This window comes from Paenibacillus yanchengensis, assembly GCF_042684845.1.
In the GTDB taxonomy this organism is placed as follows: Bacteria; Bacillota; Bacilli; order Paenibacillales; family Paenibacillaceae; genus Pristimantibacillus; species Pristimantibacillus yanchengensis.
The window spans coordinates 115,343-173,013 of record NZ_JBHUMH010000010.1; the positions used below are offsets into that span (position 1 = coordinate 115,343).

Consider the following 57,671-nt stretch of genomic DNA (forward strand, 5'->3'; position numbering starts at 1 on the left):
CCCTACAACAGCTACTCCTACACGGTTAACAGCGTCAACAAACTGCTGCTGCTCCATCTCGATATGAAATCCCGGTATAGCCTCTAGCTTATCCAGTGTACCGCCCGTGTGCCCAAGTCCGCGACCTGACATTTTTGCCATTGGCGCACCAACGGATGCTACTAAAGGAGCTAATACTAGAGTCGTTGTATCACCTACGCCACCCGTACTATGCTTATCTACTTTAATGCCGTGAATAGCGCTCAAATCAAATTGATCACCTGATTGCACCATCGCCATCGTCAATGCAGAAGTTTCTTCATCATCCAGCCCTTGGAAAAATACAGCCATATTAAACGCAGCCGCTTGATAATCTGGTATGGAACCGTCCATATAGCCTACAATAAAGAATTCTATTTCTGCTGTCGTTAACTTTTTGCCATCACGTTTTTTCGCAATAATATCATAAGCTCGCATGAACACGCCCCCTACTCCAACTTATATTGCCTATCTATCATTTTATTTCAACTCCGTTAAAAAAGATTGCCCATTTCCCGTACTCTCCACAGAAAAGTTATCTGCCAATGTAGTAGCTATATCAGCAAATGTTAATCTAATGCCTAACGATTGCTGCTCCACTAGCTGCGGCTGATATACTAATAAAGGAACATACTCTCTCGTGTGATCTGTACCAGCAAAAGTAGGATCATTCCCATGATCGGCTGTAATAATAAGAAGATCATCTTCTTTGATCTGCGCCATAATAGCAGGTAACCATTCGTCAAATTGCTGCAATGCTTCCGCATACCCTTGCGGATTGCGTCGATGTCCATACAATGAATCAAAGTCAACCAAATTAGTAAATAACAACCCCGAAAAAGATTGCTTCAATGCCGAGATCGTTTGTTGTATCCCATCTAAATTATGACGAGTTGGACTAGCGTGAGTAATTCCTTCCCCATCAAATATATCGTTAATTTTACCTATCGCTCGGACATCGTAGCCCGCTGCTTTTAAATGATCCAGCACTGTTGGCGCTGGTGGTTTCAAGGCATAGTCATGTCGATTGCTCGTACGTTCGAACCGCCCTGGTTGACCGACATAAGGTCTAGCAATGACGCGACCGACACGATACGGTTCAACAATCGTCAGATCACGGGCAATTTGGCACGCTTGATATAGCTCTTCCAGCGGAATGACATCTTCGTGAGCAGCGATTTGAAATACGCTATCTGCCGATGTATATACAATCCAATCGCCTGTTTCCATCTGTTGTTTACCATATTCCACTAATACTTCTGTTCCGGAAGCAGGTTTGTTACATAACACTTTTCTACCTGTCTTTTGTTCAAACTGTGTAATTAATTCCTCTGGAAAACCGTTAGGAAATACTTGAAATGGCTCCATTAAGTGAAGCCCCATCATTTCCCAATGACCGGTCATCGTATCTTTCCCCACCGAAACTTCCTGCATCTTGCCAAAATGCGCTTGTGGCTGATCGACTGGCGAGATGTGATCCAACGGCGCAATATTACCTAAACCTAAACGCTCCAAGTTGGGCAGCCGCATGTCTGGCACTGTTTTTGCAATATTACCTAGCGTATGTGCGCCTTCATCACCAAACTGTGCCGCATCCGGTTGAGCGCCGATACCTACACTATCTAATACAATGAGACATACTCGATTATACTTCATAACGCCATTCTCCTTCTTTTGCCCAATTGGTGTAACCGCAAAAATATTACGTTTATTATATCATAACCACGTAACAAAAAAACTGCCTACGCTTGTCGTCGAGTTCCCACTAGCACAACAAAAGTAGACAGTACTATTCGATTAAATCTTCACTGGTTCCCGCTGCTCTGCAGCTTGATTGAAAGCTAAAGTAGCGGCTAACGTATCTGCGGCATCACCGTAACTTCCCAATACTAAGCGTTGATTATTCGCACGAACGGCTGCAACAAACGCTTTACTTTGCTCCGCATAATAATCGGTCTGATATGTTTCCTCCAGCTGTTGATGAGCATCACGGATAATTAACGTGCCACCATCTATTTTCAAATAGTAATCTGGACCATATACTTCAATATCACTACGTCCATGATAGTTCGATACACAAGAATTAATAAACGAGCCTATTGCTCCAGATTGCATCGTAAACGATACTACACCAACATCCGGTATCGTCGCTTCCGAATCTATTTGACGAATGCTCCGCTGAGCATAAACCGCCTTCGCTTCCGCAAAGTCCCCTATAATATAACGAATAATGTCCACTTGATGAGTAGACTGCTCGACTAATTGTCCACCCGACATATGCATTTGAGCAAACCACTTTGCCGGTGGCAAACTACCGATGCGGTAACCTACTACCATATTGACTTGTTTATCCGCCAAATATTGCTTTGCTTTCTGTACATTTTGCTGATAGCGCAAACAATAGCCTGAACTATTAATAATACCCGCTTGGTCAATAGCTGCCCGCACTTGATTAACCGTTTCCATTTGTAGACCAACTGGTTTTTCAGATAATAAATGTAATCCTCTTGCTGCTGCTTGAATTTCAATCGTCCCTCTAGTAGACGGCGGTGTACATATGTATAATGCATCGATAAGTCCAGAATCAAGCAATTGCAATTCATCATTAAACGATTGTGCCCCATACTGGCTAGCAACTTCTTCTGCCGATGATTTATTTAAATCATAGACAGCTGTTATTTTTACAGCATCTATTTTCGTTAATATATCCATATGGTGTCTTGCCATCCCACCAGTACCGATAAAACCAACTCTTACCTGCTCCACCATTACTTCCCCCTTTTTTATTGCTACTTCTACATTTTCTAAACATACTACTTCGTAAGCGCTTTTTCAAGCCGAAATAAAATATGACCCACAAGAGATAACTTTTTCAAGCTTCACTCTATGGGTCTTACTATTTTATCCAACATGAATGTTATTGGTTAGCATCTTGCTTAAATCTTCTTCATAAAATAATTTATGAAATGCTTCAACAACTTGCGGATCAAAATGCTTGCCTTTTTGTTGTAGCACTTCTTCAATCGTTTCTTCTGGTGTCCAAGCCCGTTTATATGGTCGTTCGTGTGTTAACGCGTCATAGAAGTCTGCCAAAGCAACAATACGTGCAGGCAATGGTATCTCCTCGCCTTTTAAGCCATATGGATATCCCGTGCCATCCCATTTTTCGTGATGATACTTTGCAATAATACCTGCCATATGCAGAATGCTGAAGGAAGTTCCTTCTAAAATCCGATAACCGATCGTAGTATGGGTTTTCATAATTTCAAATTCTTCTTTGTTAAAGCTACCTGGTTTAAGTAAAATAGCATCCGGTATACCAATTTTTCCGATGTCATGCAGTGGTGCTGCAACTGCAATCATTTCTACGATTGACTCCTTCAGCCCAAGCCGCTCAGCAATTTTTCCAGAAAGCCAGCCGACGCGCTGTGTGTGCTCACCTGTACGGTCATCTCGAAACTCTGCCGCTCTACCAAGTAAACTTAAAATTTCTATTTTTGCTAATTGTAGTTCTTCTGTACGCTGCTGCACTCTCTCTTCCACATGATTACTATTTTGTTGCAGCATAACTTGTAAACGTCTTACTTGCAATAAACTACTCATACGCAATTTTACTTCAATAGAATCATAAGGTCGATAAATAAAATCGTGCATCCCTGTTTCTAGCAAAGTTTGTTTGGTAGAAGGTGTAATAGAATCGACTAAACATAGCACAGGCAAATAAGGCTCTTTCTCTGTATACTCGTTAACTTCATTCAACAGATCAATACCATCTTTATGGAGCATATGAAAGCCGATCAATATAATATCCGGCTGAGTAGCTGTAATTAAATGTTTAGTTTTGATCGGATCTATTGTAAAGTAAATATGTTTAAAGCCTAATTGTTGCAGTATTTTTTCCAGTAACTTATTTTGACACTCCTGGTCATCTATGATCAAAACTTTTGATTTATTCCACTGTTCCATACAAAATCGTCACCTTCTTCACTAGTCTATTCAGCTTAGCTCGTCTCAGCTATACTACTTATCTGTTTGCTTCACACCTACACTTTTTACAAACATCTCGTCTATGTTACGATTTTTTCCTGCTTTTCCAAATACTTATGATGTTTAACAAACAGAAATGCCAACCTCTTACTATCATTTCATCCAAACTACCCTCACTTGACGCATATACCCCTTCTAACTTACATAATTATCATATGAAACAAGCTCTTCATTCGTTCTAAACGATTGCTGAATAATACATTCGTACCACTCGCGTACATATGTAACCGTCTAACAAAATTTAACTGCCGCCCTTTTTTTCAAATTACTGCAAATTAGACTTCCTAATCGGTATTTCGGATTATTCGTTCTTATTTTTTGTAGTCTTTTAGACCTATATTACCATTGTATTCATTTTTTATTATAGTTTCATAATTTCGTAAGCATCATTTCTACACTTTTTGTTGCCATTACAGCTTAATTTTGTTTTTAACAAATCAAAAAAGTAGAGTATGATATACTACAGATATTTAGAAAGGAGCGATCCTATGAATATAAATGATAAGGTCAGTGTAGAAACTATTATTGCGCAACTGGTAGAACGCCAATATCATGTGCCACTAACTCCTTCCACCATTTGGAGTAATACATTACAACAGCAGATCGAACAGCTTCACTCCTATCGTCATGACACTGCTGGCTTAACACTTATCGCCGCTTTGCATCTCTTGAACGATGATTTGGATCTATCTCATTCTTACGCACAACAAATTGAACATGACCGAACAGGCGCCTATTGGCACGGAATTATGCATCGGATGGAGGGCGACTATCCTAATGCAAAATATTGGTTTAGACAAGCAATGCCACATCCAATTTCAGATAAAGTGGCACGATTAGTGGCACAATCATTACTACATACAGATTTTGCGGAATGGACATTTATAGAGGATAATTCGCAGGTCAAACAAATTCTTTTGCAATTCAAAGCGGGGCATTTTTCTAGTGCATTGCTAACGGATCTCGTACAACAAAGCAGCAATGCTATTGCTAGCGTACCGAAGTGGACATTACTGCTACAGCAAATTCAAGCGATTGAACTAGAGCAGCTATTTCTTCACACGAAGTTAGCTGTACATGTTTAAGTCCATTCGAAAAAAGCCAGCTCATTATTTAAATGCCCTTTACAAAGAGGACACTTAAAATGATGACTGGCTCGCTTTTCAATCAAGCAAACTATATTACTATTTTTGTTGTTCGAATGCCCAACTACCCATTCCTTCCACAGCATTGACTACGTTCGTTACACCTTGCTCCACTAAATAGTTACAAGCACGACTACTTCTACCACCTGCTTGACATATAACAATGTAGTCCATCGATGGATCAAGTTGATCTACTCGATCTGCTAATTCACTTAACGGAAAAAATTGAGCACCTGGAATATGACCAGCAGCATATTCATCTTCTTCTCGTACGTCTAAAATGTGTAATTTTTGCCCTGATTGGATTTTTTGTTGTAATTGCTCATTGCTAATCGTTTGTATTTCGGTTGCCGTCCCTATTTGCGCAGCCTTTGTCGTTGCAGACGATGAAACAGTGCTTTGCTCAACCGATGATGTTGATGGCGATGCAACTGAACCTTTGCGAATATAATGTTCCCACACACCATTACTTTCTTCCACAGCTATATATTGGTGTCCTGTTCCTTGTGCCCAGCGTGGCAAATCTGCCAGAGAACCTCTATCCGTTGCTCGAATGGCTAAGACCATCCCATCTTGTAGTTCGTTCATCGCTTTTTTTGTTTGGACTAACGGCATTGGACATGCCATTCCTTCACAGTTTATTATTTTATTTGCTTGAATTTCACTCACATTATCTACTCCTCATCATTTATAATATTGGCAAATGGGTTAAAATAGCGTATAATAAAATCATGAATACCCCCCTGGGTATAAATATAACGAAAAAATGACACCGCGTCAACTTTACACTATAGGAGGACTTAAGATGAGTAAAAAAATATTAATTGTTGGTGGCGTAGCGGGCGGAGCATCTGCTGCTGCAAGACTACGTCGACTAGACGAACAAGCAGAGATCGTATTATTTGAACGTGATGAACATATTTCTTTTGCTAACTGCGGCTTGCCATACTATATCGGTGATACAATTACAGATCGCTCCAAACTTCTGGTGCAAACACCACAAGCGATGAAACAGCGGTTTAACATTGATGTACGTATTTTCAGTGAAGTAGTAGCTATCCATAGTGATACAAAGTCCATTACAGTGCGCAGCAAAGATCGAGGAGATTACGAAGAATCTTATGACTATCTAGTACTGTCTCCTGGAGCGAAACCTTTAATGCCACCTATTGAAGGGATTCACCATCCTAAAATTACTTCTCTACGCAACATTGCGGATACAGATCGGATGAAAGCTTTAGTAAATGAACAAACGATTCAGCATGCTGTAGTTGTTGGCGGAGGGTTCATCGGTATTGAGATGGCAGAAAATCTGCGAGAACTAAATATCGATGTTACTGTAGTAGAAGCAGCACCACACATTTTGGCACCATATGATACAGACATGATCGCTTATGCTGAACAAGAATTAATGAATCATGGCATTCAATTAGAGCTTGGTAACGCAGTAGCTTCTTTCGAACATCTTAAACAAGAAGATAATAACAATGAGCAAATTAATGTACATTTAAAAAATGGTACAGCCATTACAACTGATCTCGTTATTCTTGCCATCGGCGTACAACCAGATACCGCATTTCTAAAAGAATCTAATATCGCATTAGGAACTAGAGGGCATATTTTAGTAAATGATGCTATGGAAACAAATATCGCTAATATATATGCCGTCGGTGATGCGATTGAAGTTACTCATTTTGTAAGTAATACAGCAACTGCCATACCGTTGGCGGGACCTGCTAACAAACAAGGTCGCATCGTCGCTGACAATATTGCTGGTTTATCTTCGACCTACAAAGGAACACAAGGATCTTCTATAATAAAATTATTCGATCTGACAGGAGCAGCAACTGGTTTGAACGAAAGAGCATTGCAACAGCTAGCTATTCCTTATCACGTTATTCATTTACATCCAGCATCACACGCAACATATTATCCAGATGCTTCTCCAATCGCCCTTAAAGTTATCTTTGATGAGCAAGGAAAACTATTAGGAGCACAAGCATTTGGCAAAGATGGCGTAGATAAACGGATCGATGTTATCGCTACTGCTATTCGCTTCGGAGCATCCGTTACTGATCTAACGGAACTAGAGCTTTGCTACGCTCCGCCATATTCATCAGCCAAAGACCCCGTAAATATGGCCGGATATATTGGTCATAACATTTTGGCAGATCGGTTACGTGTATTTGTAGCAAATGAACTTGCTGAGCGTCCAATTGATGAAACTGTACTAGTAGATGTTCGGACAAAAGAGGAACATGACAGAGGGCATATTGCAGGGTCTATTTCGATACCTGTTGATGAATTACGTGATCGACTAGACGAGCTAGATAAAAACAAAGAAATTTGGGTATATTGCCAAGTCGGTTTACGTGGATACACAGCATCTCGTATTTTAAGCCAACATGGATTCAACGTCCGTAATTTAACTGGCGGCTACAAAAGCTATACGATGAGCAGCTTATAATATTAAAAAAAGTAACAGTCTAAAAAAGACTGTTACTTTTCTTCATCTTGCAGCATTTCATTAAGCACCCGATAAATTTTCCGTTGTACGGCTTCGTTTTGTTTTAATATTAGCGTTAAACTAGCCCACACCCACGTCTTTTGATACAAATACTCCCCATTAATGTTTTCCAATAGTGCATAGGTATCGATTTCGAGCGCATCTGCAATTTTAATAATTGTTTCAATTCTAAAATTTTTCTCGCCACGTTCCAATTGACCAATATATGAGCCTGTAGAACCAATTGCTTCTGCTAATTGTTCCTGCGTCCAACCTTTAGTTAGCCGATATAGCCTGATATTTGCGCCGATAAGCGGTATTAGTTTTTCCATCTCCACACCTCTAAACTAAGTGTAGAATATAGGGAATTTATTTGGAGTCGTTATAACGACAAAAATAATGTTATAGTTGTCGTTTTCGTTATTTTTGGGTATAATTTTCCTAGACCTCCTAAATTGTATGTACAGACAGTCGATAGCGCTATTATTAGTCACCGATCATTGTATGAAATAAATATATGTGTAATTTTAAATATGACTAAAACTAGACACTAAGGAGAGCTTAGACTTGAAAGAAAGAATCGAGATCATGCGGACAGAATTAAATTCATTGTCCAACCGATATTGTATACATGAACTAGAAATGCAACGTAAATCACAACAACTAGATCAGCTGATCAATCAATACTACAAGCTTCATTACAAAAAAAAGCAGCAGACTGTTAAAGTATAACGGTCAGCTGCTCATTTAATATAAACACTGCCAAATGGTAGCACTTCACGAAGAATTCGTTTAATCCAACCGTCTTCTGTCAATTTCGTTTCAAGTTGTCGATCTCTAGATCCTGTTTGAATAAGCACTGGTCCACTTCCAAGAATTTCCCATTGTACATTCATACTTTGACTCGCTAACGAATTACCATAGACCGATAAACGAATAGCAGCATTATCAGGATAAGCTACTAGAGCACTAGCATCAATATATAATGGAATTTCCGGATCTAGTTGCATCGAAACAATATCGCCGACAGAAATAATGCCCAACTTACCAGGACCAGAAAATTTAATCCGAACCAATTCTCGTGTAATCCAAGCAGTTTTTAGCTTCAAAATTTTACTACGAAACTGCATGCCATCCGTAAAAAAAACAACATGACGAAAATCAAACAACAAATTACTATGTTCCGGAACTTCAATAGCTTCTAGTGAAAAACCAGCCGGCAAGCCAAGAACAAATGAACATGGAGCAGTCAGCAACGTACGTATCCACTTCTTTTTGCGATAAAGACCACCAATATCCATCCATTTATCTTCTCGACCATTTGGGGAGCCTTGATAAGCGATAATCGATTTAGAATGAAGTACATGTAATTTCTCTTCCTCTTCCAAACTTACATACACATGCCCTATTGGAGGCGGCGCTACAATTTTCATCGTAGTTTTTTCCTCCTATTCTGCACACGTCCTTGTTTTATCCATACAGTAAGACGCCATACTCGAATAGCTAATGCATATAGTACAAAAACTCCTATAATGGAACTAAATATAATGACCAAATTTTGATATAACTTTTTTCGATCCTGCTCAATCTTCTCCATCTTAAGCATCAAATTTTCATTTTCAGCTGCCAATAATTCCGTCTGCGCACGATAATACTCATTACTCTCTTTCATTTCATTTAATCGACCTTCTTGCTTAGTTAGCTCTTCCTCAAGTTTTTGACGTGAAGCATCATATTCCTCTGTTATTTCCTTAATCTTTTCAGGTGCTTGATAAATATCTTTGACACGATCAAAAAAACCTGCCTGAACTGGAGGGAGCGAGGCTACTGTAGAGAGAAATAAACTAAATATAATAACAATAATTGATTTCAACCATAGTCTCACGAACATCACCATCCAAAGGCCAAAATAATCAGTAACAACTTCAGCTCTATTTTACCACAAATATGTCACTTCATGTCGTTTTTCCTTTAATGATATTCCACTCCTTCTCCGCTAAATGTAATATATTTCCCGCCTCTTTTTTTCCTTCTGTTAATTTATGGTTCGAGACAACTCCGTGTCTTGTTTTCCTTCATTATTACCGTATCCACTTCGCTCAGCACCATTTATTCCCAAAAATAACTTATACAAAAAACTACTTTAAATAGCACCACACCATTGACAAGAGATCATATGTTCGGTATAATTAGTTATATAAGAACATTTGTTCCTGTAATTAATTTCGTTTATTTTAGCATATTTGCACCTCTACACATCCTTACGCACATTTACGTAACTAAATTAGATACAGATCCATTAACTTACCGGAACATGTAGCCAACTACAAGCTATCTTTAACTCTTTTTTGAATAAACGAAGACAAGGAGGAGATAACGATGAATCAAAAAAACGAAGACTTAATTTTATCCATTTTATTTCGAGTTCCATATATTCGTGATCGCTTTCATTTGTATGAATATCCACTTAAAGAAGAACTACTTGCACAGTGGAGGCATTTTTCACAACAATTTCCTGACGACAATGCATGCTACACTTACTTATACTACCAAAAATGGCCCGATGGTTTTCGTTGCCCGAAATGTAACTATGCTAATTATACCGAAATATTGACAAGAAGAATGCCCATATATCAATGTCACTGTTGTAATCATCAAACAACTTTAACAGCAAATACAATAATGGAACAAACTCGCTTATCCCTCCGAAAATGGTTAATGGCTTTCTTTTTCCTGTCCTTAGATCAAATTGGAGTCAATGCGTATCAACTTCATTTGCTACTACAAGTGAACTACAAAACAGCGTGGGCACTACACCGGAAAATTCGACAAGCTATTAGCTGTGCAATTTCTTTTAATTTGTTAGGCAAGCCCGACGATCATAATTTGAAAAGAAATTCCCTTGAAGAAGTTCAGAATACGGAGTCCTACCAATCGGTAACGCCACTGCATACATGTGGGATTATGTTTGAGCGTGCACCACAGCATATGCCCGTTATGATCGGGTTTGAGATGAATAGACCAAATTTCCAATCATATAAATCAACTCACTCTGATTCCAACACTCCTACATATGTGTTTACTCGTAATCATATTTCTGTTCTTGATAATGCTAATGACAATCGCAAACCTATTCTTGACCACACTTATAATCTTAATCATCGACCTATCCATACTCGAACATACAATCCGACAGCTAGTTTCGCTCATGCTAATACCTATAATACTAGTACTTATACTCAAACTTTGTCGATCATTTCTAACTTAACTTCCTCAACAGATCCAATAGTCACTGGTATCAAATTAAAACTTATTCCACCTGCACACATGGTTGGCGGTGCTAATGTGTCTTCGCCTTATGTGCAAGCATTCAAACAAATGCATTTTGAAAATTACTTTCCAAAAGATAACATTATACATGCGCCTCGAATGAAGTATCGCCAAAAACGAGCAGTACAAAAAGCATTTGACTATATGATGCGCCGCTTTAATCAAACGTACGGTACAATCAAAAACAAATATCTTCAATTTTATTTTGATGAGATGAGTTTTTACTATAATGCTACTATTCACAAAGCATCTATATTCCATCAGTTATCAAAACTCAGCATGATCTATAAAACACGAACTACACAACATAGCCATTTCAGTAAACTAATTAAATAAAACCTTTCCCCCAGATTCCCAGATTACTTACTAAATATACTTACTAAATATCATCTACTAAGCCATTGAAATATTTAGTGATGGAGCTATTAAGCTACTGAGATTTTACACGATCAAGTTACTAGTCTATTGAACATTAAACGAATAAACTACTAAGCTGCTGAGATTTTACACGATCAAGTTACTAGTCTATTGAACATTAAACGAATAAGCTACTAAGCTGCTGAGATATTAAACGATTGGCTACTCATCTACTCATCTACTCATCTACTAAACTACTGAGCGAATGGGATACGCTAATAAAGGAAGAAATAAGATAGTTATGCTTTCAGCCATACAAAAAAAGGGATAAGCACTAGGATTAATGATTAATACCTAGTTGCGCATCCCTTGTGAACAATTTTCAACTATATAACAACTGCTGTGCCACTTACAGCAACCATTAACATACCATCACGGATAACTTCATAGTCGATATCAATACCTACTATTGCATTGCCACCCATTATGGATGCTTGCTCTTTCATTTCTGAAAAAGCAGCATCTCTAGCTTCTTTAAGTTTGCTTTCGTAAGCACCAGATCTGCCACCAACGAAATCAGTTATAGATGCCATAAAGTCACGCATCACATTAGCTCCCATAATTACTTCACCAGTAGCTATGCCCATGTATTGTTTAATTGGATATCCTTCAATTGTTGCAGTTGTTGTTATTAACATCATTACACGCCTCCATTAAATAGTATATTTTATCAATTACTCCTGAAATACTATGATTTAGTACGCAAGTGAGAGGATAAAGGTTTCTAGTGATTCGATAATTTTCTGTAATTGCTAATAATTTCTTTTAGTTTCATTTAGCTTCTTTTAATTTTTTATGATTTCATTTAGTTTCTATTATAATGCTGCTATTACCTTTTCTATTATTGTATTGTTGGCATTACAAAAATGGGGGTAGCTACTTCTAATTCGGTCCATAACAATTGATTGGAATATCCTTCTACTACATATCTCGATTGGTCTAATGTAACTTTGTCTATTTCCACTATTTCAGTGTAAAAGGATAGGTCAGGTTGATCATCGTGAGGTAATCGAATAAGGTATCTCTCTTCTATATAACTACGCAGCATAAAACTTATGTTATTGTTCACTAATTGAATGGTTCCTATATCAGCATAGTTTTGGTTAAATATGTCGGTGACTCCTCCGGTTGTCAATGAAATGGCTAGTATACGATAGCCTTGGACGATATAAACAATATTCGTCTCTTCATCCCAAACCATTGTTCCTTCACCTTCGACATTGGTATCATATATACCGTCAGGATTGGATCTAGGGTAATAAATAGTATCAATATAAATACCATTTCGTTCAAAACGATGTAGCTGCTGATCCAACATGACCATTACTTGTTCACCAGCAAGCCAAATATGTGCTTGGGCTAAGTTATTATGCAGATGACCAATATAAATTTCCCTGTGTTGTTGTGTATTTGTATTGAATTGATGTAAGTAGCCTTGGATATAGTACCATATTCTACCCTGTTCTTTATCTTCCCACCATTCGCCATGTTTGAACCCGTGCAGCTCACCATTTAATTTTGCAGTAGTATATGATTGTTGCTGCGAACTTTGTACGTTTAAGTTCCAGTCAACTATAGTTTCTGTTGTTAACCCCGTAATCTTTAATTGATCTTTATACTTTGTAAGTTTACTTGGTTTATTCGTTTCGAGTGTAGCTAACACTTTCCATTGCTCATTTAACTGTATGACTCGATTCCCTTCTGTATCAGCAATGTACCAGTGTTCCTTATGTTTCAAATAATCTTTGGCTCCATATCCACCGACTGCCTCACCTATAGTGGATAGTATAGTGATGGGTAAACGGGTCACTTCCTCTAGTGTATCGTTATTGTACTGATATAGCTGCTGTTCATACAGTACATACCATTCTTTATCCAATCTTCTTATCGCTTTGGAAAAGCTATAATCGGATGGTCGAAAAGTCTCATTGATGGCGGATAGTATTGCTTCGGGAATTTCATCGTTAGCATTTTCATCACTGAAATCATGAGTAAGTGGACTATCGGCAATCGGATGTTGACTCCATTCCTGTGGCATTCCTTCCATTGACACTTTTTTTATCTGCGGTTCGGCTATTTTGGTAGCCAATAAAGGTCGAATTGATGTTTCAGAACTATTTGCCAGATCTAACAAATTAGCATACATTTCTGCTCCGTCATTTTGAGCAACTTCTAAGTTAGGATGAAATATGGCTAGACTCCCTTGTTGTCCTACATATCGAACACCATCCATAGCTATCCGTTTATAAGTCGGCGATAGACTATCCAACTGAAGTCCTGCTTCATAGTTTAAGACGTGTATATATTGTTCATTCATTTGAATAAAATTAAAAGTAGGCAACATAAACCATTCGCCCTTCATTAATCGTGGCTCATAAGGGAAGTATAATTCATCTCCAAAAATAATATGAAGTTGTTCTCCCGTCGTTCGTTTAAAATGTCCTAATAAAGTAACCGATTGATCATAACGAGATATGCTGGAGGCATTGGCTAATTGAAACTGTTCATACTTACGAATGATATTATTTTGTTGTAAAAAAGTACTTTGACCATCTTCATATACTAACACCTGCTGATTATCAGTAAGTGTATACCGAGTAGTCGCTGCCAAAAGACGAACATCCTTTGTTTGAGCTGCTGACTCAACCATCCATTCTTCCAACAAGTGCGAATCTGCATATAGCCACTCTGCTACTTGAGGATCATGAATAATGGTTCGCAAATACTTTTTATGATCAAACTTCATTTGAAAAAGAAGGGAATCGGTACCTTCTAGAAAGGTAGCATTCCATATTTGCTCTGGATAATAGTTGCGAATATTTTCACTAACCAGCTCAGGCTCTATATCTAATTTAATTGTTATCCAAATGCCTTGATCCAATTGTTCATCTTCCTTCACAATCTCTTCTGAAGCTTTGCCCCCAATAACTAAATATTCCCCATTGACCCAAGCTTGTGCCGCAGTGTCCTTTTCCCATGCAAATAATGTCACTGGTGATGATAAAATAGTTTGCCCCGCATCTATGGTGACATAATACAACTCATTATTAGCTACATAAATCGCCATTTCATTATTTTGAAATAACAAAACTGCCTGTTGCGTATGCGTTAAAAATGTTTGGTTTTCTCGTTCCCATATGCGCCAAGATTGCTCATTCATCATCTGTTGTAGATCGATTGACGTTTCTTCTAATAACTGATTATTTTTCTCTGAAAGTTGCTTAGATACGTTGGAACGATAACTGTGTAGTGTATACAAACTGAACCACCCTACACACATTACAACGACGAAAATTAACGTCCACAACAAATACACTTTATTTTTGCGCTTCACTTGACCACCCCCTATAAAACATTTCCTTCCCCTTTGCTGTAACATGTTACATTATTATAAATGACATCGTTATCTATTATAACGCTATTTCAAAGTAAAAAGTTTCTATAGTTGTTAATCTGTTGTTAATCTGATGTTAAAAAAAATCTCAAGCAGGTTCATTTTGGAAAATGACCATGACTTGAGATCGATATTTATTTTTGTTCCTGTGATTGAAATATTTGTACGGGACCGTATAATCCTCCCGCTGCAAATTGCTGTTCCCAATTACTATCTATTGCATCCGGATTAGCCCAGTAGGACACTTTCCGGTCAAGGTTTCCACCAACATTGTAAGATGGTCTACCAATTTCATAATGAGTCCCCAATGTATTCGTTACTCTAATTCGCAAACGATGATTGCCGGAAGATAGCTTGCCAAGATTATAACGGTATGGGCGCCATAGGCGAACACCTACGTTATGATCATCGATCCATACTTCAGCAGTCCCGCGAACATGACCTATATCTAGTAACATAGAACATTCTTCCGCTATAGCTATCGTTGTTTCATATTCTACTACACCACTATAATGGGGTAATTGTAAAGCTGTCCGCCAATCGCCCAACTCTCCTAATTGCTCACCCATCACAAAACGAATCGGCTCTAGCAGTACAGCTGCCTCATGTGAATAATCTTGCGGTGTTATACAAAGTGCAACTATCGCCCCTGCTTTTTGAGCAGGAAATGAAGCTAAGCCATTAGTAATTTGCAACTTTTCTCCATCTAGCCAAGCAGATAGCTCTCCTTCATATTTTATTTCCATTCCTTCCGCTCCAACTGGAAGTGGAAACCGTATCCAAACTGGTTCCCCAATCAACGCTGGAGAAGGGTGAAATGGTAGTGGAGTAGATGTAGATACAGCATTCGGCATTAACCAACCAACATGTGGCAAAGGATGTGGTCTGTCATTTAACCATAACGTCTCCGTTTCTGCAAATTGCAATACAGCTTGATGCAGCAATAGGACAGGTTGTCCTTGTTCATCTTGCCACTCTTCCCCTGTGCAGAACAACTGCTTCTTGCCATCGGCATATTCGATTACACCATCACAAAAAACTTCTCCCTTACCTTCAGGTAGTATAAATTTGACCATGTTACGTTTGTCGTTCCACAAATGAGTCACATCTACTAGTTCTTGACCTTGTCTAATATACGGATTAAAATCACCGTGCTCCGTTACCTTCACTCCGTTTACAGTCAGTATCCCGCGTCCTCGTCCAGCAAATACAATACTAACCTTTAGAATACGTGATGCAGACTCATTCTTTACTTGCTTCCATATTTCCGTACCGTAATGAGGGTCTTTGGAAAATACCCATTTGGGCAACGATGTTCGTTTCTCTTGATTAAATTCAATCGCTAAACGTACAATACCTGATACTAATGCCTTTGCTTGCACTATAATTTCGTTAGCTCCAGCTTGCAGTAGTACCATACTTGTTTGTTCTTCTGGACCACCATGACAGTTTATTTCCTTACCATTAATCCAAATCCGAAGTTCGGCATTACTTTCCATTCTAATAAAATATTGTCCAGCAGTTGGTGCAATAACGTTAGACTTCGCACTAACATATTCACCTTTTTCATAAGTCCCCAAATTTAAAAACCTTCTTGGAACTCTTCCCATACGTCCTGCCCACGTACGAAACTTCATATCTCCCAACGTATTACTATAAACAACAGGCCAACTGTCTACTTCGTGAAACTGCTCTCCTTTAGCCGCATACCAATAAGCTGCCTCTGTCCAAAGCCGTGTGTGCCATGCTTCATCGTTAAATGAAGGTAGATGCCATCCTTCTGCTATACCATCACGGTGAGGTGGCTGTTGCCAAACTTGAAATTGTCGACGTTCCACAGCCAAAAAACTACTCAATTGACCATGCAAATCAAAATCACCGTAACTATTATCCAACGTGGGCTTCACTTTTACTTTCCACTGATTTGGCAAAGTGACAGCAACTGCTTGTTCACCTATCACTCCTGTATCTGCTGGAAAGACTTTGGCATGTTCACCTATCACTCCTGTATCTGCTGGAAAGATTTCGGCGTGTTCTTTTAATTTGTTTCCCCCGTCACCGGCATCTATATTCGTCTTATCGTTCTGATCTATTGAACAAACGATAAGGGCAGCAGGCCATTGTTCGAAAGAAACTTCGACAGTTAACCATGCTCCATCCCGTTCATAAGGTAATGCAGTTACTGCTCCAGATACGGGGTCCCATTGTTCTGGAATTCCAGCAGATTTAATGCGGTATACACCGCTCGATTGCATTTTTCTATGTGGAGCAACTGGTTCATGGCTTCGTAGCAATGCATCTTGATCTGGTAGTAACAAAAATATATCCGCTTCGTTCGTAGTTCTCATCAAAGCCGTTCCTGCACCACACACCCGCTTTGATACATGCTGCTGTATATATTGTCCTGCCTCTTCCATCGTATCTACATAGTGGATACCAGACCATGCTATTCGCTCCGCATGAGGTACGTTAACAGCGATAACTCGTCCACCTTGCTGTATCCATTCTGTCACTTTGCTGCTTGCTTCCTGATCCATTTCTATCGTTCCGCACAAAATTAACAACGAGAAACGTTCCTCTGCGATTTGCAGCTGTTTACCATCTACTGTAGCAATACCCAAAGAAGAATCATCTACCACGTCAAAATCATACTGCAAAGAACGCAGCAACCCTAGCTTGTCTTGATTACGCCGCCCCCACTTGCCTGTAATCTGATCATATACTTCTTGAATATGAGCTAGTTTATCATTTGGTAATCTACTAGCAACTGCCATTGGATGTTCATTTTCTTTCCCGTCACTTAGCGACATTTTCCCAGTAGCTGCATAAGAAGGGTAATGAACAGCAATATCTGCCACATGTGTTCCTTCACTTAGCAGAGATGTTACTCTACTAATCGTATTAGCAAATACAGCATAATGTTCAAAATATGGCTGTCGCCAGCCTGTATCTGGTGGAGCCCATTCCCACCAGCCTCCTCGAGTACTGAAATATACAGCATGAGAACTATATAACGTTACGCCCGCTTGAAACCATGGAATTAACCAATGCATCGTCTCCTCTAATGTTCCACCCCAGCCACTTGTATGAAACGCTTCCAGAAACACGCGTTTTCCTCCATGCAGGTGAACCATCGAAGCGTGTGGCTTAATTTCACCATCCATATCCGTTCCAGAAGCATTATACCAACGATGCGTTTTCATATAATCCAAATAAAGGCGCTGCGCACCATGCACTTCTACTTTCCGAGCTGGTCCAGCTTGATCACAGCAAAGCAACATATCAAACCGACGATGCCATGCAGCTATCGGTTTAAAAAAAGAACTCTCTGCCAAGTCTGAAGCCAACTCATAAATATTTTGCCTTACTTCTCGTGCATCATCCGTCTCTTCGAACAACGCAGGTAATAATGGATAAATACTCGTACCATAACGTTCTTCAAACAGTTGATCCATATTACCCGTCCACAAATTAAGGGGAGGTAGTTCATCTTGGAATGTTCCGCCGATTGTTCTGCCCAAATCTGGCGAAAATCTGCGTTCAAATTCCCCATGTACTTTATCAAGTAATAATGCACAAGCCGCTGGATCAAGCCAATTAAAACCTTGTCGAACTGCTACATAATGATACGTATCAATACAAGTTAAATAATCAGAACCTTCCGGAATTTGAGCTTTATCTTTATATCGTTTAAGTACATAGCCAGTATACTGCGGCTGCTCAGCAACAATTCTTGCTGGAAAGTTGGAACCTGAAAAACCAATTTGATCATAAAAAAACAGCTTCATGCCCAACTTTTCCGCTTCTCGTAAAGCAACCTCAAACATCTTCCACCACTGTTCACTAAAATACGCTGGATCATCCGGCACACTACCATACTGTGGTCCTGTCGGCGCAATGTTAATAATGCCGATATTACGAAGTCCACCTTGTCGAAACTTGTTTAATTGCCATTTGACCCGCTCCTCCGTAACTGTTTCAGCACTCCACCACCAAAATGGTAGCGGTCCAAATGAAGCGTCCACCTGTTCAAATTTTTCTCTCATTGCAACTAGTGACAATTTTTCCAACCTCCTTTTTAGATAATTAGGAACTTTTACTATCCTTTATTACATGTACTTTACTAGACTATTTTTTCGTATACAAACAATACGTTTGATTAGCTTCTGCTTGAAAACGATAAACATGCTCGCCTACTTGCTCGACTGTAATATCATCGCTAATAAGGAACGCTACGGATCTAATTGTGCATACATCTTGTTGTGAACTACGAATTCGTACCTCTGTTATTTGTCCATCACTCCAAGTAAGATCCAGTTCATATCCCCCTCTAGCGCGGAGACCTCTGATGGTTCCTTCTGCCCAAGCTTTGGGCAATGATGGTAACAAATGAATTTCATTCGAATGACTTTGCACGAGCATTTCTGCAATTCCTGCTGTACCCGCAAAGTTTGCTTCTATAGAAAATGGATAAAAAGAAATTTTACGATGACGATGAGCATTAAACAAATTCGGATAAGGATTCGCCAATAACTTTGTTACATACTCGTATGCTCTTTCTGGCTCTTCTAATCGTGCATAAAAATTAATATTCCACGCAAAGCACCAGCCTATCGTATCTTGTCCCTCATACCTTTGCCGGCGAGCCAAACTAGTTTTTGCCGCTTCCGCCAACTCCGGTGTACCACGTAACGTAATCATATTTCCTGGATGAAGCCCGTACAGATGGGCAGTATGCCTGTGCTCAGGTTCTGCCTCCTCAAAATCTTGGAACCATTCTTGCAACTGACCATGCTTACCTATTTTGAGCGGTAACAACTTACTTTTTGCTTGTTTCACTTGCTCTCGAAAAGCTTCATCTACATTTAGAATGTCACTTGCTTGAATGTAGTTACCAAATAACTCATGCAATAGTGTAACATCCATCGTTGAACTCATACTGACAGCCGACCTACTACCGTCTTCCGCTATAAATGTATTTTCCGGTGAAGTGGATGGGATAGTTACTAAATTTCCTTGTTCATCTTCCACTAAAAAATCTATATAAAACTGTACAGCTTCTAGCATAGCGGGATACGCTCTGTCTTGTAAAAATTGTTTGTCGCCACTATACGCATAATGCTCCCATATATGTTGACAAAACCAGGCTGCTGTCATTGGCCAAAATGACCAACTTGCTGAACCACTTTGCGGAGTAGCTGATCGCCAAAGGTCAACGCCATGATGCGCTGTCCAACCACGACAGTTATAATAATGTTTTGCCATCCTCGCCCCTGAAATTCGCAGATCATCTATCAAATCAAAGAGAGGCGTATGAAACTCAGCCAAGTTACAAGGCTCTGCCGGCCAATAATTCATTTCGGTATTTATATTGGTTGTATAATTACACGACCAAGGAGGTTTGGTCATATTGTTCCAAATGCCCTGCAAGTTAGTTGCTTGCGATCCCGGTCTAGAACTACTTATCATTAAATAGCGACCAAATTGAAAAAACAATGCAGCCAGCTGACTGTCCTCTCTACCATCTTTGACTGCCTCTATTCGTCGATCAGTTGGTTCCCTAATGTAATCACTATCTCCTAATTGCAAATCAACTCTAGCAAAATAGGATGCATGATCGGCTATATGCCGTTCTCGCAAAGTTTCATAATTGTATTTGCTTGCTTCCTGTAACCGCTGCTCACAAATAGATGCAGCGTCTTTTCCTTCTTTCACAGGATTTTTGTCAAAACCATTAAACGATGTAGCTGCCGATAATAGTAGTGTTACACTGTTAGCTGAACCCACAACTAAATTAGCACCATGTGTTTCTGCATAACCACCATCTACCATTGCTTGCAAATGAATTTGAAATCGAATGCCTTGTTCGTCCTCATAGAATACGGAAGGTTCGCCTTTTTGGAAGATAGGCTCAATATAACTAGGTGCTTGCCCCTCTAATACTACTCGATCATTCGTAGCTTTATACGTCTTGTAGTTTAGTACACTCGTTAATGATGCTCCTAGATCGATCTTTCCTGGTTGGTCAACCGTTATATGCACGACCATCACCTGATCTACTGCCGAGATAAATACTTCTCGAGTATACGTTAAACCGTTCTGTACGAATTGAGTGGTCGCAATAGCTGTCTGTAAATCTAACTCTCGACGATAGCTAGTGACAACGGAATGCTGCGCGAACTGAATATGCAAGTCACCCATCGCCTGATAGGCATGTGTCCATGGTCCAAGCATATGCTGTTCGATTAGTTGCTGTGCTTCACTGTACTTCCCCGCAAAGATAAGTCGACGACTTTCGTCCAAATGAGTAAATGCAGCCGGATTGTCAGCTTGACGTGGTGATCCAGACCACAGCGTATCTTCATTAAGTGATATTCGTTCATATTTAATTCCACCATGAACCATACCACCCAAATGTCCATTACCAAGCGGTAACGCTTCAACCCACTGTTCAGCTGCTTGTTCATACCATAATTTCCAAGGCTGCTTCATTACTAATCTGTCCTTTCTTCATGGTACTCTAGTATACAGACGGTTTTTCCATCCACTAACACTTGTTGTTCTATCGTTTCATTCGTCAGCAAATTGGTATACTTAATATTATTTAACGGAACAGTAACTTCCTCATCTCGATGATTAAGAATAAACAAAAATGACTGATTACCTTTATACCGTTTACTAACTTCGACTTGCTCAGGGACCGATGCTAAAATAGCTTTAATTTCTTTCTTCTCACACAAATGTTCTAATAATTGCTGGATAAAAGCATCTTCTGTATTTGTCCCCACATACCAAGCTTCCCCTTGACCAAACTTATTTCTAGTAACAGCCGCCATTCCTTTATAAAACTCCGAGCCATATTCCGCTATCACTTCTGCACCTTCGGAATGAATCAAATCACATAACAAATCGGATGTATAAGTACCTGATAGTTTGCCCAGCTGTTGTGTCATCGTTATACTATTCGTCTGATTCGGCATAAGCGAATCTATCTCTTCTACCCAAATGCCTAGCAACTTCTTCAACTCGCCCGGGTATCCGTTCAACGTCACTAGGTCGGTTTCATTCACAATACCGCTGAAGAACGTAGTGACAAACGTGCCTCCTTGTGCTGTATATTGCTCCAATTTGTTGGCTAGCCCTTGCTTCACCATATAGAGTACCGGAGCGATTACGATATCATATCGATTAAAATCATCATCAACCGATACAAAGTCTACTTGTACATGCTGACCGTAAAGAGCGTCATAATACTTTTGCACAATATTTAAATATTTTAAATCAATTGTAGGACCACTTGAGTATTCAATTGCCCACCAATTTTCCCAATCAAACAAAATCGCTACTTTCGCTTCTACTCTGGCTCCAACGATTCGATCATCTAAGTGCTGCAATTCATGACCTAATTCCGCACATTCTCGAAACACTCGAGTATGCTCATGTCCAACATGATCAATCATCGCACCATGAAATTTCTCAAACGCTCCAAAAGAACGTCGCAATTGAAAATACATGACACTATCTGCGCCTCTAGCTACCGCTTGATAGCTCCATAGTTTTGTAATACCAGGTCGTTTAAGTGGATTTTGCGGCTTCCAATTTAATGCACTTGGCGTAGACTCCATCAGTAAAAATGGTTGTCCTTGTTTCAATCCACGCATCAAATCATACCTCATCGCTGTATAACTCATCGCCATATCACTAGTAGGGTAAGAGTCCAAAGCGACAACATCCATTTCTTTCGCCCATTTAAAATAATCTAGCGGTTTATAAGTTCCATTACTTTGGAAATTCGTCGTTACTACACTATCAGGAGCAACTTCCTTAATAGCATCACGTTCTAACGTATAGCATTCCAGCACACTATCACTCATAAACCGAGCGTAATCTAAAGATATACTTGAGAAGTTAGTTACATCTACACCATATAATTTGTAATGCTCGCTTAAATTATTAGGTGCCACTATTTCATCCCATTCATAAAATGTATGTCCCCAAAATGCCGTATACCAAGCACTATTCAGCGCATCGAGCGTACCGTATTTCTCCTTCAGCCACAGACGAAATTGCTGTTCGCATCGCTCACAATAACAACGCAATCCGTATTCATTATTAACATGCCACATTAACAATGCAGGATGGTCCTTATATCTTTCCGCTAGTTTTCGTGCCATCAAAACCGAATACTTACGAAACGTCGGGCTATTCGGACAGGAATTATGCCGTCTACCAAATTTTCGTTTCTTCCCATCCATATCAACTGCCAGCACATCTGGATACTTTTTGGCCATCCATGCTGGATGTGCTGCCGTGCTAGTTCCTAAACTAACCCATATATTATTTTTTTGTAATAAATCCATCATTTCATCTAATCTATCAAATCGATACGTCTGCTCATCTGGTTGGTTGTAAGCCCAGGAAAACACGTTTATAGATACGATATCAATACCCGCCAGCTCAAACAGTCGCATATCTTCATCCCATATTTCTCGCGGCCACTGTTCAGGATTATAATCACCGCCGTAGAGCATTTTATTTACTTTTCCTTGAAACATTTCGTCATCCCCTCTTACTTCTTATATGTTATATTAGTTGCTAATATTTTATCGATCCATTCGTTTGACTATTGGTGTTAACGTATATTCAAACGTTCGCTCGGTTGGCTGTACCAAATATTGTTCCAATGTCGGCGCATAGCCGCAGCTATGATTACCAATGCCACTTTGTACTTGATCAATATTAACAATCGTTTCTTGCCTCTTGTTTAAGAGATGTACATGACTAGTTTTAGTCATATCATGAGCCGAGTAATGATGAACGCTAGTGTTAAATAACGTTGGACTAGTCATCCGTAATCCTTCCCCTGCTGCATTAGTAATCGTCGCCCATCTGACATCTGTTTTGTTGCCATTTTCTTGTGGTCGAATATAAGGAACAAATTGTTCATCTACCGTGCCATGGTAAACGTCTAATTTTCCACTTTGTTTACGATCGGCATAACATTCATGTGGTCCTAATCCAAACCAAGCAAACTGATTAAAGCTGTCATCCATTGCAAACGTCATCCCATAACGCGGTAACGGTGGTAATTCATCACTCACACCAGCAGTCGCAGCAACCATAATATCGAGATGCAATCCCGTCCTTGCTCGAGTTGGTTCTTTTCTTTTGGCACGCGGTTGCATAGCTAACTTAATATCTACTACCCCATTGCCGTGAATCGTATAAGTCGTCGTTGTTGTAAAGCAAATGCCTAATCCATCTTCTCCATGAACATGAATCGCTTCCACAAGTACTGTATGTTGATCTTCCTTATGAAATGTAAAGGATTTTAAGTGCGGCTGTAAACGATCATAGCCTGCTGCAACCCATTGTTTCTTTAAGTGAACATCATTATCCAATGGTGCTCGCCATATATTATATGTTGGCCCACTGTTCAGTAACGCTAAATTGTCATATTGCCAACTGGAAAGCTGCCCCGCATGCTTATCGAAATGTAGCTTAAATCGCTGACCTTGAATGGTAAGCTGATGATTATCATTCGTAACTATTAAAGAACCATCTTCACTCTCTTTCACTACCTCGCCTATATCCTTAGCCTGCTCGACCGTTTCTGTCTGTTGCGGTAACACAAATTCTTGCCAAGCAACTTCAAACCCACTGTCTGCCCACAACGTGTTTTCCTTCAGAACAAATTGGATGCGCAACCAATGTTCAGCTGCTGCTAGCCCTTGGCTACTATATGGAATAGTAATTTGCTCACATTGTCCACTTTCTATGGATAAAGAAGTTAACTTTCCTTGTTGCACAGTGCCATGCTCGTTAAGGACGGACCAGATAAGATCCAAATGATCCAAATTGATCATATTGTAACGATTTTCAATAATAAACGTTCCCTCTTGTAAGGAGTACTCTTTTATATTTACCGGTTGCATTACTTTTTTCAGTTCCAATATAGAAGCTTTTATTCGTCGATCAGGAAACAATAATCCATCCAAACAAAAAGTTCCCGCATGCGGATAATCTTCAAAGTCTCCACCATATGCGTACTGCGTTTCCCCTGTTTCACTTTTTCTAGCAATGGCTAGATCAGCCCACTCCCAAATCAGTCCACCAAGCAGTCGCGGATAAGCATAAATAGCTTCCCAGTATTCATATAAGTTACCAACCGAATTTCCCATGGCATGCCCATACTCACATAATAGATAGGGACGTTGTTCGTCTGTGTTTTGCCCTTCCAAAATTACAGTATCAACAGAGGCATACATAGCACTTACAATATCTACTAACGGCGCATCATACGCCCGCTCATAATGAATTGGTCTTGTCGCATCTTTTTCTCTTACCCAAGCAGCTTGTGCATCTTGATTCATTCCAAATCCCGATTCATTTCCTAATGACCATATAACAATCGATGGATAGTTTTTATCTCGTTCTACCATTTTAATGACTCGATCCAAGTAAGCCGCTTGCCACTGTTCATCTTCCGAAATAAAACCTTCATTACCAACAAAGTGACCACCATGCGTTTCCAAATCAGCTTCATCCATGACATACAATCCATATTGGTCGCACAAATCAAGCCAGCGCGTATCATTGGGATAATGAGCCGTTCGCACACAATTGATGTTATGTTGTTTCATTAATGTAATATCTTGCAACATCGCTGATTCTGAAATAAAAAATCCACTTTCGGAATCAAATTCATTTCGGTTGACCCCTTTTAACTTCACTGCTACCCCATTAACTAACAACTGCCCTGCTTTAATTTCTACTGTCCGAAATCCTACCTGCAATCGAATAACTTCTCGTTCTTGCGTCTGTTCATTGTAAATAGTAAGTAACAGTGTATATAATGCTGGATCTTCGGCAGACCATTTCGCCGGATTTTTCACCAAATAGTTTAAAAGTAATGTGTTGTTCTTCTCCAAACCAGGTAAGCAAGAGCTAACTATTGTTTCTTGGACAACGACTTGTTCTGTTTGATCTAATAATTTCACATCGACTACTGCTTGCACTCGTTCCATTTCGTAATTGCGTAATTGCACTTCGATACTGAGATCGGCATCGCAATACTCGCTATCTATATTTGTTTGTACAAATACATCTGCTACATGCAATTGCGGTCTAGCTAACAAATACACATCTCGAAATATACCGCTTAATCTCCACTTATCTTGATCTTCCAAATAAGAGCCGACATTCCACTGGTACACTTGAACATAAATCGTATTTGTTCCTTGTCGTACATAGGAAGTAACATCAAACTCCGATGTCATATGGCTGCCTTGACTATAGCCTACCAGTTGGTCATTGATCCATACATGAAAAGCAGAATCTACTCCTTCAAATAGTAGAAACAGCTGTTTCCCATCCCAATCACCGCCCACTTCAAACGTACGTGTATAGCTACCGACTGGATTATCTTTTGGTATATAAGGCGGATTAACAGGAAACGGATATTTACTACTACTGTACAAAGGACGACCATAACCTAACATTTGCCAATTACTTGGCACAGCAATTTCATCCCACTTGTCCACTTCACTGACCATAGCTAGTGATGGCGCATATTTAAACTGCCACTTTCCATTCAGCAAATGATAGAACGGTGTGTCTGCTCGTTTACCTTTCCTAGCTGCAACTTCTGTCTCGTATGGAATGAATTGAGCTCGCGCTCGTTCTACATTTCTACCGAGCAACTGCAAATTTTCTAAGTCATGCAACAAGCTTTCTTGTAACATCATATCGTAACCTCCTACGCTGCTATAAAGTGATATGCAAAATCGGTTTCTGATCTTCGATCAAAAACCGCTTTGCCGTTATTTATTTCATCTTTTCTAAATTACTACGCCACATTTCTGTACGTTCTTTCAATAAATCCTCATATCCCAACTTCACTACTTCACGCTCTAGTTCTTCATATATTTTATCTATTTGAGCTTCTGAATCTGCAAAAATCATTTTAGCACTTTGCTCAAACCAGTATAATTTGATATGCTCCTGTGCAATACCTAAGTCTGATTTAGGATCAATTCTAACATCATTAAACTGGTCGGCATTTATGTTAGCACGAGCACCAAAAAATTCACTTGCTTCGTTACCCCAATCTGCTGTTTCAGGGTTTTGTGCATTTTTAAAATGGCCAATTTTATAAAATAACCAGGAACCCATCGGGTTATATAGACCAATTTGTAGCTTCACTTTTTCCTCAGCAGTAATATTTTTTGCATATTCATTATCAATGGGTGCCCCATTTTCATCTAATTCATCATATAATAGCCCCGGTGGACCAAATGCATTTAAACGTTGACCTTCTTCACTAGCAAACCAATCATAAAATTGGAAGATGCGTTCTGGATCTTTTGCTGCTGTCGTAATGACATTTATATTCCAACCTAACGTACCAAATGTGTGTGGATATACAGTTTCAGGGTCTACACCAGGTGCTGCTAGAAATGGAATATAATCATATCCAGCTTCTGGATCATTCGCTTGCAATACTTTGTTAGCTGTATTTCCAAATCCAGTGATGTTAGAAAAAGCAGTTACGGCAACTCTGCCCGTATTCAATTTTTCTGTAACCTGCTCTGCTTTTTGCGTAAACATATCTTGCGTAATTAATCCTTCACGATACAACTTATTCATATATACGATTGTTTCTTTGAATGCAGGATCATTAAAAATAGATTCTAATTCTGATGTTTCATAGTTAGGACGTTGTGGAATATCACCAATATTCCAAATCGTTCTGTTTTCTCCATAGCTAGTATAAATAAGCTTAAACAACATATTGACACCGTTTATCGTAATCCCTGTTTCCAGTGGAATAACGTTAGGGTATTTTTCTTTCACTTGTTTCAAATAGTTATAAAGCTCATCTAAGTTAGTTAACTTCGGCTCGCCTAATTCACGATAAATCGTTTTATTTACTGTCCAACCAGTGTTTGAATATTTAAATGGATTTTTTTCGCTATCAAACCAGTTTGGCATAACATATATATTGCCATCTTTGTGCGTTAATAAATTAAAGGTACTATCATCGATTAGCCCTCTTAATGTAGGATACTTCTCGTAATATTCATTCAGTGGAACTAGTAGATTGTTTTCTACCATCGTTGTATACTCTGCTGATCCACGATCCAACATAATCACATCTGGAAATTCTTTTGCAGCAACCATCGTTCCAAACTTTTGCTTCGCATTCCCATTAGAGCCAATTTCGATTAAATTAAACTTTTTCTCTTCTTGTAGCCACTTCGTCGATGGATCATTTCCGAAACCAAACGGAGATGAAAAATCGTAATTAGAATAAAAACTAAATTCTAACGGCTCTTCGCCAAATGGAGGTACTTCTTTACTGCCTTCCGCCGTTTGTTGCTCATTTCCATTCTTATTAGTTACAGCAGGAGTTTCATTATTCCCCTTCGTTGATCCACTACATGCAGCAAGTAACAAAGAAAATACTAATATAATGGATGTCATTAATACCAAGCGTTGCTTCTTTCTCATCTTTCTTCCCCCTCAAGATCAATCATTATTTAAAACTTTCGCTATTAAACCAAATCCAGCACTACTCTTTCAACGATCCAATTAGTACACCCTTCACAAAAAATTTCTGAACAAAAGGATAAACCATAATAATAGGCATACTAACAACGATAAGCGCTGTCATTTGCAAAGATTTAGGTGTAATAGAACGGTTTACTGCATCACCTGCGCCACCTGGTACATTACTCAATTCCGCTAGCATTTCTTGTGAAGAATTAGAGTTAATTAAATTGACCAAATAATTTTGTACCGGCAATAGGTTCGTATTGTTAATATAAATCCCTGCGTTAAACCATTCATTCCAGAAAAACACCGCTTGAAATAATGAAAGTGTAGCAATGACTGGACCTGATAATGGAATAACAACTCGAAAGAACACGCCATAATTAGTACAACCATCCATTTTTGCTGATTCCTCTAAACCAGCAGGTATTTGTTGAAAAAAAGTTCGGAATACGATCATATTCCAGACGGTAACCAGAAACGGTACAAACAATACCCAAAAGTTATTAAACATTCCTAGTTCTCTTAGCCATAAATAAGTAGGAATTAAACCACCTTGAAAGTACATCGTAAAAATAGCAATCATCATATATACGTTTCTACCAACGATGCCCCGCTTAGATAATCCATACGCTAAAAGAGCGGTAAAAAATATCGAGAAAAATGTTCCGACAATTGTTCTAGCCAATGAGATGCCCATCGCATTAAAAAAACGAGTGTCGCTTAAAATGACTTTAAAGTTGTCTAACGTAAATGCTCTAGGCCAAAATGTTAGCCCACCCAATGCAGTGTCTGAACCTTGATTAAAAGCAATGACAATCGCATTCCAAAAAGGGTATAAACTTAAAAAGGATAAAATAGCAAGTGAACCATAAATAAATGTATCCATCAGCACATCAGACGTCCGCCATCGTTTTACCATAGTGAATTCCCTCCTATGCGTCTAGTTAAACTATTAGCTCCCCATAAGAGTCCTATATTGATAACAGACTTGAATAATCCAACTGCTGTAGCGAATGAAAATCTTTGCTGATTAACCCCCATACTGTAAACATACGTATCAATTACTTGTGACGTATTCCGTAATATTGCGTTATTACCGTTATTAGTTAAAGCGAGAATATCTTCAAATCCTGCACTTAACAAATTCCCTATATTTAATATCATAAAAATAGTAATTACTGGTGCTATAGTTGGTACTGTAATGGAAACGATTTTACGAATACGACCCGCTCCATCAATTGCTGCTGCTTCGTACATCTCCGGATTTACACCGGCAATCGCTGCCAAGTAAACAATCGAACTGAAGCCAATCTCTTTCCATAAACCTGCCGTAATTAGTATCGTATAAAAATACTCTGGAATGGACAGCCAATTGATCGGTTGATCAATCCATCCAAGCTTTTGTAGCAATATATTTAAGCTACCACCATCAACGGATAAAATCGAAAACGCTAAACCTGCTACGATAATCCATGATAAAAAGTGTGGTAAATATGTGAGCGTTTGCACGATACGTTTGAAACGAAAGTGACGAACTTCGTTTAAGACAAGTGCTAGCACGATAGGTGCTGGAAATACAATAACTAGCTTTAAAAATGAAATAACAATTGTATTTTTTAATACGGTTAAAAAATCTGGTGAATTAAAAAACAACTCGAACTGTCTAAATCCTACCCATGGGCTTTTTAATGGTCCTTGAAAAATGTCATATTCCTTAAAGGCGAGAAATACGCCCCACATTGGAACATAGCTAAACACTAGAATAAAAAGTATACCCGGTAAGATCATGGATTGAAATTCCCACTGTTTAAAAAAAGTTAGCCACTTAGATTTTTGCTTAATCAGTGGTAAATCTTTGCTCATCTTCATCATCTCACGCCCTTTTGTTGAGTTCTTATATACTTAAGAATACTTATTTTACAAAAGGACAACAATGTCGTACAGCAACGATATACCATACACAAACAACGAATTGCATTTTTCAAACACGTAACTGCTTCCGATACTCTCCCGGTGTATGCCCAACAATGTGCTTGAACTGTCGATTAAAATATAATAAATTTTTGTAACCAGTTAGTTCTGCTATTTCATATACTCTATACTTCGGATCTTTTAATAGTTCACACGCTTTTTTCACTCTCATTTTCGTTAAATAATTGCTGAAATTTTCACCCATTTCTTCCTTGAACAACTGCCCCAAATAATTAGGCGAAAAATCTACATGGGCAGCAACCTCTTTTAACGTTACTTTATCTCCGATATTATCCATAACAAATTGATCAATATGCTCCATTAATTTACGCGGTTTGCTAAGCTTCTTTCTGTATATCAACTCGGACAATGAAAACAATGTTCTACGCAGCCACGATTGCACGTCATATATCGTTTCAAATTGAAAAATAATAGATATATCTACTGGTTTCCACTGTAACAGCTCATATAAATTGTGATCTTTTGTTTGTAATTCTGTTTGTAAATTAGTTATGAAATGTAACACCGTATAGTAGTTTTCTTCTTTTTGTTGGACGATATCTATTTGGTTAAAAAAGGTAGTTAATAGTTCGTCCATCAAAACAAGCTGATATTCCATCATTTGTTCTACAATTGCTTTACTCAATTGGGTAAATGACATAATGCTCGGCTGTGTTGCTTCATCTGCTTTGCTCGCAGGCTGCATAATCACTCTGTTCTTACCTACATACCACTTATTATTTAAGTATTGACGAGCTTCACGATAGGAGCTTTGTAATTGCGCTAAAAGTCTAACTTCTCGACCAATACTTGCTGTGATCGTAATCGGAAAATGCGCAGCTATATACGTTATCATTTGTTGCAAAAAAGATTCTAGCTGTGCAAGCGGACATATCGCTAACACGATAGCCGTATAGGCTGATTCATTTCGAATATAATGACCTATTTGCTGTGCAGCACATTTTTGCTCCAATTCGTTGAATACAGAACTAACGAGGCTGCCTTTCTCTTCCTCTGTCATATGAGATGTTTTCCACTGTAAGTCATCCACTTCTATTAGCGCTACTGTTACATGCATACTTTGTTCTGCTTGTACATTCGTTAACTCTTCTAACGTCTGCTGTGCTACCATTTCTACTTGTTCTGATTTATCACCTTCTAACCATCTAACGATTAGTTCTGATGACAGTAAGGGCATCGCCTTATCCCAACGTTGATTTAATCTTTCTAGCTGCCATTGTTTATCCAAACGATCGAATACCTGACTTAACGTCGTATATAATTCTTCATTGTCTACCGGTTTAAGCAAATAGGCGGCTGCTTTCAAAGCGATTGCTTGTTTCGCACAAGCAAAATCCTCATGCCCACTAATAAATACGATTTGAAGTAACGGATTCCGTTCACGCGCTTGGTCAGCAAGTTCCATTCCGGACATAATCGGCATTCGTATATCTGTTAACAATATATCGACTGGTTGTTCTTGCATAATATCAAGCGCCATAAACGGATTGTTAACCGAAGCTACAATTTGTAAACTAGGAAACTTTGCATGTACGCGCCTTTTTAACCATTCCAGCTCAATAGACTCATCGTCAACTAGCAATACACGGTACGGTTTCATGCTGCTCCCCCTTCCAATGGCAAATATATTTTAACGGTAGTTCCAATACCTGGTCGACTAAAAATGAACACACCGTATTGTTCCCCATAGTGTAATTTAATGCGTTCGTGAACATTTCGAATACCATAACCGCTACTTTCAACTAGCTGATCCACTTCTTCTAGCTGGTGCCGCTTCATCCCCACGCCGTTATCTATCACTTTAATAATTAGAAAATTATCTTCTATATAAGCCATAATCCGAATATGAATGCGATCCATATACCACGCGTGTTTAAATACATTTTCCACAAATGGTTGAACAATTAATTTAATGACTTTATATTCCACTACTTGTGGATCGATCGTATAGCTAACAGTAAATCGATTAGTATATTTGATCTTCTGTATTTCTAAATACGATTGAATCTGATCTATTTCATCTTTTACAGTAATAATGTATTGCCCATTGTTTAATGATAAACGATAGAACTTGATAAGCAAATTGACCATTTCCGTTACTCTATTTACTTCTCCCATATTAGCTAAACTATTAATCGAAGATAGTGTGTTATAGAGAAAGTGCGGATTAATTTGCGCTTGCAATGCTTGTAGCTCAAATTGTTTCTTTTCGGCATCCTTCACATATACTTCTTGGATGAGCCTTTCTATGTGAGTTGCCATCTGATTAAATGCAATCGATATTTGTTTGTACTCGTCATTTCCTTTTATTTCGATGCGCTGTTGTAATTTTCCGTACTGAAATGCCTTAACATTCCGAACGATTGTCAGTAACTTTTTCCCCGTAAAATGTGCTACTACTATACCAATGAAAGCAATTACAATAATGCTCAAGCTACAAACTAACAATGTAATTTGACGAATTTGTTGCGCATCTTTAGATAATACTGCTTGTGACACTTTCACTTCAATATTGTATGGCGTGTTTGCTATCTCCGTATTAAAATTAATGTAGCCTAAACTCATATCGGTAATATTACCATTCTCTAATAAAACTTCCTTTGATCTACGGTCTGTAATGCGAACTAACTTTTCCTCCATCGACTCCATTTCCAATACGGAGCTAAATAATGTTTCTAGCGGAATGCTAACACGAACAAATCCAATATCTGTATAATAATTATGGAACGATATTAATTTTCGCAGCAAAGAGACATTGCCTAACACCTCATCATTACCAGCTTGTCTCCAAACGAAATCTTCATTATCGCTTACTAACCGTCTATACCAAGGCTCGTTTTTCAACCGATCAAAAGAAACGATATGGAACGATTTATCCTTAATAACGCTTGCCATATTTCCATAAACTTCATTAATGCTATTATTTTTCGTATACACGATTAATCGCATATTTTGTAACGTTCTGCGCAAAGCGGTTTCCATGCTAGGTATTATATTTTTGACCATCAGTTGATGCATCACTTCAGGGTCATCTTGTCTTTGTAAATATTTTTGGAATGAATCATCTCCGAACAACGTATCGGAAACATACGCAACTTCACTCACTTTATATTCGATGTTTTGCTTCATCTGACTCATCATCCACTCTGTATTAGATTGGATTAATTCGACTCTTGATTGTAGCGTAGTTTTATAAGAAAAATATCCAACGACAGTAACCGCTAATACTACTAGCATTAAATAAATAAGCATAATTTTATAAAAAAATGGAATATACGCTTTACTGAACAATGAAATAAATTTCACCAACCTACTAATTAACTTATTTAACCTTACACTTGCATATTATCATTCCACTTAACGATTATCAATAAATTTACTATATTTTAGATAAATAAATTATACCAAACGTAATGCTCGTTTATAAGAAAGGTGTTATGTTTTTAGTTTGTTGTATTTTTATAGCGTCCCTCATTGCTAGCAATTTGCTTATACTTATAACAAAAATGAACTAACGTTGCAATTATCACTGTTATTTCATCACTTTTCAATGTAAAATAAGCAATATAACCGCAGACGGAGGTATTTATGTGGGAGCGTAAATCATTAAAAGAACGGGCACACGCATCATTAAAGGGGTATTACTGGAAAGCTTTTATCATAAGCTTCATGCTTGCCATCATAAGCGGAGGAGTGCAAGCAACCGGTATAACGATTGATTTCAATAGAGAAAATCTTCCCTACCAAGATTATGGCGGGAACTGGATATTGCCATCGACTATTATTATTGCTGGCACACTTATTATCGTCCTATTCTTTTTAACAGCGCTTGCTTTACAAGTCTTTATCTTCTACCCTTTACAAGCTGGAGCTTTTACGTACTACAAACTGGCTGCGGAAGGTCGCGAAGATTTAAATAATGTTAGCATTGCCTTTCAAAAAACAAACTATAGGGTCATTATCAAAACAATGGTTTGGAGAGCAGTTGTTACTTTTTTATGGTTCCTTGCTTTGCTTATTCCAGGCTTCATCAAAACAATTGCCTATTGTTTTGTGCCCTTCATCCTGGCGGATAATCCACAAATTGGTCATAAACGTGCATTGCAGCTCAGCCATCAAATGACGTATGGTCACAAATGGGATATTTTAAAACTATTATTAAGCTTTTTAGGCTGGTGGATATTAGGGCTACTTGCGCTAGGCATTGGAATTTTCTTTGTTCTACCATATATTCATGCAACCTATGCACAGCTCTATTTAACATTGCGCCATGTAGCAATAACTAAAGGAATAACTTCTGAGCAAGAACTCCGATTAGTTGATCAATAGACAAATAATAAAAGTAAAAGGCTATCCACTCAGCCCCTAAAATAAAAGTCGGACGAAAAAACATCATGTTTTTTCATCCGACTTTTTTATGGAGCGTCCCTTTTCAACACAATTGCCGATTTCATACGTTTTTTCACACAAAGCTTGCTTTCCAACTGGCTACCAGCGCCCTTTTATACGTTTTCTCGTACAAACCCTCCGCTTCATACCACTTCACAGCAACTTTTATACGTTTTTTCATACAAACATCCGCTACAACTACCTGCATAGCAACTTTTATACGATTTATCGTACAAACCCCTCACTATACAAACCACTGCACGCTACTATCCATACTACTTATCATTATCGACGATTGTTACATGCTGGGGGCGGTATTGGTTGGGCGATTGACCAGTCCAGCGACTGAATTGTCTGGAGAAATGGCTAGCCGATGAAAATCCTATTTGATCAGAAATCGCTTCAATCGATAAATTGCTCGACATTAGTAGCTCTTTTGCTTTGTTTAACTTTAGTTCTGACAAATACTGTCGCGGTGAGCAGCCATATACATGCATAAAAATTTTATAGCATTGACTCCGACTAATGTTTTGCTTGTTGGCAATTTGTTGAATTGCACCTTTAGAGTGTACATTTTGTTGGAGCATTGCTTCCATTTCATGGGCGATATCAGCATGTAGTTGCGAAATTTTGATTTCTTTTTGTTCTTCCTGTTCTATCTTAGTCATTAACAATAACGCTACTTCCTGAATCAAAAGTAACAGTTGATGATGAAAGTAGAGTCGATCTATGCCTGATAGCTGTAATGGAATAGTTCCCTTATCAACTTTAACTGTATGAACATTCACCATATCCTCATCGACGAGTCCAACTTCCCAGCTCCTACTATATTGCGGGTTTTGTTTGCGCAACAATTGTTCTAACGATTGAATATGTTGGAATATTGCCGTATCCGTCAATTGTTGTTGCTCCAAATGGTACACACTATGCTGTGTTAGTAAAGGACGTAATTCTCGATCATCCAAGTTAAAATGAAAATTAAAAAATCGATACGGTTCATCCGAATGATTGAACGTATGATGTTTAATTCCCGGACGCAGTAAAATTAATTCACCTGCTCGCAATATAATTTCTTGATCTTCCGATGATTGCGTCACTTCACCTTCATAACAATACAATAGTTCAAACAAATGATGATGGTGACGTGGATAAGACCAACCCGGTGGTTTAATAGCAAACTGACATCCTGTAATTTGTATCGTATTTGTCATGTTGGGCATAACAAATTCCATTCCTACAGTCATTATTGTCCCTCCCACTATTATCATCTTCATACAATCTATTATATATGTTTCTGTGAAAGAATTCTGTTATTCTACCACTAGCATTTCAACACTTGCCCCAGTACATAATGTTGTCCCAATCGTACAAGCCCGTTTCGTTACTCGCATCAGCTTTTCTTTATACTCATCCGTCAGTCCAGGAGGTAAACTCACTTTCGCAACAAATCCAGCAAAGCGGCTTGGTTTCTCCTCTGCCTTCTCTGTTTCTATACTTATGACAATAGCTGATTTTTCATACGTTATTCCATCATAATCCATAATTTGCTGCATAGAAATCGAAATACATAACGCCAAAGCAGATTCTAGCAGCTCTCGTGGCGATAGTCCTTGTCCATTCGGACGGTGACTACCGACCACTTGCATTCCCGCTTCATTAAACAATTGATCTTGACCATCTACAATTTTTAAAGTTGTCACTTGTTAAACTCCCTCTCCTATTAAATGACATGCGACACGATGATGATCTGCCACTTGTTGTAATACAGGCTCATCTACTCTACACTTCTGCACAGCATATGGACAACGAGTATGAAACATACAGCCCGTAGGAGGTGCTATCGGAGATGGAATTTCTCCTTGTAACGTAATCCGCTCTCGTTGCTTATCTTGTTGATTGGGAACGGATGAAAATAACGCCTTCGTATAAGGATGAAGCGGTTGATCGAATAACTGCTCCGTCGTGGCTTCTTCCACCAATTTACCCAAATACATGACACCTATGCGGTCCGAAATATAACGTACGACACTAATATCATGGGTAATAAATAGCATTGTTAAGTTCATATCCTGCTGTAATAGTCTCAACATGTTCAATATTTGGGATTGAATAGAAACGTCCAATGCCGAGACTGGCTCATCACAAATTAATAGCTTCGGTTGCAAAATAAGTGCCCGTGCCAAGCCGATCCGTTGCCGCTGACCGCCAGATAATTTGTGGGGATAATGAAAGTAATGTTCCGCTTGTAGCCCAACCGTTTGCAGTAATTGCAAAGCTGTTGCTTGTCGCTCTTCTCTACTGCCTATCCCATGTATTTTAAGTGGTTCCTCTAATATTTGTCCAATCGTTTTGCGTGGATTCAAAGAAGAATATGGATCTTGAAACACCATTTGAATCTCTTTACGTAGCCGACGCAATGCTTTAGCAGTCAAGCTGGTAACTTCCTGTCCTTGATAGGAGACCGAGCCTGCATTTGCCTTGATTAATCCAAGCAATGTTCGTGCCGTTGTACTTTTTCCAGATCCTGATTCTCCTACAAGCCCATACACTTCACCTTCATATAATTGAAATGATACATTATTTATCGCGTGAACGTACTGCTTTGCACCAGCTATTTTACCAAAAGAACCGTATACCGGAAATTTTTTCTGTAATTGAGCTACGTCCAGCAATATTGATTTTTGATTAGTGGACATAAGCAGTCGCTCCTTTCCCCATATCGTTAATCTCACGCACACGCCAACATTTTACACGATGATTACTATCTACTATTTCCATCGGTGGTTCTTCTTTACTGCACTGCATGTTAGCAAACGGACAACGTGTAGCAAATCGACAGCCTGCTGGCACATCCAATAACGATGGAACCGTTCCTTTTATAACATGAAGCGGCTGTTCCCGATCACCGTCTAATTGCGGCATAGACCGTAACAACCCTTGTGTATAAGGGTGCAACGGTCGTTCAAATAATTTCGCGGTACTAGACTCCTCCACAATTTGTCCCAAATACATCACTTTCACACTTGTGCACAACTCCGAAACAACACCTAAATCATGTGTAATAAATAGTACAGCCATCCCTATTTTTTCTCTCAACTGTAATATCAATTGTAATATTTGTGCTTGAATCGTAACATCGAGTGCTGTTGTCGGCTCATCCGCTATTAACAATTGCGGTTCACATGCAAGTGCCATTGCAATCATCACTCGCTGCTGCATACCACCTGACAATTGATGTGGATATTCTTTCACTCTCACTTCAGGTGACGGAATGCCGGTCAAACGCAACAATTCTATCGCCTTTAATCGAGCTGCTTTTCTAGACAATTTTAGGTGTAATCGCAATACTTCCTCTAACTGATTTCCAATCGTATATACCGGATTAAGCGAACTAAGCGGATCTTGAAAGATCATCGAAATGTCCGCCCCTCTTATTTTTCGCAATTGTGCCGTTGACGCTGATAATAAATCCAACTGCTGAAATAAAACTTCACCATCATATTCTACTTCATCGGTATAGTCTAGCAAACGCAAAATAGATTGTGACATCACACTTTTTCCACTACCAGATTCCCCAACAATGCCGATAATTTCCCCTTTATTTACTTGGAAACTAATCTTATCAACTGCCGTTACTTTGCCACGCTCCGTCAAAAAACGAGTAGACAATTGATTCACTTGTAGAAGCATATTCTCGCCGTTGTTCGCCTTTAATGCTGCTTGCTTCATCTGTTTACGCCTTATCATCTTTTGCCACCCTTTCTTCGGAATACGTGCCGTTTCTGATAACGAACACTGACCTTTGGATCTAACAAATCACGCCACCCATCACCAACCATATTCAGACTAAGGACGGCTAACACTATCGTTATGCCTGGAAATACAACCATCCACCATGCTTTATAAATAACAAGCTTGCTCGCTTGCAAAATATTTCCCCAACTAGGTTCCGGTGCAGGAATACCCGCTCCCAAAAAACTTAACGCCGCTTCCGATATAATCGCTTCTGCAAATACAAACGTAGCTTGTACAAGTAATGGTGATAACGTATTAGGAACGATATGCCACCAAATAATCCGAAAATCACTCGCTCCTTGCGCACGCATCGCTTCAATATATGTTTGTTCTTTAATGACAAGTGCATTAGAGCGAACTACTCTCGCTATTCCCGGAGTAAATACGATAGTTAGAGCGATAATAACATTCGTAATCGATGCTCCAAGTGCTGCCATTAAAGCAATAGCTAACAAAATACCCGGAATCGCAATTAGCCCATCACAAATCCGCATCAACAGATGATCCAGCGTTTTATAATAGGAAGCATAAATACCAATAATTAACCCTAACACAGAGGATAACAATGCCACGCCAAAGCCAACGCTTAGCGATTCTCTCGCCCCGTATAACAATCGTGTAAACAAATCACGCCCAAATTCATCCGTCCCCAAAATATGGTGCGTAGAAGGTGCTTTTAATCTTTCTGTTACCTTCATTTCGTATGGATCAAACGGTGTTAACAAAGGTCCGAGGAGCGCAGCAATAATGAAAAAAAGTAGTAGTATTCCACCAACAATGAGCCCTTTGTTTGCGCGAATACGTTTACGTGTTAATTGCCGCTGTTGTTTACTTAATTGTCGTTGCAATTGCACCATTTGTTCTTTATCTATCGTTTCCATTATTAAACCTCATTTCTACTTACGCTCCAAACGAACACGCGGATCTACTACACCGTACAAAAGATCCACCAACAAATTAATGAGAACATACATTATCGTTACAATTAGGACTACACCTTGAATAATTGCAAAATCACGCCTTGTAATCGCGTTTAATATTAATTGACCTAATCCAGGAATATTGAAGATCGACTCCACTACAACAGCTCCGGTGACCAAAGTGCCGAATGTCTGCCCAATAACAGTTAGTACAGGAAGAAACGCATTACGAAAAGCATGTTTAAATAATACCGTTGACTCAGCAAGCCCTTTGGAGCGAGCCGTTTTAATATAGTTGAGGTTTAATACATCTAGCATCGATGAGCGTGTCATTCTAGTAATGAGTGCTGCTTGAATCGTTCCCAGTGATATCGCTGGTAATATTAAATATTGTAGATGCTCCCATAAACCGCTAGATAGAGGTTCATATCCTGCCACTGGCAACCATTGTAATTGAACACCGACTAAGAGCATTAATAGCAACCCGAGTAGAAAACTAGGCACAGCAAGTCCTAACATCGACACACCCATCAGTGTATAGTCCGCAACAGAACCACGTTTGTAAGCCGCTAATATGCCTAATGGAATAGCCAATATTAGTGCGATCACTTGAGCGATCAAAGCTAACGATAACGTAGGGGCAATATGGTCAGCAATCGCTTGGGCAACTGGCATTTTCATAAACAAAGATGTACCCAAATCTCCTTGCAGTAAGTTACCAATCCAACTAAAATATTGCTCATATAGCGGTCGATTGAAGCCTAACTGTTCACTTAATGCATCGATTTCTGCTTGTGTCGCTTCCATCCCTAACATGACTGCTGCTGGATTACCCGGCGTGAGATGAATAATTAAAAATACAACGATTGTTACTACAAATAATACAGGTATAAGTGATAACAGCCTCTTTATCGTATAAATCAACATGCCAAATCCCTCAATTTTTAGTTACTCTAGCTTCCGTATAGACACAAACAGGAGTTTGTTAGCAGGCTTTTATACATCACCTTTACTAACAGCCTCCTGCTTTATGACGACACGCTACTATTTGAATATTTTCACTTTCTAGTGTTCTATTTCTCTATTATTCTATTGCTCTATTAATGTATTGTTCTACTATTCTACGACTCTATCACCCTATTGTTTCACTATTTAGGTACTTTCGCGTTCCAGATGACAGGCGCTTCAAACAGTTCAAATCCTTCTATATTTTCAGCCGTTGCTACAATTGTACTATAGTGACCAATAACTGTAGACGAAACATACTCGTACATAAAACCTTGCACTTCTTCCCACGCTTGTTTCGCTTGTTCTGGTGTAGAAGCTGCCCGAATATTAGCCAAACCTTCTTTGACTGTGTCATGATTTAAACCAGCCCAATCCGGTGTAACAGCCAACAATTGTGGCGGGGTTACTTGGTAGCCCGTACTCGCTAAAAAAATATCCCATTTACTTCGATCATTTTTCGTTTCCAAAAAAGTTGGAAAATCAAAGTTTTCTACTTTTACATTCATGCCGATTTGTCGTAGCTGCTCTTGTACAACTAACGTTGCTGTATACATTTCGTTATAATCTTTTGTTGTAAGTAGTGTAATTTCTTCCCCGTTATAACCAGCTTCATCAAGCAATTGCTTCGCTTTCTCTGGATCAGCTTGATTATAATATTCCGCCCCTGCAACATTCGCCCATTGCTCTTGATTCGGGTTCAAATAACCTGGGTCCAAACGGTATAAATCCGGTCTAGCAAAACTCGCTAGCAAAATCTCTTCATTATTAAATGCAGCTAATACTGCTTGTCGTAATTTTTGATTAGCTAATGGACCTTCTGTCGTATTAAAAAATGCGGTCAACGCACCGTCAGGAAAAGCATGTAATTTCACATTGTTAGTTACAGCAAGCTCGTCATAGCTTTCCAATGGTATGCTGTCTGCTACATCATATTTCCCCGTCTTAATTCCGGCGATCCGCGTCGCATGATCCGTTACAAAATGATAGTAAACATTCTCCGAAGCTGCTACTTTTTGCCCATCAAAGCCACTAGCCGCTCGATCAATTAACTGATGATAATCATCGTTTCTAACGAGATGGATATATTGATCTTGTTTCCACTCTTGGAACTTATAAGGTCCTGTACCGACGTATTCTACAATTCCTTCTGCTGGTGCAGCTTCCACGATTTCCTTAGGCATAATAGCAGGGAACTGCGCTTGCGCTGACATTAGTATTAAAACGTCAGATGTTGCTGTCTCTACCGTTAACTTCACTTTATATTTATCTTCTTCTGTAAAAGTAGCATTGGGTAATAACGATTTCGCTCTAGAAGAAGTTACCAACCAACGATTCATGGAAGCAACAACATCTTCCGCTACCATTTCTTTGCCATTATGAAACTTCACTCCTTGGCGCAAAGTAAACAGATACGTTAATCCGTCTTCACTTTTTTCCACTGATTCCGCAAGGACAGGCATCGGTTCATAGTTAGCATTTAACGTATATAATTGTTCAAATATATTACCAGCCGTATCAAGTGCTACCGCAGATACTGTCATCGTCGTATCAAGCGTTGGCGGCTGTGCCGTAATAGCAATATGAAGCTCATCACGGTATTGCTTCTCAACATCGCCTTGCTCTGCTGTTTGCTGATTGCCGTTTCCTTCTTGTACGACATTACCGTTATTTTTCTCTTGGCCGTTACTACCGCAAGCAGTTATAAAAACTAAAGCACTTACTAACGTCAATATAAATAGTTGTTTCACTTTCATTTTTTCTCCCCCAGTACTTACTGTTCTCTTCTCACCTCATGCCCCTGTTTTCATCTCATCCAGTTGCAACTACATTTCAATATCCGATAATGCAGGTAGGTTTAATTAGTTATCTAAGATATTAATAGATTACTGTTTAATTGTCAACAAATAATAATAAAACTCGATCTATGTCTGTTGATGACGAATTATAATCTTTTTTTCGCCCAAAAAAAACACCTTTAGTTAATTAATAACAAAAAGTGTCTTATTTAGCAACCTATTTATTTTAGATACTATACTTTATTGCCACCTAGCTAGTGGCTTTTGGGCGGGACCTTCTAACACGTCACCTTTATAGCTAAAACGAGATCCATGACAAGGACAATCCCACGAACGTTCCCCATCATTCCAATTCACTTCACATCCCATATGTGTACAGGTAGTATCTACAACGAATAACTTACCCTCTTTATCTCGATATGCTCCCGCTCGTTTCCCGTCTACTTCCACCACTTTTCCTGTATCTAACGCCAGCTCATCCACTTGTGGTAATGTTCCTACCAATGATTCTAGCTTGCCAGTAAACAACTGTTTCGCTGTATCCACATTAATAGACACGAATGATTTAATATCAGGATCAGCATGAAACCTATCTGGCTTATACAAATCACGATAAAAACTAGCTTTACCGCTAATCGTTAAGTCAAACATCATCGCAGCTAGTGTACCAGTCGTCATCCCCCACTTTTTAAATCCAGTAGCTATCAATATGTTACTATCGTCACCAGCAATAGATCCGATAAACGGAATTTTATCTAGCGTAATTAAATCTTGGGCAGACCAGCGATACGCCACTTCCTCTATTCCAAACTGCTCTGCCGCAAACTGTGCTAGTATTTTATAATTTTGCATTGTACTCATATTGCCTTGCCCGACTTTATGCCCTTCCCCACCAATTAGCAACATTTCCTGTCCCTTTACCTGTACCGATCGGATAGACCGTTTTGGCATTTCTACATTGATGTGCATGCCTCCATGGAATGGTACGGTTGGTTTTCCACAAATAACGTAAGATCTATCGGCATACATTCTAGAAAAATAAGCTCGCATTCCATCGACAAAAGGGTAATGAGTACAAGCTACTACGTAAGAACATGTAATACTAAAACCTCGATCTGTCATCACCTTCGCACGCTGCTCCTGCTCGACAGTAACTGCCGTCACTTGCTCATACACTTCAACACCTAATTTGACTGCTTCTTCTAACAAGCGAGTGACATATTTTAAAGGATGAAATTGCGCTTGCCCACCTAACTTAATCGCACCTTCTGTTGCAAATGGTAACGGCGCTTGCTTCAAAAATTCCCCTTTTATGCCTAACTGTTCGTACGCTAGCCATTCCTTTTCTAATAACGGTAATTGCTCGGCAGAACAAGTGTATAGATATGCATCTTCTTGCTTATAATCACATTCGATTTGCAACGTCTCCATTTGTTCCGTAATAAACTGTAACGCTTCCTCATTCGATTTGTAATATTGCAATGCTTGCTCTGCACCAAAATGAGCGATTAACTCATCATATATCAGATCGTGTTGTACTGTAATCTTGGCTGTCGTATGTGCCGTAGTACCTTCTAGTACGTTACCAGCTTCTAGTAATACTACTTTAATACCACGCTTTGCTAGTAAATATGCTGTTGTTATACCGGTAATCCCTGCTCCGACAACAACAACTTCCGTATCCAAATTGTCTTCCAAGCGCTTATATTTCGTTTGTTCTGTCGATGCTCTCCAATAAGAATATGAGTCTGTTGGTAATGAATAACCTTCATAATTATGTTCAGACATAAATATAACCTCCTTTGTTCGGATATAATCGGATGTTTACTCTTCTATTCTTTCGTTTAACAGTTATTGCAAAGAGAGCTATACAGCCCCAAAGCGAACCCATATATTAATAGAAACAACACCATCAGTATTCCACTTCCATAAAAAGTTAAACATAAAGATTCCATGTTAATAAAATACATATCATCTGCCTTCCTCATATCATCAAAAAAAAGCCTGCTGCTCCAGATTTTCATCTGTTCGCATCAGACTCATTATTGTTGACATTAATCATCCAGACTCTGTTTCTCTATACTTTCCAGCCGTAATTCCTTGATACTTTTTAAATATTCGATTAAATGTAGTGAATTCTATATATCCGACCTGTAAAGCAACATCCGCAATGGAAGTAGCCTCTCCGAGCAGTAATTTCTTCGCTTGATTGATACGATACACGTTTATATATTCAAGCAGTGACTCTCCGGTTTCCTCTCGGAATCGTTTCGACAAATAAGAAGGGGTGATCTCAAACGATTGCCCGATCGTCGAAATATTCAAATCCGGGTTACCGTAATTTTCGTGGACATAGTCTTTAACTTTTGCACAAAAATGGTACGTATTACGATCTCGCTGCACTTGAATGTGACTCGTTACTTCTTGCAAAATGATCATCAAATGTTCTTTCATTTCCGGAACAGTTTTACCATTCATCAACCGCTTCAAAGGCTTGTTCATCTCATTGATCCCTTCAAAATAATTCAGTTCATCAACCGTCTTCAAAATTGTACTAATAATCGAACATGAGGCATCTAGACGAAATAACAGTCGCCGTACCGGCAGTATAATGTTCTCATATGACTATCTGTTAATTCCTTTTATACAATAATACGACCATTCCTCCTTACGTGGAGATAATGGTCGTATTTTGTTTCGTACAGCTTTCGTCTTGACAAAGCATGCACCGACTGTAGCTTAACCAGCGCAACTCTTATCACTAGTGATCAATGCACACCTCGTGGGTTGTAGTGTGAAATTAGCTTTGCACGTTCCTGTTCGGATAACTTAGGTAGGTTTTGGCGTGGTCGTAACTGACCATCGATAACGGCTGGATCAGATACCCGCATTGTAAGCTTCGCTGCCAATTGATTTCGCCAATCCTCTAAAGGTGCTTGCGGATCTCCAGATCTATCGTACAGTTCCTGTGGATCATCCTCGATGTGAAACAGTAACTCTTCGCCTTCTTCTTCGAACCAAATATACTTCCAAATGCCGTCTGTTACCATCAAGGAACGTTTACCAATATTGCCAAACTCACCAAGCACAATCTCTCGCACACGATCAGTTTTAGGTTGTTGAACAACTCCTAGTAAACTCTTCCCATCTAGATCCTCTGGTATAGGTACTCCTGCAATGGCAAGACAGGTCGGTAAAATATCTTGTAATCCTACCGGTGAATGATTCACCTGTCCTGGAACCCAATCAGAACCCAAAATGGATTCGGCATTTCTACCCGCCGGAGGTGTTATAATAAACGGAATCTGGCAAGCTCCCCGGGTGAAGTTAGCTTTGAACCACAAGTCATGATCTCCCATATTGTCACCATGATCCGATGTAAAAACAAACCATGTATTTTCAAGTATCCCTTCTTCCCGAAGGGTACCGATAATTCTGTTAATCGCTCGATCTACTTGCGTGATAGATGCATAAAATCCACGATAGGCGTTATCTATTTGTTTGGCTGTTTTCACTTCCCCTTGATAAGTAGCATGTAATCTTTGATGGTATAGTGAATGCCTATTGATCCAATCTCCTGAAACCGGCTGTGGCATCTCATCTTTTTCATACATATATAGATCACGCATTAAAGGGGTGAGCGGAGGGTGAGGTGCCGTAAAAGAAGCCCATAAAAATAACGGACGACTCCAATCTCGTCGCTTGATCGTTTTGCAACTGTTATCTGCAATCCATTCTGTCGGATGTAAGTGATCAGGCAAATGCCACGGTGACATGGAATATTCGTTGTTGGCAATACCATGACCGAAAGCCTGCCCTGCATACCCCTGTTCAGCAAGCCATTGCTCGTAGTCATCGTAACCTCGCTTTTTTTCGGAGCCTGCGCCCAACATCCGACCTTCCTCGCATAACAACATACTGTCGAATCCGTAGTGACATCGTTCGGGGTAAACATGCATCTTCCCTACTACTCTCGTCTCATAGCCAGCATCACCTAACAGCTTAGGTAATGTAGCATTCGTAGGAAGCGCATAACCTTCTTTGTATGTCGTTAATCCTAGTTGATGCCCTTCCAAACCTGTCATAATCGTTGCTCTTGCTGGGATACAAACCGGCGTCAACGAGTAGGCTTGGTCGAATCGTACGCCGCTTCGTGCCAAATAATCAATTCGAGGTGTTTCGATCAATGGGTTCCCCGCACATCCCATCAAATCTCCTCGCATCTGATCTGTCGAAATCAGTACAATATGAGGTCTATTACTCATAGCACATGTCTCCATTCACTTTTATTATGGCAGATGCTATTGCCATAGTTTACTCAAATCGGCTATCAAAACTTGCCTTCTTCCTTCTGGCGTTCCATTAAAGCAAATATATTGGTTATCTTCGCTCCAAACGGGATGCGGATCGCAGCGGAAGTCCCCTGCCGTGTCGGTACCCGCTAATGTCCAAATATCAACAATTCGCTCATCTGTACCAGCTACCGTATCTATTAAGCGGATCGGCACTTCAAAATTCTCATTCACAAACTCTGCTTCGGATGTATAAGCATCGGTCAGAATATAACGGCCGTCCTTCGAATAACTAGGATGTCCCCCACCTGTAGCGAATGGAGCTACCAAGCGCAGCGATTGGCCATCTTCCGCAAAAACACTAAAGCGTAGTCGCTTTAAATTAATATTCATTAAAATTTCTCGTCCATTACTGTGCCAATCTGGATGATGAGAACCTTTTAACCAAAATTCGTAAGGCAATGCTAATTTAGCATCACTTCCATCCATATTCATCGTTACGATGAATGGTAGTATTGGCCTGCCATCATCAAACAAACAACGAACCACTTGCATCAACCTTGTTTGCTGTGGATTAATCTTCACATGGAAAAAGACGAACCGTGCTCCTTCTACATCTCGCTTATCAGGCAAAAGATCATAGGCTTGTTTATAGCTAAAAAGTAACTCTCTTTGATTGGATGCAACATCTGTCCGCCAAAGTCCATCCTCATCAGATGCCCCAATCGGAGGAGGGTTACTATGTTCAGGGGCAATTGCCGCACCATATCCCATCTGCGAATAATTAACAACAGATAGATTAGGACTATAAATATAACGACCATCTTTAGATGCTTGATATACCGATCCGGCTAGTCGTACTTTTTCTCCTGTATGTGGATTTAATTTGTAGGCAAATACTTCACCCTTCTCTTTATCATTGAAGAAAAGCTCATCATCACTGTTTCCCCAGCAAATATGGGCACCGACTTGCATTCCCCATCCCTTTGTCTTACAAAGCTCCACCATCGACTGTTCTTGCAAATCGATCAGGCAAACTACTGCTTCATCCTCAGGAGCTGGTTCTCTATCTTGAAACGGTAATTTAAGTACAGCCAAATAGCGACCAGAAGGACTCCATGGTTTCACATCAAAAAAATTGTGAATATAGTATCCGTCATCAGGCGTTACGATTTGAACGGGATAACTTCCTTTGTCATACGTACGAAACTTGTAATGTTTCACTTGTCCAATTGTCATGCAGTAATCCTCCTAATTGTATGTTTATACAACAAGCAAATGATCTAAAGGTGCCACTTTCTCTCCGAGTCTAATCTCGATATCCACTCCACGCATCGCTAGAGAATACGGTATAATCCGTCGTGCCACTGGACCTCCACCTCGCTGCGACTCCTCCATTAACTGTAAATCGATCATATCAGCTCGCCATGTCAATAGCGCTACCAGCAATTGCTCCTTCACATTAGCATACTTGGGGTCGTTATAAAGGTCGCATCGCTCGGAAGGATCTTGCACTCGGTCATACATCATCCCAGTCTGCTCTTCAAAATAATACTCTAATTTCCAACGCTTTGTCGCCACAGCTGCCGACTTATACAATGTACCAGTAGCACAGCGACGAGGGGACTCCAACCCTTGCGTGAGTGGCGTAAACAAATCGAAACCTTGAATGTACCGCGAACTCGTTCCAGCTGCTGCTAGTATTGTTGCAGAAATGTCTGTCCATGTCGCAAAATCAGTCGTTTTTCCACTTGGTAGTACACCCGGCATACTCATAATAAATGGAACGCGCCATGTCGCATCCAAGTAATTATGCTTATCATCAAAGCCATGATCAAACATTTGTGTACCGTGATCGGAAGAAAATAGAATAAGCGTGTTTTCTCGCAGTCCGGTTTCATCTAAATAGGTTAATAATCTACCTACTTGCGCATCAATAAAAGCAGTCATTCCATAGTAAAGTCTGCGTTTTTTATCTATTTCGGTTAATGTTTCTGGTCGCTGGAGATTGTCAGCTAATTCATCCTCTTGCCCAAGAAAACCAAGTAACCTGCGAGTATGCACAGATAGATTTTCCAAATCACCCGGCTCATAATCAATTGGTGGCAGCACAACATCGTCAAACATCGTTGCCCAATCACCGGGAGGATCGAGTGGCGAATGAGGGCTTAACAGAGAGCAAAACGTAAAGAACGGACCTTCTCCAGCCTGACGGCACTTCTCCATTTCCTCCATCGCCGTAGTAACCAAAAAAGCATCCATATGCAAATCATCTGGGACGGAGCCAAGACCTACACTTGATCGTGACAGTCCATGTTGACTTATAAATTTTCCATAACTGTCTTCAGGAGAGAGCGCAGACTTTTCCCCTTTAACATCACGTATAATATCAAAGGAAGTCGAGTGCTCGCCAAAATGTGTTTTACCGACCATAATGTTCGTATATCCTTGTTCGCGCAACAAATCCGGAAAAATCATATGTCCACTTTTTCGGTCAATTCCATTCTCAATACAACCGTGTATTGGCGTATGTAGTCCAGTCATCAGACTACTGCGTGCTGGGGAACAAACCGGAGAAGCAGTATGCGCATTATCAAATAATACACCCTCTTCTGCCAATCTATCTAAATGAGGTGAAACCGCAAATGTCGAACCCATACATCGTAGTGTGTCACAACGTTGCGTATCTGTTGTAATTAGTAATATATTAGGCTTTTCCTTCTTATTCATCGTTCTCCCCATTCCTTCAAACTAATATTAAGAGCCGAATATTAATTTTCCACTTGTAGCATGAGCTTTTTAATTATCAACGCAACAGGATGGAAGTTATCGTAAAAATGCAGGAAGGCGTACTTATGTACGCCATTTATAACTATCGTCCCTTCTGCAACAAACTACACCAAACTATGTTAACTCTTTTTCACTGGTTTAATCTCAACCATTTTTTGTTCCAGACGTGACTGATCCGCTGCAAATCCGATCAAATGCCCATGAAGCGACTTCTCTAGCGAAGTGGAAGAGATCGAAGGCGGTGCACCCTTCATTACTTTGATAAAATCAGCAACAAGACGTAAGTCCCCTCCACCATGCATATCCTTCGACACACCAACATCAATCTGCTCCTCAGAATAGAGATGACCTTTACGAGCATCAGGATGTCTTATAAAGTAAGAACCTTGTTCCATCTCTCCTTGAATTTCGCCTTTCGTACCTATAATGTGAATCGATCGACCTCGCTTTGAAGTCCCACCTGTCATCACGTGAGTTCCTGTACTACCGTCTTCAAACTCGATAATTACCGTTTGATGATCAACTACATCGTTACCAGAACGCCAAACGCAACGACCATACGGACTATCGGTTCTCAGCGATTCTGCCAATTCTTCATCGCTCATTTTAACGCCTAAATGTGTATTATAAGTAACATAACCTTCCCACAAACGCTGCTCAATATAATGCTTGCGAGCAGAATAGGAGCATGTTTCTTCAATTGCACAATCCACTAGACAGCGTGTACCTGACCCTGAAGGCGCTTTCTCCGGTCGGAAATGTAGTAGATTTCCGAAACTACTTACTTTGACCGGCTGAACGTCTCCCTTCATCCAAGCCAAAACGTCCAAGTCGTGACAGCTTTTAGCCATAAGCATAGACGAACCTCCTGTGTCCTTCCGTCCCCACTTTCCTCTCACATAAGCCATCGCCATATGGTGATACGTAACATTCTCCGCAGTCGTCAAACTAACAATATCTCCGATTACACCGTCGGCTATTGCTTTACGAATCGACTCGTAAAATGGTGCATAGCGCAATACGTGACAGATCACTACTTTTCTACCAAGACGCTCTGCCTCTTCATACAACTCCAAAACTTCATCCATACTAACACCGATCGGTTTCTCTAGCATGATGTCGTATCCGGCTCTAAGCATCGGAATCGAAGTAGCTACATGTAAGTGGTCCATTGTACCATTAATGACAGCATCCGCTATCTTTGGCTTAGCAATAAACTCCTCTACATCGACAAAACAGTTTTCATCTTGTAAATTAAATCTTTGCTTAGTTAAAGCTCTCCGCTCACTGTCCGGCTCAACGACTCCGACTATTTTCATTTGTTCGGGATGTTTCTCCGCATAAGATGAATATATTAAGCTACGATGACCAGCACCTACAATGACTACTGTAGTTGGTCTCTCTTGATCAATCTTATCATTATAGTCACTATCTACTGCTATTTGGTTGCTCATTCTCATATCCCTCTCTATAAATAGTTATATTACAATCGTCTACTTCTTTACATCCTGATACCACTGGGTAGCTTCTTCAATTGCTTTATTGCCTCCACGTGCTTTCCAGTCTTCAACGAATGTATCAAAGTAGTCGATACTTTCTTGACCAATAATGATTTTGGCAGCGATCTCCATAAATAAGCCGTTTTTAGTAAGCTCAGGTTGAGATAGCATAATCGAAGGGACAGGCATATCAAGCCCATCATTCACTCGACCTTCTTCATCTCCTATTCTCGCCGCTTCCGATATGAGTTCTCCATTTGGTCTTCCCTTCATATACGCTTCGTTCATACTATATGGTTTTCCAGTAATTTGTAGAAACATCGAGTGCATATTTGCCTTGTTAGTTTCATCGGCAGTTGTCGGATAGTTATACTCGATCTTACCGTCCTTAACGATATAATCCGTATCCTCAATACCATAAGTCATAAAAGTATCCGCTTCTTCCGTATAAAACCAATCTAAAAATTTAATAACTACCTCTGCTTTTTTACTACTAGCAGGAATCGCATAAGCAGATCGCAACGGTGAGCCTATTTCTCCTCCACCTTTTCCATCAGGACCAATTGGTGCAGCGATATTAATAACTTCAGCGGTAGGATCGCCTTGCTTTACATTAATGGCCCACATGTCGGGAAAACTTGGAGAATGCACCCACATACCTACACGAGCAGCTCCTTTAATCTTCGCATCCCAGTCCTTGCCCTCTTGCACAAATACTTCATTGTCCAGTAATCTTTCTTCGTATAAGTATCGATAAACTTTTAGTGCTTCTTTCATTTCCGGCAAAATGAATTTAGGTACCAACTGGTTATCTTTGTACTTCCAAGTGCCTGCAAGTATTCCTTCACCCGGATTGACATCATAGGCTCCAAAAAATATTTCCGCAGCTCTTAAATTTTTACGTCCCGCAAAAGGAATTTCATCTTTTTTACCGTTATCGTTCGGATCTCCATCACGAAATGCTATTAATACATCAATATACTCATCAACTGTCTTAGGTATTTCTAACCCGAGTTTATCGAGCCAATCTTTCCTTATATATACAATATCATTTCTAGTCGTTACTGACAACGTTGGTATTGCGTAAATTTTTCCACCTTTACTTATTCTAGGGGAGTCCCACACCTCTTGAGGAATGTTCTTTTTAAGATTAGGACCGAAGTTGTCTATCAAATCATTTAGCTCCATAAAAACGCCATTATCAATCGCGGGTGCCGATACACTTGTATTAATACCTGTTATTTCTAGCAAATCTGGTAGTTTTTCATTAGCAGCAAGCAGTAAATTAAGTTTTTGATCAAAACTTGTTGTAGGAATAAGTTCAAGATTTATATTCGTTTTAGAAAGTTCCTCTAATTTTTTAACATAGACATCTTCATTAATGTTAGGAGATGCTTCAACATAAGGTAACGATCTTTGGTTCATCGTAATATTTATGGAAGGAGTTACCTTTCCATCTACTGAATTTTGTCCCTCCCCTGAATTACTTCCACAAGCTGACAACATTGCAATAACTACAAGCGCTCCAATTAATTTATTTCTTACTCTCATTTTTATCCCGCTCCCTTAGTTATGTTATGATTAACCTTTATAGAACCAAGCAATGCACCTTTAATAAAATGTTTCTAGATCATTGGATAAATGAATAACATTGGCATAATAAAGGGCAGCGATCTGTAAGGGAACAATCGACCAGACACGAAGCGCTTGATCGCGAATGCGCTTTCTTTACTGTTGACTGATCTTATTATCTCCGTAAAATAACTTACCTCATTCGAAACACATGCGCGATTGGTGATTGAACAGACGGTTCATTGTCCGGTATTTGAACAACGATGCCACTTTCTGTCGGGCGGTATTCCAGATTTTCTTGACCGCCAAGCAGATCAATACATTCGAAAGATTGCGTTATCGGAAGATGAACTTCTGTCTGTACTGTTTCATTATCATCTTCATACAAGTAGAAGCCATAAATGGTATCGCCTTTTCTAGTAAAATAGCAATTATCTCCCGAATATGGTTCGCACATACGTGTGCCATAAATGGCCTCTCCGTAAACATTTAACCATGCACCTAGCTCTTTGATTCGGGTTATCGCAGTTTTAGGTAGTCTCCCATCAGGCTGTGGTCCAACATTAAGCGCTAAATTCCCACCTTTGGCTACAACTTCAATGAGTAAATGAATCAACTCACGAATCGGTTTATAATCATGCTCATTCTCATAGCGGAAAGACCAATCCGACCCCATCGTAATATTACTTTCCCATGGAACGTCCATTGCAACATCGGGCACTGTCTGTTCGGGAGTTAACACGTTCTCATTTACTCCACCAACACCGCGATCCACTGTCAAAAGCCATGGCTGTGTTTTCCGTGCTTTCTCCACAACTTCCTCCAGTCTGATGTCCTCCCCTCTGCTTGGTCTCACCCAGCCTCCATCGAGCCAAAGCATATCAATGCGACCATAGTTCGTCATTAGTTCCATAATCTGCTCATGGGTGAACTGTACGAATTGTTCCCATAGTTCTGGATGTTCCTTAGCATCGTAGGACGCTCCACGTGACATCTCATTTCCCTGTTTCATTCCAGGTGCCCAGTAGGTTGGTGTATGCCAATCTGCCTTTGAGAAATAAGTGGAGATACCTAATCCTTTTGCACGAAAGGCATCGAAAAGTTGCTTGCAAACATCGGCATATTTATGCGTACGGAATGGACTTTCGGGACCTGTAATGCGATAATCTGTCGTATTGGTATCCCACATACAAAATCCATCATGATGTTTTGTCGTAAAAGTCAAATATTTAAAACCATTTTCTGCAGCCAACTCCGCCCATAGTTCGGGCTGAAAACGAACTGGATTGAACGTTTTATTTAACGCAAAGTACTGTTGCTTAAATTCTTCCCCATCAACATCCCAATCAATACTAGCACGCGACCAATAAGCATCGCCATCGCTAAGCGCCCACGATGATATGATACCAAGCTGAGAATAGGGAGCCCAATGCATCATCAGACCTAGTTTCTGATCTTTGAACCATTCGAGACGCTCCAGCAGAAGTGGATTTTCAGGCTTAACCCATTGTTCTGCTCTGTTGTAGCTATGAACACCACGCCTCACAATTTGTGCATGATCATCCTTTTTTCTTCTAATTTCCTGACTCATTATATACCTCCATTGCATTATTCTTAAGCTTAATTTAATGAATACTATCCTTTGTTTAACCTTTAATAGAACCAAGCATTGCCCCTTTAATAAAATGTTTCTGAATCATTGGATAAATGAATAAAATTGGCACCGTAGCAACAATAATCGTTGCCATTCTAATTCCTTCAATGGACATCAACATACCAGAATCCATACTGCCAACATCATTTTCTACAAGTAACTGCCGTAATTTAACCTGTAAAGTAAAAAGAGAGGGATTTCTCAAGTACATAATCGCTCCCATATATCCATTCCAATAACTAACGGCATAAAAAAGGCCAATCGTCGTTAACGACGGTAATGAAAGCGGTAATATAATTCTGCCAAAAATATTAAATTCGTCACAACCATCAATAGTAGCTGCATCTGTAAGCGCTTTTGGAATACCTCTAAAAAAAGTTATCATAATGACCAAGTTAAACGCACTAATAAGTCCAGGGATGATAAGCGCATGTAATGAATCCAACAAACCAAATGACTTCACCACGAGATAGGACGGAATCAAGGGAGCTGGAAATATCATCGTGATAATGATCAACAGCATCATTAAACTTCGGCCTTTTAAATATGATTTTGATAATCCATAGCCCATAAGTGAAGTAAATAAAAGACTTAAAGCGGTACCGGCTATTGTTACCCAAATGGTAATACCAAAAGCTCGCCAAATCGCCATGTTTTTAAATACAGCCATATAATGATCGAATGTAAATTGAACAGGGAATACGGATACTTCACCTTTTAAAATAGCCTGACCGTCGCTGAAAGATCCTGCTAATATGTTGAGAAAGGGAATTAGCATTACTAAGCTGATTCCAATCAATAAGGTGGCATTAATAATCGGGAATATAGGTGGCTTCTTCCTTATGCTCATTCCTTCACCTCTAATCAATATAATGTCTCTCCAGTCAACTTTTTACTTATTTGATTAAAGCTAACGATAAGCATTAAGCCAACTACAGATTTAAAAATTCCGATTGCTGTCGTATAGCTATATTGCCCTCCTAGCAAGCCAACAGTATAAATATACGTGTCCATAATTTGCCCTTTTTCAGCGACGAGCGGATTAAGCAACATATATATTTGTTCAAACCCTAAATCTAATAAATTTCCAATTCTCAGTAGAAACAAAACCATAATCGTTGGCAATAAAGATGGGATTGTAATACTAATTATTTTTCGAATCCTTCCAGCACCATCAACATCAGCAGCTTCATAAAGCTCCGTATTGATACTAGCTAAGGCTGCGAGATAAATAATCGTATTCCAGCCAACTTCCTTCCAAATTCCCGATGCAACTACTATCGAACGAAAGAATTCAGGCTGCTGCATAAAGAAAATTCGCTCTAAACCTAGTAGTTCTAATATTTCGTTAACAATTCCATAGTTGGGCGATAGTACGTTGATAACTAACCCTCCTACAATAACCCAAGACAAAAAATGTGGGAGATACACTATCGTTTGTACTGTACGTTTAAACCATATTTTCCTAACTTCATTAAGAAGTAAAGCTAACATAATCGGAGCAGGAAAACCAAACACAAGTTGATAGATACTAATGACTACCGTGTTTTTAAATATTCTAAAGAACTCTGGATACGTAAATAATGTTTCAAAGTGTTTTAATCCGACAAACGGGCTCCCCAGTATGCCTTTGTAAATATTGTAGTCCTGAAACGCAATGAAACTTCCCATAATTGGAACATATTTGAATAGAATAAAAAACAAGATTCCTGGCAGTATCATGCAATACAATTGCCAATATTTTAAAACGTGAGGCTTCGTCTTTTTTTTGCTTACTTCAGTGTTAAACAAATGAGTGGGGGGCGCATTTGAATTCATGGGCAACCTCCTAATTTCTTATGTGATAACCCAATATTAGAAGAAATCAGAAAATTCGTACATGGTATTCCTTACGTTAGTTGTGTTTTAATAAGATAATGTATGCGCTTTATTTGGTAGATCGAAACTCTCGAGGTGATATACCATAAAGTTTTTTGAACGTTTTACTGAAATGCGGGTAATCTGTATATCCGATATGTTCTGGTATTTCATAAGCTTTACAATGAGGATCAGATAATAGTTGTTTCGCCTTCTCCATTCGTGTTTCAATTAAATATTGAGAAAAAGAAATACCAATGCTCTGTTTAAATATTTGACTTAAATAAGGTGCAGTTAAATTAACATGATCGGCTACCATCTGCAAAGAGAGCTCATTATTTTTGTAATGATCCTCAATAAATGTGGTCACCTGTTTGACACTCATATGCGCACTATAATTTCGCGTCTCCCGAATAGTTTGCAGCCACCCATGGATCAACTGCTTATTTAAAACTTGCACTTCTGCCATACTTTTTTCCCAAAGAATCGTTTCTTTCTTGTCGTAATCAAGTTTTTTTGCTCCTAAATCATTGTGAAGATAGGAGTAAATTCTACTCAAAAACTCCATACTCCTCACTTTATATTGCGAGTTAACTCCGCCGCTATCTATCCATTTTCTATTAAAACAATCGATCGACTGGATCGCCTCGGTTTCATTCACATCCCATATATACTGAGCCATACGTTTGGTTTCCTCCGAACAATATATTAACCACTCGCTGTACTCACTCCAGTCAACCTGACGCTTCTCAAACTCCATTTTGACTTTATGTAATGTTTGCATCAGTTGTTCTGGTCGGATCGGTTTAAGCAAATAATCACTAACTCCATAATGTATTGCTTCTTGGGCGAAACTAAAATCACCATAACCAGACAATATAATAAACTGACAATGAATCCCTGACGATTTAACGTTTTTAATGACCTCTAACCCATTCATCAATGGCATTTTAATATCTGTAATAATTAAGTCAGGAAAAACACGCTCCGCTAGCTGTAAACCTTCAACACCGTTAGAACCTTCACCTACAACGTCAATGCCAAATGAAGATTCAGAAACAAGTTTATTTAGACTTTTTCGAATTAAGGCTTCATCCTCAATAATTACTGCACGCATCATGCTGATTCGTCCTTTCTATCTTGTCTCAAAGGAATAACAACTTCCATCATTGTCCCTAGATGATCAGATTTAACGATGTGTAAACCGTACGGATGACCAAAAGTCAAACGTAACCTAGCATGAACATTAATCAAACCAATATGACCATTTAATCCTTCATTCATATTTTCATGTAATTCGTTATATTGATCTGCAAATACGGCATTAAATCTCAACAACACATCACTAGACATCCCTCTACCATGATCCGTAATTCGAATGATATATTTTTCATTCTGAGTTTCACCCGTTATCCCAATATAACTTGGCGGAAGTAAGTGATTCTCATAAGCATGAATAAAACAATTTTCGATTAACGGTTGTATAGAAAGACTGCAAATAGAAATCGTTGAAGCTTCTATCCAATCCAATTGAAATTCACACATTAATTCAGGAAATCTTTCCTTTTGAATTTCAAGATATGTTTGAGTATGATGTAATTCTTCCGTCAAGTTTACTACTTGCATCGTATCCTTCATACAATATCGAAACATATCAGCTAGAGCAGTAGCCATTCTACTAACTGGCATTACC

At 39.2% G+C, this 57,671-nt stretch carries 43 protein-coding genes (2 of these 43 running past the window's edge); 5 read left to right on the plus strand and 38 right to left on the minus strand.

What is annotated here, in order from left to right; genetic code table 11:
• The 4 genes from ACFSTH_RS02890 to ACFSTH_RS02905 all read right to left on the minus strand — a co-directional run.
• A protein-coding gene (locus tag ACFSTH_RS02890) for a pyrimidine-nucleoside phosphorylase (RefSeq protein WP_377769709.1) crosses the window boundary here: on the minus strand, positions 1-456 show its beginning. The gene continues 876 nt to the left of window position 1, outside the view; only the first 456 of its 1,332 coding nucleotides appear in the window; its start codon is at positions 454-456; the stop codon falls past the left edge of the window.
• A gap of 42 nt (positions 457-498) precedes the next feature.
• Positions 499-1,674: a phosphopentomutase gene (locus ACFSTH_RS02895; RefSeq protein WP_377769708.1), complete on the minus strand. Its 1,176-nt coding sequence runs from the start codon at positions 1,672-1,674 to the stop codon at positions 499-501.
• Positions 1,675-1,815: 141 nt separating this feature from the next.
• Complete coding sequence (locus ACFSTH_RS02900) at positions 1,816-2,787, minus strand: Gfo/Idh/MocA family protein (protein WP_377769707.1); 972 nt, start codon at positions 2,785-2,787, stop codon at positions 1,816-1,818.
• A gap of 132 nt (positions 2,788-2,919) precedes the next feature.
• Positions 2,920-3,984 (minus strand): HD domain-containing phosphohydrolase, encoded by a 1,065-nt coding sequence (locus ACFSTH_RS02905; RefSeq protein WP_377769706.1) that lies wholly within the window; start codon positions 3,982-3,984, stop codon positions 2,920-2,922.
• Positions 3,985-4,553: 569 nt separating this feature from the next.
• Between ACFSTH_RS02905 and ACFSTH_RS02910 the strand changes: the two genes are divergently transcribed.
• Positions 4,554-5,150, plus strand: a complete 597-nt coding sequence (locus tag ACFSTH_RS02910; RefSeq protein WP_377769705.1) for a hypothetical protein — start codon at positions 4,554-4,556, stop codon at positions 5,148-5,150.
• A gap of 99 nt (positions 5,151-5,249) precedes the next feature.
• Here ACFSTH_RS02910 and ACFSTH_RS02915 read toward each other — a convergent pair whose 3' ends face one another.
• Positions 5,250-5,879: a sulfurtransferase TusA family protein gene (locus ACFSTH_RS02915; protein ID WP_377769704.1), complete on the minus strand. Its 630-nt coding sequence runs from the start codon at positions 5,877-5,879 to the stop codon at positions 5,250-5,252.
• A gap of 136 nt (positions 5,880-6,015) precedes the next feature.
• Here ACFSTH_RS02915 and ACFSTH_RS02920 point away from each other — a divergent pair, with 136 nt between their 5' ends.
• On the plus strand, positions 6,016-7,677 hold the full coding sequence (locus ACFSTH_RS02920) for a CoA-disulfide reductase (protein ID WP_377769703.1): 1,662 nt from the start codon (positions 6,016-6,018) through the stop codon (positions 7,675-7,677).
• 32 nt (positions 7,678-7,709) lie between these two features.
• Here ACFSTH_RS02920 and ACFSTH_RS02925 read toward each other — a convergent pair whose 3' ends face one another.
• Positions 7,710-8,048: a helix-turn-helix domain-containing protein gene (locus ACFSTH_RS02925; protein WP_377769702.1), complete on the minus strand. Its 339-nt coding sequence runs from the start codon at positions 8,046-8,048 to the stop codon at positions 7,710-7,712.
• A 235-nt stretch (positions 8,049-8,283) separates the two neighbouring features.
• On the opposite strand from ACFSTH_RS02925, the gene ACFSTH_RS02930 reads away from it, so the two are divergent.
• Positions 8,284-8,448 (plus strand): Spo0E family sporulation regulatory protein-aspartic acid phosphatase, encoded by a 165-nt coding sequence (locus ACFSTH_RS02930; RefSeq protein ID WP_377769701.1) that lies wholly within the window; start codon positions 8,284-8,286, stop codon positions 8,446-8,448.
• Between the two features lie 11 nt (positions 8,449-8,459).
• On the opposite strand, the gene ACFSTH_RS02935 is transcribed toward ACFSTH_RS02930, so the two are convergent.
• Positions 8,460-9,149: an AIM24 family protein gene (locus tag ACFSTH_RS02935; RefSeq protein ID WP_377769700.1), complete on the minus strand. Its 690-nt coding sequence runs from the start codon at positions 9,147-9,149 to the stop codon at positions 8,460-8,462.
• Entirely contained in the window at positions 9,146-9,601 is a 456-nt protein-coding gene (locus ACFSTH_RS02940; RefSeq protein WP_377769699.1) for a hypothetical protein, read from the minus strand. The genes ACFSTH_RS02935 and ACFSTH_RS02940 overlap by 4 nt, the downstream gene beginning before the upstream one ends.
• A gap of 494 nt (positions 9,602-10,095) precedes the next feature.
• Here ACFSTH_RS02940 and ACFSTH_RS02945 point away from each other — a divergent pair, with 494 nt between their 5' ends.
• Positions 10,096-11,382 carry a transposase gene (locus tag ACFSTH_RS02945; protein ID WP_377769698.1) on the plus strand — a complete coding sequence of 429 codons (1,287 nt, stop codon included), beginning with the start codon at positions 10,096-10,098 and terminating at the stop codon, positions 11,380-11,382.
• Positions 11,383-11,789: 407 nt separating this feature from the next.
• Here ACFSTH_RS02945 and ACFSTH_RS02950 read toward each other — a convergent pair whose 3' ends face one another.
• The 11 genes from ACFSTH_RS02950 to ACFSTH_RS03000 form a co-directional block, all read right to left on the minus strand.
• A complete protein-coding gene (locus ACFSTH_RS02950) occupies positions 11,790-12,101 on the minus strand; it encodes a YbjQ family protein (RefSeq protein ID WP_377769816.1) in 312 nt (103 codons plus the stop codon).
• A 203-nt stretch (positions 12,102-12,304) separates the two neighbouring features.
• On the minus strand, positions 12,305-14,797 hold the full coding sequence (locus ACFSTH_RS02955) for a hypothetical protein (protein ID WP_377769697.1): 2,493 nt from the start codon (positions 14,795-14,797) through the stop codon (positions 12,305-12,307).
• A gap of 194 nt (positions 14,798-14,991) precedes the next feature.
• The gene (locus ACFSTH_RS02960) at positions 14,992-18,918 is read right to left on the minus strand and encodes a hypothetical protein (protein ID WP_377769696.1); all 3,927 of its coding nucleotides are present in this window, start codon (positions 18,916-18,918) and stop codon (positions 14,992-14,994) included.
• A 67-nt stretch (positions 18,919-18,985) separates the two neighbouring features.
• Entirely contained in the window at positions 18,986-21,349 is a 2,364-nt protein-coding gene (locus ACFSTH_RS02965) for a glycoside hydrolase family 95 protein (RefSeq protein WP_377769695.1), read from the minus strand.
• Positions 21,350-21,351: 2 nt separating this feature from the next.
• Positions 21,352-23,412: a beta-galactosidase gene (locus ACFSTH_RS02970; protein WP_377769694.1), complete on the minus strand. Its 2,061-nt coding sequence runs from the start codon at positions 23,410-23,412 to the stop codon at positions 21,352-21,354.
• Positions 23,413-23,460: 48 nt separating this feature from the next.
• The gene (locus ACFSTH_RS02975) at positions 23,461-26,604 is read right to left on the minus strand and encodes a glycoside hydrolase family 2 TIM barrel-domain containing protein (RefSeq protein ID WP_377769693.1); all 3,144 of its coding nucleotides are present in this window, start codon (positions 26,602-26,604) and stop codon (positions 23,461-23,463) included.
• A gap of 79 nt (positions 26,605-26,683) precedes the next feature.
• A complete protein-coding gene (locus ACFSTH_RS02980) occupies positions 26,684-28,369 on the minus strand; it encodes an extracellular solute-binding protein (protein WP_377769692.1) in 1,686 nt (561 codons plus the stop codon).
• A gap of 61 nt (positions 28,370-28,430) precedes the next feature.
• Entirely contained in the window at positions 28,431-29,333 is a 903-nt protein-coding gene (locus ACFSTH_RS02985; protein ID WP_377769691.1) for a carbohydrate ABC transporter permease, read from the minus strand.
• Positions 29,327-30,283, minus strand: coding sequence for an ABC transporter permease (locus ACFSTH_RS02990; protein WP_377769815.1), 957 nt, complete (start codon positions 30,281-30,283; stop codon positions 29,327-29,329). Before ACFSTH_RS02990 ends, ACFSTH_RS02985 begins: the two co-directional genes overlap by 7 nt.
• A 112-nt stretch (positions 30,284-30,395) precedes the next feature.
• Complete coding sequence (locus ACFSTH_RS02995) at positions 30,396-32,006, minus strand: response regulator (RefSeq protein WP_377769690.1); 1,611 nt, start codon at positions 32,004-32,006, stop codon at positions 30,396-30,398.
• Complete coding sequence (locus tag ACFSTH_RS03000) at positions 32,003-33,712, minus strand: sensor histidine kinase (RefSeq protein ID WP_377769814.1); 1,710 nt, start codon at positions 33,710-33,712, stop codon at positions 32,003-32,005. Before ACFSTH_RS03000 ends, ACFSTH_RS02995 begins: the two co-directional genes overlap by 4 nt.
• A 282-nt stretch (positions 33,713-33,994) precedes the next feature.
• On the opposite strand from ACFSTH_RS03000, the gene ACFSTH_RS03005 reads away from it, so the two are divergent.
• A complete protein-coding gene (locus ACFSTH_RS03005) occupies positions 33,995-34,735 on the plus strand; it encodes a DUF975 family protein (RefSeq protein WP_377769689.1) in 741 nt (246 codons plus the stop codon).
• Between the two features lie 335 nt (positions 34,736-35,070).
• On the opposite strand, the gene ACFSTH_RS03010 is transcribed toward ACFSTH_RS03005, so the two are convergent.
• The 19 genes from ACFSTH_RS03010 to ACFSTH_RS03100 all read right to left on the minus strand — a co-directional run.
• The gene (locus tag ACFSTH_RS03010; RefSeq protein WP_377769688.1) at positions 35,071-36,039 is read right to left on the minus strand and encodes a helix-turn-helix domain-containing protein; all 969 of its coding nucleotides are present in this window, start codon (positions 36,037-36,039) and stop codon (positions 35,071-35,073) included.
• Between the two features lie 66 nt (positions 36,040-36,105).
• Positions 36,106-36,495: an OsmC family protein gene (locus ACFSTH_RS03015; RefSeq protein ID WP_377769687.1), complete on the minus strand. Its 390-nt coding sequence runs from the start codon at positions 36,493-36,495 to the stop codon at positions 36,106-36,108.
• 3 nt (positions 36,496-36,498) lie between these two features.
• A complete protein-coding gene (locus tag ACFSTH_RS03020) occupies positions 36,499-37,491 on the minus strand; it encodes an ABC transporter ATP-binding protein (protein ID WP_377769686.1) in 993 nt (330 codons plus the stop codon).
• Positions 37,481-38,542, minus strand: coding sequence for an ABC transporter ATP-binding protein (locus ACFSTH_RS03025; protein WP_377769685.1), 1,062 nt, complete (start codon positions 38,540-38,542; stop codon positions 37,481-37,483). The genes ACFSTH_RS03020 and ACFSTH_RS03025 overlap by 11 nt, the downstream gene beginning before the upstream one ends.
• Positions 38,539-39,471, minus strand: a complete 933-nt coding sequence (locus ACFSTH_RS03030) for an ABC transporter permease (protein ID WP_377769684.1) — start codon at positions 39,469-39,471, stop codon at positions 38,539-38,541. The genes ACFSTH_RS03025 and ACFSTH_RS03030 overlap by 4 nt, the downstream gene beginning before the upstream one ends.
• Positions 39,472-39,486: 15 nt before the next feature.
• Positions 39,487-40,437, minus strand: a complete 951-nt coding sequence (locus ACFSTH_RS03035; RefSeq protein ID WP_377769683.1) for an ABC transporter permease — start codon at positions 40,435-40,437, stop codon at positions 39,487-39,489.
• A gap of 221 nt (positions 40,438-40,658) precedes the next feature.
• Positions 40,659-42,272, minus strand: coding sequence for an ABC transporter substrate-binding protein (locus tag ACFSTH_RS03040; protein ID WP_377769681.1), 1,614 nt, complete (start codon positions 42,270-42,272; stop codon positions 40,659-40,661).
• Between the two features lie 282 nt (positions 42,273-42,554).
• Positions 42,555-44,102, minus strand: coding sequence for an FAD-dependent oxidoreductase (locus tag ACFSTH_RS03045; protein ID WP_377769680.1), 1,548 nt, complete (start codon positions 44,100-44,102; stop codon positions 42,555-42,557).
• A 270-nt stretch (positions 44,103-44,372) separates the two neighbouring features.
• The gene (locus ACFSTH_RS03050; protein WP_377769679.1) at positions 44,373-44,816 is read right to left on the minus strand and encodes a helix-turn-helix transcriptional regulator; all 444 of its coding nucleotides are present in this window, start codon (positions 44,814-44,816) and stop codon (positions 44,373-44,375) included.
• A gap of 266 nt (positions 44,817-45,082) precedes the next feature.
• The gene (locus tag ACFSTH_RS03055; RefSeq protein WP_377769678.1) at positions 45,083-46,579 is read right to left on the minus strand and encodes a sulfatase-like hydrolase/transferase; all 1,497 of its coding nucleotides are present in this window, start codon (positions 46,577-46,579) and stop codon (positions 45,083-45,085) included.
• A gap of 36 nt (positions 46,580-46,615) precedes the next feature.
• The gene (locus ACFSTH_RS03060; RefSeq protein WP_377769677.1) at positions 46,616-47,845 is read right to left on the minus strand and encodes a hypothetical protein; all 1,230 of its coding nucleotides are present in this window, start codon (positions 47,843-47,845) and stop codon (positions 46,616-46,618) included.
• 24 nt (positions 47,846-47,869) lie between these two features.
• Complete coding sequence (locus ACFSTH_RS03065) at positions 47,870-49,336, minus strand: sulfatase family protein (RefSeq protein ID WP_377769675.1); 1,467 nt, start codon at positions 49,334-49,336, stop codon at positions 47,870-47,872.
• A gap of 179 nt (positions 49,337-49,515) precedes the next feature.
• Positions 49,516-50,850 (minus strand): Gfo/Idh/MocA family protein, encoded by a 1,335-nt coding sequence (locus ACFSTH_RS03070; RefSeq protein ID WP_377769674.1) that lies wholly within the window; start codon positions 50,848-50,850, stop codon positions 49,516-49,518.
• Between the two features lie 39 nt (positions 50,851-50,889).
• The gene (locus ACFSTH_RS03075) at positions 50,890-52,446 is read right to left on the minus strand and encodes an extracellular solute-binding protein (protein ID WP_377769673.1); all 1,557 of its coding nucleotides are present in this window, start codon (positions 52,444-52,446) and stop codon (positions 50,890-50,892) included.
• A gap of 214 nt (positions 52,447-52,660) precedes the next feature.
• Positions 52,661-54,058, minus strand: a complete 1,398-nt coding sequence (locus ACFSTH_RS03080; protein ID WP_377769672.1) for an alpha-L-fucosidase — start codon at positions 54,056-54,058, stop codon at positions 52,661-52,663.
• Positions 54,059-54,113: 55 nt separating this feature from the next.
• Entirely contained in the window at positions 54,114-54,971 is an 858-nt protein-coding gene (locus tag ACFSTH_RS03085) for a carbohydrate ABC transporter permease (protein WP_377769671.1), read from the minus strand.
• 14 nt (positions 54,972-54,985) lie between these two features.
• A complete protein-coding gene (locus ACFSTH_RS03090) occupies positions 54,986-55,939 on the minus strand; it encodes an ABC transporter permease (RefSeq protein WP_377769670.1) in 954 nt (317 codons plus the stop codon).
• 109 nt (positions 55,940-56,048) lie between these two features.
• The gene (locus ACFSTH_RS03095) at positions 56,049-57,098 is read right to left on the minus strand and encodes a response regulator transcription factor (protein WP_377769669.1); all 1,050 of its coding nucleotides are present in this window, start codon (positions 57,096-57,098) and stop codon (positions 56,049-56,051) included.
• Positions 57,095-57,671, minus strand: the end of a protein-coding gene (locus ACFSTH_RS03100) for a sensor histidine kinase (RefSeq protein ID WP_377769667.1). 1,211 nt of this gene lie beyond the right edge of the window; the window shows 577 of its 1,788 coding nt (coding positions 1,212-1,788); its start codon lies off the right edge, out of view; its stop codon occupies positions 57,095-57,097. The genes ACFSTH_RS03095 and ACFSTH_RS03100 overlap by 4 nt, the downstream gene beginning before the upstream one ends.

Coding starts and splice junctions, on each gene's coding strand:
- ACFSTH_RS02895 (WP_377769708.1), bottom strand. CDS start 1,674: ATGAAGTATAATCGAGTATGTCTCATTGTATTAGATAGTGTAGGTATC.
- ACFSTH_RS02900 (WP_377769707.1), bottom strand. CDS start 2,787: ATGGTGGAGCAGGTAAGAGTTGGTTTTATCGGTACTGGTGGGATGGCA.
- ACFSTH_RS02905 (WP_377769706.1), bottom strand. CDS start 3,984: ATGGAACAGTGGAATAAATCAAAAGTTTTGATCATAGATGACCAGGAG.
- ACFSTH_RS02910 (WP_377769705.1), top strand. CDS start 4,554: ATGAATATAAATGATAAGGTCAGTGTAGAAACTATTATTGCGCAACTG.
- ACFSTH_RS02920 (WP_377769703.1), top strand. CDS start 6,016: ATGAGTAAAAAAATATTAATTGTTGGTGGCGTAGCGGGCGGAGCATCT.
- ACFSTH_RS02925 (WP_377769702.1), bottom strand. CDS start 8,048: ATGGAAAAACTAATACCGCTTATCGGCGCAAATATCAGGCTATATCGG.
- ACFSTH_RS02935 (WP_377769700.1), bottom strand. CDS start 9,149: ATGAAAATTGTAGCGCCGCCTCCAATAGGGCATGTGTATGTAAGTTTG.
- ACFSTH_RS02945 (WP_377769698.1), top strand. CDS start 10,096: ATGAATCAAAAAAACGAAGACTTAATTTTATCCATTTTATTTCGAGTT.
- ACFSTH_RS02950 (WP_377769816.1), bottom strand. CDS start 12,101: ATGTTAATAACAACAACTGCAACAATTGAAGGATATCCAATTAAACAA.
- ACFSTH_RS02965 (WP_377769695.1), bottom strand. CDS start 21,349: ATGAAGCAGCCTTGGAAATTATGGTATGAACAAGCAGCTGAACAGTGG.
- ACFSTH_RS02970 (WP_377769694.1), bottom strand. CDS start 23,412: ATGTTTCAAGGAAAAGTAAATAAAATGCTCTACGGCGGTGATTATAAT.
- ACFSTH_RS02975 (WP_377769693.1), bottom strand. CDS start 26,604: ATGATGTTACAAGAAAGCTTGTTGCATGACTTAGAAAATTTGCAGTTG.
- ACFSTH_RS02980 (WP_377769692.1), bottom strand. CDS start 28,369: ATGAGAAAGAAGCAACGCTTGGTATTAATGACATCCATTATATTAGTA.
- ACFSTH_RS02985 (WP_377769691.1), bottom strand. CDS start 29,333: ATGGTAAAACGATGGCGGACGTCTGATGTGCTGATGGATACATTTATT.
- ACFSTH_RS02990 (WP_377769815.1), bottom strand. CDS start 30,283: ATGAAGATGAGCAAAGATTTACCACTGATTAAGCAAAAATCTAAGTGG.
- ACFSTH_RS02995 (WP_377769690.1), bottom strand. CDS start 32,006: ATGAAACCGTACCGTGTATTGCTAGTTGACGATGAGTCTATTGAGCTG.
- ACFSTH_RS03005 (WP_377769689.1), top strand. CDS start 33,995: ATGTGGGAGCGTAAATCATTAAAAGAACGGGCACACGCATCATTAAAG.
- ACFSTH_RS03010 (WP_377769688.1), bottom strand. CDS start 36,039: ATGACTGTAGGAATGGAATTTGTTATGCCCAACATGACAAATACGATA.
- ACFSTH_RS03020 (WP_377769686.1), bottom strand. CDS start 37,491: ATGTCCACTAATCAAAAATCAATATTGCTGGACGTAGCTCAATTACAG.
- ACFSTH_RS03025 (WP_377769685.1), bottom strand. CDS start 38,542: ATGATAAGGCGTAAACAGATGAAGCAAGCAGCATTAAAGGCGAACAAC.
- ACFSTH_RS03030 (WP_377769684.1), bottom strand. CDS start 39,471: ATGGAAACGATAGATAAAGAACAAATGGTGCAATTGCAACGACAATTA.
- ACFSTH_RS03035 (WP_377769683.1), bottom strand. CDS start 40,437: ATGTTGATTTATACGATAAAGAGGCTGTTATCACTTATACCTGTATTA.
- ACFSTH_RS03040 (WP_377769681.1), bottom strand. CDS start 42,272: ATGAAAGTGAAACAACTATTTATATTGACGTTAGTAAGTGCTTTAGTT.
- ACFSTH_RS03045 (WP_377769680.1), bottom strand. CDS start 44,102: ATGTCTGAACATAATTATGAAGGTTATTCATTACCAACAGACTCATAT.
- ACFSTH_RS03050 (WP_377769679.1), bottom strand. CDS start 44,816: ATGAACAAGCCTTTGAAGCGGTTGATGAATGGTAAAACTGTTCCGGAA.
- ACFSTH_RS03055 (WP_377769678.1), bottom strand. CDS start 46,579: ATGAGTAATAGACCTCATATTGTACTGATTTCGACAGATCAGATGCGA.
- ACFSTH_RS03060 (WP_377769677.1), bottom strand. CDS start 47,845: ATGACAATTGGACAAGTGAAACATTACAAGTTTCGTACGTATGACAAA.
- ACFSTH_RS03065 (WP_377769675.1), bottom strand. CDS start 49,336: ATGAATAAGAAGGAAAAGCCTAATATATTACTAATTACAACAGATACG.
- ACFSTH_RS03070 (WP_377769674.1), bottom strand. CDS start 50,850: ATGAGCAACCAAATAGCAGTAGATAGTGACTATAATGATAAGATTGAT.
- ACFSTH_RS03075 (WP_377769673.1), bottom strand. CDS start 52,446: ATGAGAGTAAGAAATAAATTAATTGGAGCGCTTGTAGTTATTGCAATG.
- ACFSTH_RS03080 (WP_377769672.1), bottom strand. CDS start 54,058: ATGAGTCAGGAAATTAGAAGAAAAAAGGATGATCATGCACAAATTGTG.
- ACFSTH_RS03085 (WP_377769671.1), bottom strand. CDS start 54,971: ATGAGCATAAGGAAGAAGCCACCTATATTCCCGATTATTAATGCCACC.
- ACFSTH_RS03090 (WP_377769670.1), bottom strand. CDS start 55,939: ATGAATTCAAATGCGCCCCCCACTCATTTGTTTAACACTGAAGTAAGC.
- ACFSTH_RS03095 (WP_377769669.1), bottom strand. CDS start 57,098: ATGATGCGTGCAGTAATTATTGAGGATGAAGCCTTAATTCGAAAAAGT.